At 67.5% G+C, this 53266-nt stretch carries 69 protein-coding genes, 3 tRNA genes and 3 pseudogenes (1 of these 75 only partly in view); 23 read left to right on the top strand and 52 right to left on the bottom strand.

All coding sequences use genetic code 11. From position 1 onward, the window contains the following. The 42 genes and pseudogenes from PGN37_RS20530 to PGN37_RS20325 form a co-directional block, all read right to left on the bottom strand. Window positions 1-366, bottom strand: a pseudogene (locus PGN37_RS20530) (hypothetical protein); the annotation flags it as partial. Next, the gene (locus PGN37_RS20525; protein WP_335332838.1) at window positions 366-752 is read right to left on the bottom strand and encodes a hypothetical protein; all 387 of its coding nucleotides are present in this window, start codon (window positions 750-752) and stop codon (window positions 366-368) included. The pseudogene PGN37_RS20530 and the gene PGN37_RS20525, both read right to left, overlap by 1 nt. Further along, on the bottom strand, window positions 749-943 hold the full coding sequence (locus PGN37_RS20520; protein WP_335332837.1) for a hypothetical protein: 195 nt from the start codon (window positions 941-943) through the stop codon (window positions 749-751). Before PGN37_RS20520 ends, PGN37_RS20525 begins: the two co-directional genes overlap by 4 nt. After that, window positions 940-1083, bottom strand: a complete 144-nt coding sequence (locus tag PGN37_RS20515; RefSeq protein ID WP_335332836.1) for a hypothetical protein — start codon at window positions 1081-1083, stop codon at window positions 940-942. Before PGN37_RS20515 ends, PGN37_RS20520 begins: the two co-directional genes overlap by 4 nt. A 515-nt stretch (window positions 1084-1598) precedes the next feature. Beyond that, window positions 1599-2120 carry a flagellar hook-length control protein gene (locus tag PGN37_RS20510; protein WP_335332835.1) on the bottom strand — a complete coding sequence of 174 codons (522 nt, stop codon included), beginning with the start codon at window positions 2118-2120 and terminating at the stop codon, window positions 1599-1601. Further along, window positions 2117-2632, bottom strand: a complete 516-nt coding sequence (locus tag PGN37_RS20505; protein ID WP_335332834.1) for a hypothetical protein — start codon at window positions 2630-2632, stop codon at window positions 2117-2119. Before PGN37_RS20505 ends, PGN37_RS20510 begins: the two co-directional genes overlap by 4 nt. Window positions 2633-2760: 128 nt before the next feature. After that, complete coding sequence (locus PGN37_RS20500; protein ID WP_335332833.1) at window positions 2761-3255, bottom strand: hypothetical protein; 495 nt, start codon at window positions 3253-3255, stop codon at window positions 2761-2763. After that, the gene (locus tag PGN37_RS20495) at window positions 3252-4211 is read right to left on the bottom strand and encodes a hypothetical protein (RefSeq protein WP_335332832.1); all 960 of its coding nucleotides are present in this window, start codon (window positions 4209-4211) and stop codon (window positions 3252-3254) included. Before PGN37_RS20495 ends, PGN37_RS20500 begins: the two co-directional genes overlap by 4 nt. Continuing rightward, a complete protein-coding gene (locus tag PGN37_RS20490) occupies window positions 4189-4401 on the bottom strand; it encodes a helix-turn-helix transcriptional regulator (protein ID WP_335332831.1) in 213 nt (70 codons plus the stop codon). The genes PGN37_RS20495 and PGN37_RS20490 overlap by 23 nt, the downstream gene beginning before the upstream one ends. A gap of 27 nt (window positions 4402-4428) precedes the next feature. Beyond that, window positions 4429-5016, bottom strand: a complete 588-nt coding sequence (locus PGN37_RS20485) for a hypothetical protein (RefSeq protein ID WP_335332830.1) — start codon at window positions 5014-5016, stop codon at window positions 4429-4431. Between the two features lie 291 nt (window positions 5017-5307). Beyond that, the gene (locus tag PGN37_RS20480) at window positions 5308-6405 is read right to left on the bottom strand and encodes a DNA cytosine methyltransferase (RefSeq protein ID WP_335332829.1); all 1098 of its coding nucleotides are present in this window, start codon (window positions 6403-6405) and stop codon (window positions 5308-5310) included. After that, window positions 6402-6878, bottom strand: a complete 477-nt coding sequence (locus PGN37_RS20475; protein WP_335332828.1) for a hypothetical protein — start codon at window positions 6876-6878, stop codon at window positions 6402-6404. Before PGN37_RS20475 ends, PGN37_RS20480 begins: the two co-directional genes overlap by 4 nt. A 165-nt stretch (window positions 6879-7043) precedes the next feature. Then, window positions 7044-7190 (bottom strand): hypothetical protein, encoded by a 147-nt coding sequence (locus PGN37_RS20470; protein WP_335332827.1) that lies wholly within the window; start codon window positions 7188-7190, stop codon window positions 7044-7046. Continuing rightward, entirely contained in the window at window positions 7190-7630 is a 441-nt protein-coding gene (locus PGN37_RS20465) for a hypothetical protein (RefSeq protein ID WP_335332826.1), read from the bottom strand. Before PGN37_RS20465 ends, PGN37_RS20470 begins: the two co-directional genes overlap by 1 nt. Continuing rightward, window positions 7627-8046: a hypothetical protein gene (locus PGN37_RS20460; protein ID WP_335332825.1), complete on the bottom strand. Its 420-nt coding sequence runs from the start codon at window positions 8044-8046 to the stop codon at window positions 7627-7629. The genes PGN37_RS20465 and PGN37_RS20460 overlap by 4 nt, the downstream gene beginning before the upstream one ends. After that, window positions 8046-8297: a hypothetical protein gene (locus PGN37_RS20455; protein ID WP_335332824.1), complete on the bottom strand. Its 252-nt coding sequence runs from the start codon at window positions 8295-8297 to the stop codon at window positions 8046-8048. The genes PGN37_RS20460 and PGN37_RS20455 overlap by 1 nt, the downstream gene beginning before the upstream one ends. After that, a complete protein-coding gene (locus PGN37_RS20450; RefSeq protein WP_335332823.1) occupies window positions 8294-8488 on the bottom strand; it encodes a hypothetical protein in 195 nt (64 codons plus the stop codon). Before PGN37_RS20450 ends, PGN37_RS20455 begins: the two co-directional genes overlap by 4 nt. Further along, window positions 8488-8721: a hypothetical protein gene (locus PGN37_RS20445; protein ID WP_335332822.1), complete on the bottom strand. Its 234-nt coding sequence runs from the start codon at window positions 8719-8721 to the stop codon at window positions 8488-8490. Before PGN37_RS20445 ends, PGN37_RS20450 begins: the two co-directional genes overlap by 1 nt. Further along, the gene (locus PGN37_RS20440; RefSeq protein ID WP_335332821.1) at window positions 8721-8957 is read right to left on the bottom strand and encodes a hypothetical protein; all 237 of its coding nucleotides are present in this window, start codon (window positions 8955-8957) and stop codon (window positions 8721-8723) included. The genes PGN37_RS20445 and PGN37_RS20440 overlap by 1 nt, the downstream gene beginning before the upstream one ends. Continuing rightward, window positions 8957-9187 (bottom strand): hypothetical protein, encoded by a 231-nt coding sequence (locus PGN37_RS20435; RefSeq protein WP_335332820.1) that lies wholly within the window; start codon window positions 9185-9187, stop codon window positions 8957-8959. The genes PGN37_RS20440 and PGN37_RS20435 overlap by 1 nt, the downstream gene beginning before the upstream one ends. A 221-nt stretch (window positions 9188-9408) precedes the next feature. Continuing rightward, a complete protein-coding gene (locus tag PGN37_RS20430; RefSeq protein ID WP_335332819.1) occupies window positions 9409-9675 on the bottom strand; it encodes a hypothetical protein in 267 nt (88 codons plus the stop codon). Then, window positions 9668-9883, bottom strand: a complete 216-nt coding sequence (locus tag PGN37_RS20425) for a helix-turn-helix transcriptional regulator (RefSeq protein WP_335332818.1) — start codon at window positions 9881-9883, stop codon at window positions 9668-9670. Before PGN37_RS20425 ends, PGN37_RS20430 begins: the two co-directional genes overlap by 8 nt. After that, window positions 9880-10320 (bottom strand): hypothetical protein, encoded by a 441-nt coding sequence (locus PGN37_RS20420; protein ID WP_335332817.1) that lies wholly within the window; start codon window positions 10318-10320, stop codon window positions 9880-9882. The genes PGN37_RS20425 and PGN37_RS20420 overlap by 4 nt, the downstream gene beginning before the upstream one ends. A 151-nt stretch (window positions 10321-10471) precedes the next feature. Beyond that, window positions 10472-11410, bottom strand: coding sequence for a hypothetical protein (locus tag PGN37_RS20415; RefSeq protein WP_335332816.1), 939 nt, complete (start codon window positions 11408-11410; stop codon window positions 10472-10474). After that, window positions 11410-11607 (bottom strand): hypothetical protein, encoded by a 198-nt coding sequence (locus PGN37_RS20410; protein WP_335332815.1) that lies wholly within the window; start codon window positions 11605-11607, stop codon window positions 11410-11412. The genes PGN37_RS20415 and PGN37_RS20410 overlap by 1 nt, the downstream gene beginning before the upstream one ends. Further along, complete coding sequence (locus PGN37_RS20405) at window positions 11607-11747, bottom strand: hypothetical protein (RefSeq protein WP_335332814.1); 141 nt, start codon at window positions 11745-11747, stop codon at window positions 11607-11609. Before PGN37_RS20405 ends, PGN37_RS20410 begins: the two co-directional genes overlap by 1 nt. Window positions 11748-11815: 68 nt before the next feature. After that, a complete protein-coding gene (locus tag PGN37_RS20400; protein ID WP_335332813.1) occupies window positions 11816-12193 on the bottom strand; it encodes a hypothetical protein in 378 nt (125 codons plus the stop codon). After that, entirely contained in the window at window positions 12186-13256 is a 1071-nt protein-coding gene (locus tag PGN37_RS20395) for a hypothetical protein (RefSeq protein ID WP_335332812.1), read from the bottom strand. The genes PGN37_RS20400 and PGN37_RS20395 overlap by 8 nt, the downstream gene beginning before the upstream one ends. After that, on the bottom strand, window positions 13253-14188 hold the full coding sequence (locus PGN37_RS20390; RefSeq protein ID WP_335332811.1) for a YqaJ viral recombinase family protein: 936 nt from the start codon (window positions 14186-14188) through the stop codon (window positions 13253-13255). Before PGN37_RS20390 ends, PGN37_RS20395 begins: the two co-directional genes overlap by 4 nt. After that, entirely contained in the window at window positions 14185-14361 is a 177-nt protein-coding gene (locus PGN37_RS20385) for a hypothetical protein (RefSeq protein WP_335332810.1), read from the bottom strand. The genes PGN37_RS20390 and PGN37_RS20385 overlap by 4 nt, the downstream gene beginning before the upstream one ends. Continuing rightward, window positions 14358-14594, bottom strand: coding sequence for a DUF3310 domain-containing protein (locus PGN37_RS20380; RefSeq protein WP_335332809.1), 237 nt, complete (start codon window positions 14592-14594; stop codon window positions 14358-14360). Before PGN37_RS20380 ends, PGN37_RS20385 begins: the two co-directional genes overlap by 4 nt. A gap of 169 nt (window positions 14595-14763) precedes the next feature. Beyond that, entirely contained in the window at window positions 14764-15063 is a 300-nt protein-coding gene (locus PGN37_RS20375) for a hypothetical protein (RefSeq protein WP_335332808.1), read from the bottom strand. Then, a complete protein-coding gene (locus PGN37_RS20370) occupies window positions 15063-15548 on the bottom strand; it encodes a hypothetical protein (protein ID WP_335332807.1) in 486 nt (161 codons plus the stop codon). Before PGN37_RS20370 ends, PGN37_RS20375 begins: the two co-directional genes overlap by 1 nt. A 178-nt stretch (window positions 15549-15726) precedes the next feature. After that, a complete protein-coding gene (locus tag PGN37_RS20365) occupies window positions 15727-16050 on the bottom strand; it encodes a DUF732 domain-containing protein (RefSeq protein ID WP_335332806.1) in 324 nt (107 codons plus the stop codon). After that, complete coding sequence (locus PGN37_RS20360; protein WP_335332805.1) at window positions 16047-16478, bottom strand: hypothetical protein; 432 nt, start codon at window positions 16476-16478, stop codon at window positions 16047-16049. Before PGN37_RS20360 ends, PGN37_RS20365 begins: the two co-directional genes overlap by 4 nt. 216 nt (window positions 16479-16694) lie before the next feature. Beyond that, the gene (locus PGN37_RS20355) at window positions 16695-16958 is read right to left on the bottom strand and encodes a hypothetical protein (protein WP_335332804.1); all 264 of its coding nucleotides are present in this window, start codon (window positions 16956-16958) and stop codon (window positions 16695-16697) included. A 263-nt stretch (window positions 16959-17221) separates the two neighbouring features. Continuing rightward, on the bottom strand, window positions 17222-17356 hold the full coding sequence (locus tag PGN37_RS20350; RefSeq protein ID WP_335332803.1) for a hypothetical protein: 135 nt from the start codon (window positions 17354-17356) through the stop codon (window positions 17222-17224). Next, complete coding sequence (locus tag PGN37_RS20345) at window positions 17353-17538, bottom strand: hypothetical protein (RefSeq protein ID WP_335332802.1); 186 nt, start codon at window positions 17536-17538, stop codon at window positions 17353-17355. The genes PGN37_RS20350 and PGN37_RS20345 overlap by 4 nt, the downstream gene beginning before the upstream one ends. Further along, window positions 17535-17705 carry a hypothetical protein gene (locus PGN37_RS20340; protein ID WP_335332801.1) on the bottom strand — a complete coding sequence of 57 codons (171 nt, stop codon included), beginning with the start codon at window positions 17703-17705 and terminating at the stop codon, window positions 17535-17537. The genes PGN37_RS20345 and PGN37_RS20340 overlap by 4 nt, the downstream gene beginning before the upstream one ends. Continuing rightward, window positions 17702-17944 (bottom strand): hypothetical protein, encoded by a 243-nt coding sequence (locus PGN37_RS20335; RefSeq protein ID WP_335332800.1) that lies wholly within the window; start codon window positions 17942-17944, stop codon window positions 17702-17704. Before PGN37_RS20335 ends, PGN37_RS20340 begins: the two co-directional genes overlap by 4 nt. Beyond that, window positions 17941-18726 (bottom strand): BRO family protein, encoded by a 786-nt coding sequence (locus tag PGN37_RS20330; protein WP_335332799.1) that lies wholly within the window; start codon window positions 18724-18726, stop codon window positions 17941-17943. The genes PGN37_RS20335 and PGN37_RS20330 overlap by 4 nt, the downstream gene beginning before the upstream one ends. After that, window positions 18723-18944 carry a helix-turn-helix domain-containing protein gene (locus tag PGN37_RS20325; protein WP_335332798.1) on the bottom strand — a complete coding sequence of 74 codons (222 nt, stop codon included), beginning with the start codon at window positions 18942-18944 and terminating at the stop codon, window positions 18723-18725. Before PGN37_RS20325 ends, PGN37_RS20330 begins: the two co-directional genes overlap by 4 nt. Before the next feature lie 129 nt (window positions 18945-19073). On the opposite strand from PGN37_RS20325, the gene PGN37_RS20320 reads away from it, so the two are divergent. Beyond that, window positions 19074-19376: a helix-turn-helix transcriptional regulator gene (locus PGN37_RS20320; protein WP_335332797.1), complete on the top strand. Its 303-nt coding sequence runs from the start codon at window positions 19074-19076 to the stop codon at window positions 19374-19376. Here PGN37_RS20320 and PGN37_RS20315 read toward each other — a convergent pair. Together PGN37_RS20315 and PGN37_RS20310 are read right to left on the bottom strand one after the other, a co-directional pair. Continuing rightward, window positions 19342-19414: transfer RNA gene (locus PGN37_RS20315), tRNA-Arg, on the bottom strand. The genes PGN37_RS20320 and PGN37_RS20315 overlap by 35 nt on opposite strands. Window positions 19415-19437: 23 nt before the next feature. Further along, window positions 19438-19529: transfer RNA gene (locus PGN37_RS20310), tRNA-Ser, on the bottom strand. Between the two features lie 83 nt (window positions 19530-19612). Here PGN37_RS20310 and hisC point away from each other — a divergent pair. From hisC to PGN37_RS20290, 4 genes are read left to right on the top strand one after another with little or no spacing between them, the layout of a single operon-like run. Beyond that, on the top strand, window positions 19613-20668 hold the full coding sequence (gene hisC / locus PGN37_RS20305) for a histidinol-phosphate transaminase (RefSeq protein ID WP_335332796.1): 1056 nt from the start codon (window positions 19613-19615) through the stop codon (window positions 20666-20668). Next, window positions 20665-21138 carry a DUF4334 domain-containing protein gene (locus PGN37_RS20300; RefSeq protein WP_335332795.1) on the top strand — a complete coding sequence of 158 codons (474 nt, stop codon included), beginning with the start codon at window positions 20665-20667 and terminating at the stop codon, window positions 21136-21138. The genes hisC and PGN37_RS20300 overlap by 4 nt, the downstream gene beginning before the upstream one ends. 17 nt (window positions 21139-21155) lie before the next feature. Next, the gene (locus tag PGN37_RS20295) at window positions 21156-21602 is read left to right on the top strand and encodes a hypothetical protein (RefSeq protein WP_335332794.1); all 447 of its coding nucleotides are present in this window, start codon (window positions 21156-21158) and stop codon (window positions 21600-21602) included. A 55-nt stretch (window positions 21603-21657) separates the two neighbouring features. Further along, entirely contained in the window at window positions 21658-22482 is an 825-nt protein-coding gene (locus PGN37_RS20290; protein ID WP_335332793.1) for a crotonase/enoyl-CoA hydratase family protein, read from the top strand. A gap of 4 nt (window positions 22483-22486) precedes the next feature. On the opposite strand, the gene PGN37_RS20285 is transcribed toward PGN37_RS20290, so the two are convergent. Continuing rightward, window positions 22487-23770: an MFS transporter gene (locus PGN37_RS20285; protein ID WP_442932971.1), complete on the bottom strand. Its 1284-nt coding sequence runs from the start codon at window positions 23768-23770 to the stop codon at window positions 22487-22489. A 127-nt stretch (window positions 23771-23897) separates the two neighbouring features. Here PGN37_RS20285 and PGN37_RS20280 point away from each other — a divergent pair, with 127 nt between their 5' ends. Further along, entirely contained in the window at window positions 23898-24203 is a 306-nt protein-coding gene (locus tag PGN37_RS20280; RefSeq protein WP_335332792.1) for a hypothetical protein, read from the top strand. Window positions 24204-24207: 4 nt separating this feature from the next. Here the strand turns inward: PGN37_RS20280 and PGN37_RS20275 are convergent. Both PGN37_RS20275 and PGN37_RS20270 read right to left on the bottom strand, forming a co-directional pair. Beyond that, window positions 24208-24294, bottom strand: a tRNA-Ser gene (locus tag PGN37_RS20275). 10 nt (window positions 24295-24304) lie between these two features. Next, window positions 24305-24818, bottom strand: a pseudogene (locus PGN37_RS20270) (MarR family winged helix-turn-helix transcriptional regulator). A 78-nt stretch (window positions 24819-24896) separates the two neighbouring features. Between PGN37_RS20270 and PGN37_RS20265 the strand changes: the two are divergent. Next, window positions 24897-25874 carry an NAD(P)H-quinone oxidoreductase gene (locus tag PGN37_RS20265; RefSeq protein WP_335332791.1) on the top strand — a complete coding sequence of 326 codons (978 nt, stop codon included), beginning with the start codon at window positions 24897-24899 and terminating at the stop codon, window positions 25872-25874. 6 nt (window positions 25875-25880) lie between these two features. On the opposite strand, the gene PGN37_RS20260 is transcribed toward PGN37_RS20265, so the two are convergent. Beyond that, window positions 25881-27077, bottom strand: coding sequence for a cysteine desulfurase-like protein (locus PGN37_RS20260; RefSeq protein WP_335332790.1), 1197 nt, complete (start codon window positions 27075-27077; stop codon window positions 25881-25883). Window positions 27078-27209: 132 nt separating this feature from the next. Here PGN37_RS20260 and PGN37_RS20255 point away from each other — a divergent pair, with 132 nt between their 5' ends. Genes PGN37_RS20255 through wzm form a run of 5 tightly spaced genes read left to right on the top strand, consistent with a single transcriptional unit; the run spans window position 27210 to window position 32239 of the window. Then, window positions 27210-29156 (top strand): DUF6541 family protein, encoded by a 1947-nt coding sequence (locus PGN37_RS20255; RefSeq protein WP_335332789.1) that lies wholly within the window; start codon window positions 27210-27212, stop codon window positions 29154-29156. Between the two features lie 28 nt (window positions 29157-29184). Next, window positions 29185-29706, top strand: a complete 522-nt coding sequence (locus PGN37_RS20250) for a bacterial proteasome activator family protein (protein ID WP_335332788.1) — start codon at window positions 29185-29187, stop codon at window positions 29704-29706. 7 nt (window positions 29707-29713) lie between these two features. Further along, window positions 29714-30523, top strand: a complete 810-nt coding sequence (gene wzt / locus PGN37_RS20245; RefSeq protein ID WP_335332787.1) for a galactan export ABC transporter ATP-binding subunit Wzt/RfbE — start codon at window positions 29714-29716, stop codon at window positions 30521-30523. After that, the gene (gene glfT1 / locus PGN37_RS20240) at window positions 30516-31412 is read left to right on the top strand and encodes a galactofuranosyltransferase GlfT1 (RefSeq protein WP_335332786.1); all 897 of its coding nucleotides are present in this window, start codon (window positions 30516-30518) and stop codon (window positions 31410-31412) included. The genes wzt and glfT1 overlap by 8 nt, the downstream gene beginning before the upstream one ends. Continuing rightward, entirely contained in the window at window positions 31409-32239 is an 831-nt protein-coding gene (gene wzm, locus PGN37_RS20235) for a galactan export ABC transporter permease subunit Wzm/RfbD (protein ID WP_335332785.1), read from the top strand. Before glfT1 ends, wzm begins: the two co-directional genes overlap by 4 nt. A gap of 3 nt (window positions 32240-32242) precedes the next feature. Here the strand turns inward: wzm and PGN37_RS20230 are convergent, their stop codons facing one another. Both PGN37_RS20230 and PGN37_RS20225 read right to left on the bottom strand, forming a co-directional pair. Next, on the bottom strand, window positions 32243-32677 hold the full coding sequence (locus PGN37_RS20230; protein ID WP_335332784.1) for a pyridoxamine 5'-phosphate oxidase family protein: 435 nt from the start codon (window positions 32675-32677) through the stop codon (window positions 32243-32245). Window positions 32678-32731: 54 nt separating this feature from the next. Next, window positions 32732-33190, bottom strand: a complete 459-nt coding sequence (locus PGN37_RS20225) for a carboxymuconolactone decarboxylase family protein (protein WP_335332783.1) — start codon at window positions 33188-33190, stop codon at window positions 32732-32734. Between the two features lie 49 nt (window positions 33191-33239). Between PGN37_RS20225 and pdxR the strand changes: the two genes are divergently transcribed. After that, a complete protein-coding gene (gene pdxR, locus PGN37_RS20220; RefSeq protein ID WP_335332782.1) occupies window positions 33240-34640 on the top strand; it encodes a MocR-like pyridoxine biosynthesis transcription factor PdxR in 1401 nt (466 codons plus the stop codon). A 59-nt stretch (window positions 34641-34699) separates the two neighbouring features. Here pdxR and PGN37_RS20215 read toward each other — a convergent pair whose 3' ends face one another. Both PGN37_RS20215 and PGN37_RS20210 read right to left on the bottom strand, forming a co-directional pair. Then, window positions 34700-34999, bottom strand: coding sequence for a hypothetical protein (locus tag PGN37_RS20215; protein WP_335332781.1), 300 nt, complete (start codon window positions 34997-34999; stop codon window positions 34700-34702). Between the two features lie 139 nt (window positions 35000-35138). Next, complete coding sequence (locus PGN37_RS20210) at window positions 35139-36392, bottom strand: DDE-type integrase/transposase/recombinase (RefSeq protein ID WP_335332780.1); 1254 nt, start codon at window positions 36390-36392, stop codon at window positions 35139-35141. An 82-nt stretch (window positions 36393-36474) separates the two neighbouring features. Here PGN37_RS20210 and PGN37_RS20205 point away from each other — a divergent pair, with 82 nt between their 5' ends. The 10 genes and pseudogenes from PGN37_RS20205 to PGN37_RS20160 form a co-directional block, all read left to right on the top strand. After that, window positions 36475-37929 (top strand): HNH endonuclease signature motif containing protein, encoded by a 1455-nt coding sequence (locus tag PGN37_RS20205; RefSeq protein ID WP_335332779.1) that lies wholly within the window; start codon window positions 36475-36477, stop codon window positions 37927-37929. Window positions 37930-37970: 41 nt separating this feature from the next. Next, complete coding sequence (locus tag PGN37_RS20200; RefSeq protein WP_335332844.1) at window positions 37971-38366, top strand: GtrA family protein; 396 nt, start codon at window positions 37971-37973, stop codon at window positions 38364-38366. Further along, window positions 38363-39292: a hypothetical protein gene (locus PGN37_RS20195; protein ID WP_335332778.1), complete on the top strand. Its 930-nt coding sequence runs from the start codon at window positions 38363-38365 to the stop codon at window positions 39290-39292. The genes PGN37_RS20200 and PGN37_RS20195 overlap by 4 nt, the downstream gene beginning before the upstream one ends. A gap of 95 nt (window positions 39293-39387) precedes the next feature. Continuing rightward, window positions 39388-40771 (top strand): annotated as a pseudogene (locus PGN37_RS20190) (FAD-binding protein). Further along, window positions 40772-41536: a decaprenylphospho-beta-D-erythro-pentofuranosid-2-ulose 2-reductase gene (locus PGN37_RS20185; RefSeq protein WP_335332777.1), complete on the top strand. Its 765-nt coding sequence runs from the start codon at window positions 40772-40774 to the stop codon at window positions 41534-41536. It begins immediately after the preceding pseudogene. Then, on the top strand, window positions 41536-43410 hold the full coding sequence (locus tag PGN37_RS20180; RefSeq protein WP_335332776.1) for a galactan 5-O-arabinofuranosyltransferase: 1875 nt from the start codon (window positions 41536-41538) through the stop codon (window positions 43408-43410). The genes PGN37_RS20185 and PGN37_RS20180 overlap by 1 nt, the downstream gene beginning before the upstream one ends. After that, window positions 43343-46627: an arabinosyltransferase domain-containing protein gene (locus tag PGN37_RS20175; protein WP_442932972.1), complete on the top strand. Its 3285-nt coding sequence runs from the start codon at window positions 43343-43345 to the stop codon at window positions 46625-46627. The genes PGN37_RS20180 and PGN37_RS20175 overlap by 68 nt, the downstream gene beginning before the upstream one ends. A gap of 21 nt (window positions 46628-46648) precedes the next feature. Next, on the top strand, window positions 46649-49900 hold the full coding sequence (locus tag PGN37_RS20170; RefSeq protein ID WP_335332774.1) for an arabinosyltransferase domain-containing protein: 3252 nt from the start codon (window positions 46649-46651) through the stop codon (window positions 49898-49900). Then, a complete protein-coding gene (locus PGN37_RS20165) occupies window positions 49864-53070 on the top strand; it encodes an arabinosyltransferase domain-containing protein (protein WP_442932970.1) in 3207 nt (1068 codons plus the stop codon). Before PGN37_RS20170 ends, PGN37_RS20165 begins: the two co-directional genes overlap by 37 nt. After that, window positions 53070-53266, top strand: the 5' end (the start) of a protein-coding gene (locus PGN37_RS20160; RefSeq protein ID WP_335332843.1) for an MBL fold metallo-hydrolase. 679 nt of this gene lie beyond the right edge of the window; only the first 197 of its 876 coding nucleotides appear in the window; the start codon lies at window positions 53070-53072; its stop codon lies beyond the right edge, outside the window. Before PGN37_RS20165 ends, PGN37_RS20160 begins: the two co-directional genes overlap by 1 nt.

Below are 53266 nucleotides of genomic sequence, written 5' to 3'. Positions count from 1 at the left end.
GCTACGACAGACCCGATCAGCTTCCGCTGGAGCACACCCCCCGTCGTCGCCGGAGAACATATCGTCGGCGATCACCACCAACTCGTCAGCCATCCAGTCATACCGATCGCCCCGCAGCCGCTCCACCTCCGCCACCAACTCAGGCACCAACTCAGGCACCAGACTGCGCGCAGCAGCGATGAACCCCGCCAACGCCCGGTCCTGGCCGCAGTGGACGTTGTTGCGGTATCCGCGGAACTGCTCGATCTCACGCAGCAGGTACTCCGTCGTCCCCGACATCAGATCCCGCTGCTCCTCGACCTCCCACGGCCCCTCGGTCACACCCTCCAGCGCGGCCTGTGCACGCGCCACCACATCGCCGGCCATCACGCCTCCCAGTCCGGGGACCACACCAGTAGCGCCGGCAACATGACCGTGTCCTGCCGCAGCCCGGCGGGCGACCACCACTGCACGGTGCCGTCGTTCTGTACGACGCGCTCAAATGTGACGCCCCACGCGATGTTGCGGACGACCGACTGCTCCGGCAGCGCGGCGAGCTGCTCCACCGTGCGGATCATGCACGCCTCACGCCACACCTGAGCGACGTGCGCAGCGTGCTCCTCGCGGTCGATCGTGTCGGCGTTCTCGTCGTCACGCGTGCACCCGCAGTGCAGGATCGCGTGCCAGTAGCGGTGCTCGTAGATCACGTCCTGTAGACGCGGCGAGGCCGCCCCCACCTCGGGGACGGCTTGGCCCTGCTCGTCGGCGGTCATCCGGCCACCAGCTCCAGATACTCGGCAGGCGTCGCCTTGCTGCCCGTATCGGCGCCGAACCGCACGAACACGTACACCGAGCTGACAGCGGTGATGACACCCTCCTCGCCAGGCTCGTCACCGTCGATGTGCGGCGCCCGGTAGACGACCTTTTGGCCGACGTGCTCTTTGGCCTGCTCCAGTGTGATCACTGCGCCAGCCCCGTGTACACGTTGCTCTCACCCGTGCCGGGGTCGACCACCACATGGCACGGCCACACGGCCACCAGCGCGCCGGCCTCGTTGTAGCAGCCCGGCGCGTGGCCCCAGTTGTCGCCCAGCGGGCCGCACACCACGGTCCCCAGACGCGGCGCACGACCAACCGGGGTCGTCCTCCTGGAGGGCGGGCTGGGCCTGCGCCTGGGCGATCAGCGCGGGTCCGGCGGTGATACCGGCAGCGGCGCCGAACAGGACCCCGACAGCGAAGGCGGAGCGGGGCGATGGTGGTGATCATGGTGATGTTCATACCCCTGACGCTAATCGCAAAAGTTCCGCAATACAAGGTTCTGCGGTAACTATTTTGCGGCGACTTTCGCGACAGCATCCGCGCTGGTCGGCTCCGCGTCTCGAGCACCGCCGATGCTTGCCTCACAACTAAAGTTCTGCGACAGGCCGACCGTAGGCCGCAGCATCTGCGTAGCTTGTGCTGAATTCGGCGCCGCGGTCTGTGCGCCATAGCACCCGCTGGTCTCCGTCCATCCCGATCGTTGTTCCGATAGCGACCGATCGAGCCAGGAGATCACTCATCCCTTGGCGTCGCCCCTCCTCGGCCACCCCGCGGAGCATTGCGACCAGGACACGCCACGCCTCACGCATCGCCACCCTCGCGATGGGTGCGGCGTCCGCGGCCCTCAACGACCTCGACTACGGGGTCGCACCAGCAGTCGTCGTCGAGCACATGCTCGGGCTGGTCGCTGTCGATGGGCGGCACGGAGTCGACGACGCCGTCGACTGGCACGCCTGTGGGGATCACTTCGACGCTCACGGGTGGAGTGTGACCCTTGCCCCCGACATGGCTGCCGATAGCCGCGACGCCCGCGGCAGCCAGCTGGGCCGCCGGGTCCAACGCCTCCAGCCCCTCGGCTTGCCGTTGCACCGCCAGCCATTCGGCGAGTTCGTTGGCGGGCACCCCGCCGGCGGCGAGGACGCCGCGCGCCACGTCGAGTTGCAGCGGCCAGAGTGGGTCGTCGGGTCCGATGACTTGCCCGAACAGGCCGCGGCACTCGGCGGCGGCGACCTGCTCGAGCTGCGCGGCGCTCAGTCGGCCTTCAGCGACGTCGCCCGCAACAGCCATCGCGGCCTTGATGGCGGCCTGAACCGGTTGAGTCATGCGGGTTCCTGTTCGGTGATGACTTCGCCGTCGATGACGGGGAGTCGGCCGGCATCTGCGTGGCCGGCCGCGATGGCGAGGAAGTCCTGAGTTGCCTGGCTGATGACCGCTTGGGCGCTGGAGTGCTGCACCTGCACTTGGCCTTTCACTTCGACCTCACGCGCCTGGACGACGTGCTGGCCGGTGAGCTTCGCGTGTTTGTCGGCGACGTCGGCGATGGCTCGGTTGAGGGTGGCGACGGCGGCGTGGTCGTTGTCGTCTTCGGCTTTGGCGAGTTGGCGGAAGAGGCTGGCGAGTGATTGTTGGTAGGTGCCGGCGGTGTAGGTGCGTTTGGTTTCGAGGTCTTCGGGTGGCATGCGGAGGATGTGGCGGCGGATGGCTGTGAGTGCTGAGCTGCGGCTTCGGAAGTCGAGTTTGTCGGCGATTTCTTGGAGGGTCCAGCCTCGGCATTGCAAGCGGTAGGCCTCTTCGGCGCGGGTGCGGCTGTCGGTGCGTGCGCGGTCGGGCGGCATGTTGGGATTGTGTTGGTATTCGGTGCAGGCGGTGGGTGGGGGTTGTGGTTGACGTGGTTGCGTTTTCGGGGGTGTGGAGCGGCGTCTAGTGGCCCGTTCCTGGGGCTGTGTGGCCCGTGGAGCGACTTTCAGGCGGTTGTGGGGTGGTTTCCTTGCCTGCGCCTTGCTTCGGCTAGGGCGGCGCTGTATTCGGCGATGGCGGGTCCACATTGGGTGCGGCCGCAGCAGGTGTGGAGGGTTTGGCGTGCTGCGGTGAGTCGGGGGGTGTCGCCGGGTGCGGGTCCGGGTGGGGTGAGGGCAGAGAGTGCGTCGGCGCTGTAGGGGTCGGGGGGTGGTTCGGGGTCGGTGTTTTGTCGTGCGAGTCGGTCGCGTTTGGTGGTGCGGGCGTGGTGGATGAGGGCGGCGATGCCGATGGGGCGTTCGCGGGCTTTGGGGTCGGTGTCGTAGTAGGTCTGGAGTGCGTCGAGTAGGTCGTCGCGGGTGAGGTTGTGGTGGTGGGCGCGTTCGGCCCAGGCGGCGATGCGGGCGTCGTCTGCTCGTCCGAAGTTGTCGTCGAGGATGGCGGCGAGTTTGCAGACTTCGGCGATGTTGCGGACGTCGTCGGGGGTGGCGTTGAGGTTCATGGTGTGGCTCCCATGGCTTGGAGTACGCGGGCTGCTGCGGCGTCGTAGTCGAGGGCTTTGGTGGTGGGGGTGCCGTGTCCGTTGGCGCGGGTGCGGTTGTTGGCTTTGTGGACGAAGCGGGGGATTTGGGTGGGGGCCCAGGAGTCGCTGGCTGTCCAGGCTTGGATGCCGGCGGCGATGGCTTCGGGGGGGTTGTTGGCGCGGAGGCAGCCGTCGATTTCGGTGGCCACTTCGCGGAGCAGTTTGGGGGTGAGTGCTACGTCGAGGGTGTCGTTGTAGGCGTGGGCGATGGCCATGGCTGCTTGCGATGCGCGGGTGGGGAGGTTGGTGATTCGGGTGCGGGCGATGTCCGCCCCCGTTTTTGTGCGGGGCGGTTGTGGTTCGCAGAGGGTGTCTTCGATGGGGTGGGGGGTAGGGGGGTTCTTATCCTCATCCCTATCCCTATCCTCATCCCTATCTAACGGCGATGTTCGGCAGCTAAGCGCGGAATTTCCGCTACTGTCCGGCGGAACTTCCGCTGATTGGGGTGGTTCGCCTAGTTGCCTGAGCCCGTATTCGCTGGCTATGTCCCATTTTTGGCCGTCGTCGGGGCCGGGGAGGTTGGAGTCGGGCCGGAAGTTCTTCGACTGGTGAACGCGGAATGAGCTAATTTCGTAGTACTTCCGCCCGTGGTGTACATAGACGGCCACGTTGTAAACCTCGACGGTCTCTGAAAACAGCTCCGCGAAGTTCCGCCACACAGGCGCGGAAATTCCGCTACTACCCCGGCGGGGGAGGTCTGCGATGTCGTCGTGGGGAAACGCGAAGGCCTCGAGTTCCTTGAGGTTCGCGGTTCCGCGGCCGGCGTCGTCGGCCCAGTTCCACATCGCCATGAACAGCAGCCGGCACGCCAGATCGGCCTTCGCGGTGGATGGGGAATCCCAGAACTGGGGCTTAAGCGTCCTGATGCGCGGCACTGCGCTCTCCTGTCACATCGTCGTTTCGCGTTGCCATCGCATCGATTTCGTTCAGGTCATACCGCAGGCAGCGAGAACCGAACCGGTAGCCTGCGATGAGTCCTTGATCGCGCCAGCGGCGAATCGTGTACACACTGACCCCGACGTGCTCGGCGGCCTGGTCCTCAGTGGCCCAGCGCGGGTTAGGCATTCGCTGTTCTCCTGCCCTAGTTTTGAACTACTTGTGGTGCGGTCGTGCACGGTAAAGAGGTCGGGTGCAGCAGTTCAGTCGCCGGGTTGGGTGCCGCGCGGTGTGCCGGGCGTAGTCGGCGGGGTTGATGTCGATGGCTGCGGAGAGGTCGTCGGACGACCAGGGCGGGCCCACGATTGCCGCTGCGGCGTCGAAGTCGCCGAGTGCGGCGCGGCCCGCCAGGTATCCGGCGACGACGTTCTCCACGTCGATCAGGTGGTAGTGCCACAGGTCGCCGATACCGAGCGGGGCGAGGAGTTGGTGGCGGATGCGGGTGGTGTCGAAATCGGGGACGGCGCCGATGATGTGGGGGCGTCCGCTCAGGAACGCCTCAAGCATGCGGGCGGCCTCGAGGGGGCGGGCAGCGTCATCGGGGTGGTAGCGGTTGCGGTAGTCGGCGACGAACTCTGCGGGGAAGCGTGGGTCGCTGATCCACGGCTCGGGCTGGTGCTGGATGAACATGTGCAGGGCTGCTTCGTTGCCGTCGGGTGTGCGGCGTATCGCGGCCAGCTCCCAGATCGGCGAGTCGATGTGGAGGCCGAGGGTTTCGGTGTCGAGGAAAACGATGTCGGTCACGGTGTGGACTCCTTCAGGGTGGGGCAGTCTGGGTGGTGATCTTGAGTCGGTGGGTGGAATCCGCAGTCCGGGCATCGGCCGAAGGATCGGATCTGTTCGGGGGTGAACAGGATTCGGATGCGCGGATCAGCCATCGCGGTCACGCCTCGCTCGGATGTGGGCAGTGCCGGCACGTCCACGCGTAGCCGCCTTCGCCCCCACACTTCGTGACATCAGCGTTGGTCCCGCACTTCCAGCAGCGATCGGGAGCCCCGATGTCGAACGGACGGTAGTCGTCAAGACGATGGACGGTCATCGCTGGGCCTTGCTGACGGCGAGTAGCGAGCGCACCGCGGCCGCGGCCTGTTGTGGAACGACACCCGCGCCGATGATGCGCAGCTGATCATTGCGAGAAATCCCGGGCACGGCGGTGACCCACCCAGCAGGCCAGCCCATCATCCACTCAGGGAAAGCTGGGTTGAGGCGCGGTTTACCCTTTGAGTTCGGCTCAGACGGCGGCGGCGCTGGACGGGTCAGGGCCTCCCAACGGCGAATTGCAGGCTCGTACTTTCCGAAAAGGTCCGGGCGCGTGCCCACGTCAATCATTTGAACGTGGTGCCCCTGGGCTATACGCGCCCCTGGATCTGCTGCACCACCAGGCGCGCCATCCGACGCACACGGCGTGGGGAGAAGCGACACGATAGCGCCGAGGTACGTTGCTACGGCATCCCCTCGGGAGAAGCTGCTATCGCTTTCTGACACCGAAGGCACTCGCATGGCCTCGGCGCCCCCGGCTGCCTCTGGCAGTGCGCTGGCCTGTCGCAGTGAATGCAGCTGCAGTGCGGTGTCGACAAGTTCCCATCCATCGCGCGTGGTGTCGGCAGCAAGGATGAATAGTCGGTCGCGCGGATGAGGGGCGCCGACATCCGAAGCGCGCAGGCATGTCCATCGGAGGTCATACCCGAGCGGGGCCAAACTGTTGGCGACTCGTGTGAACTCTCCCCGAGTAAGGACATCTGTGACGTTCTCCAGCACGATAATTCGCGGTCGAACCACGCGAATTGCCCGTGCAATATCTGGCCAGATAGCGCGTTCATCGTCGGCGCCCTTTCGTCTTCCGGCGGGGCTGAAGGGTTGGCATGGCCACCCCGCGCACATGATGTCGATCGGCTCGACAGCTAACCAGTCGGTGGCGATGAGGTCGCCGTGGTTTGGTACACCTGGCCAGCGGTGGGCGAGCACGTCCACCGCTGAGTTGTGCCGTTCCCGGGTTTTGTTGCCTTTCTTCTCGATCAGTGTTGGCAGCTCACAGTGCCAAGCGGTGCGGGCTCCGAACACCTGCTCGACGGCCATGTCGAGGCCGCCAGCGCCGGAGCAAAGGGAACCGATGCGAAGGGTCTGATCGCTCATTGGTCGTCCCGAATCCAGGTGCCTAGCCTGGTCAACTGCCACTCAAGCTCGACAACTGCCGAGTGAATCGGCGTGATGACGGACAGTGCGACCGCTCGCAACAGCCTGTGATTTGTCAGGTCGTCACCGAAGTCGCGCGGGCACACTTCCCGCGCGGACATCGGCTCGCCACATGCACAAAGAACGCCGAACTCGGTGTAGTTCCATGGGAAGTGTTCGTCCGCGCCGACCATATCCAGGGCTGATGTGCGTATCCTCGACCAATGGCGAGCAACCGCGTCGGCAATACCCCTGCCGCGCACCACCGCGCCAAGGGGCACGATCTGCGGGCAGTGGGCCTGGGCCAGTTTGAGTGCAGCTGCGGCCACAGGTGGACGATCAGCGGATTGGGCCCCGATCAGCGATACAGCGAACTGCTGCGAACCATCAAATAGCCGCCTGAGGCGGCTATGGTCATTGATTTTAATCTCCATCGTCGTCTCCCCATCGGTGGCCGCAGGCGCATTCGTGGGCGCCGTCGTGGCCGTCGTCCAACGTGCAGCAGTGCGGTGTGAAGCCAACAAGCTCACGGGCCATGACGTCGCAGTGGGCGCCGTCTTCAGCGGGGCAGCAGAGCATTTCGTTCTCGATCGCGGCGCTCACAACAGGTCCTTCCGGATGGTGGCGTAGACCCGCTCGACGTCGCCGTCGACCTGGATGCGTTGCAGCGGGGCCAGTTGGGACAGCCACACCATGTGGGCGACGTGCTGGCGGAGCTCGGGTGAGCCGAGCGGGTAGATCGCCATCAGTCGAGCTCCACGGGGTCGGCGAAGTACGTCGGGGGTGTGGGTTTCGCGTGATCCGATTCATTCACCGGCGGCGGGGTGAACCCGTCCGGCAGTTCGATGTCGGTCGACACGACGAGCTTGGTACCGACGGGGAAGTCTTTCGCCCACGCCATGAACCCGGGGCCGTGTTCCCACCCGGTGGTGCTGCGTTCACCGTTGTGCCAGAAGCGGCTGCCGTACTCGCTTTCGACGCACTCCAGCACCCCCACGGTGGCGCGGTTGGTGGTCGACAGCACCTCGCGGGGGCGGCTGTGCCGCAGGCATTTCCACGGCGGTTGGCTCTTTTCGCGGCGGGCCGCGTCCGCGTAGTCGCGTTTGAACTCGTAGTTCGTGATCGTCACCTCGCGGCAGCCGTCCTCGGCGCAGACCCGCCGGCGGTCGTACCCCCGGCGGCTCATCGGGGCACCAGCTGTCCGGTGTGGTCGCGGGTCATGCGTTCCACGCGACCTATGTAGCGTCCGTCGTCAACGGTTTGGCCGACGCAGGGTGCGATGATGCGGGCCCACCCGATCGGTGATTTCCACACCTGGCCGCGGGGGCGTCCGGTGAGGGTCCAGTACCAGTCGGTGTGGGAGCGGTGCCGGCCGGCGTAGTCGCCGGGGTCAGCGACGAGCGGCACGTAGGGGGCGGCCCAGTGGCAGTGGCGGCCGCCGCGGTGCCGGGTCACGTGTTGTTCCGCCCAGTCGGTGGCGGCGGGCTGCGGCGCGACGCGGTAAGCACCGCAGGCCTCGCATTGCGCGTACACCCAGCCGGGCGCGACACCAGGGGCACTGGGGTCGAAGCTGATCAGCTCGTCGACGAGCATGTCGGACATCAGGGCTTCACCTCCGGATACGCGAGCCGGAGAATCGCGACCGCCAGAATGTCGGCGACGTGTTGGTGCGCGTTAGGGCTGGATTCGGAGAACTTCGTCAGCTCGACCGCGAGGGCAGCACAGATCGCGGACTGATCATTCCCGGCGTCAGTAAGCTCACGAGCCGCCCCGACGAAAGCGTCCAGGCGCGTGTTGTGCCCGGCCCTGGTCTGATCGATCTGCGCCGTGAGATGAGCCGGCAGAGAGGTCATGACCGATCACCGTCCGGGCGGGCCGGGGTGAAGGGGCGGCCGCCGTAGGTGACGTTCGTGCCCTCGCGGAGCTCGAGGTAATCGTCGTTGACGACGACATACACGTTGCCGTCATCGCCGAGGCTGCGCTGAACCTCACGGATCGCGTCGGCAACGTCAACGAAATCCTTCGCAGGGACCAGGATCGCCATCAGAACGGCACCTCCGCGGGTGAGGGCCCGGCGTCCGGGACGGACGCCGCAAGCAGCTCGACGAGCGGCGGATACGCTGCCGGGCAATGCTGCTGGACCTCATTGGCTGCGCGATCCGCTTGGTACTCGGCTTCTTTCGCGAGCGCGATCGCATGATCGAACGCGGGCTGCAAAGCCGCCCACGCGGTGTCACGGCCGGCGCGCAGCGACCGAACGGTGGACGATTCGTACATCACTCCCCCTTGGCCGCGTTCGCTTGCCGGGTCTGCCAGCCGTCGGCCATGAGCGATAGATCCGTTGCGAGGCTGATGAACTGGTCCGCGCAGGATTCGGCATAGGCGCGCAGCGCGGCAATCGCGTGCGGGTCGTGCTCCTCGAGCACAAAGCACTGCCCTACTGGTTTGCCGTTGATCTTCTCGACGCGGTACTTCGGGTACATTCCGCGCTGGGTGTCGGGGTCGGTGCTCATCAGCGCATCGCCTCCACGGATGGGAGACTGTTGCGGTTGAGCCGCTGCTGCTCTTTCAGATCAGTGCCCGGCAGGGCGTGGGCGAATACCTCGACCACATCCCACAGTTCGCGTGCGGGCAGCAACTCGATCTGCGCGCCGACCTTCGCGCCGCGCGCCTCGATCCAGCCGACTGTTTCGGTGGTACCGCGCCGGAGCCGGCACTGAAAGTACTGCGGGGTGTTCGACATTCGGTTCTCCTAGTCTCCTGGCTTGCTGGTGTGGTGGAACTGTTTACAACCCGGGCACAGGTAGACGCGGACAGCGCGTTTCGGTGCGTCCCGGTACGTGAAGTAGGTGAGGGCGTCCTCGGCGGATTCCCGTGTCGACCACGCCAACTTGCGGGGTGTCGGACACCGCGACCCCTGCACGGGTTGGCGGTGCTGCTTCGACCTGCGCGGACGCGACCGACTCACGATCCCGTCCCGTCAGCAGTGTCGGGGATCTGCAACGCGTACAACCTGATTTGATCCCGTAGAGACTCGAGAAACTCCACGAAGTCTGTCGGCATGTCGAGTTGCCGGGCGCCCTGAACGGCGACGTCGACGTGCAGCGCGCCGGCTTCCATGCCGTTACGCATCCCGTCAGCGTGGGCCTGCAGCCACAGCGCGCCGACCTGCTGACTGACCGCGTGGGCGGCGGCCAGCGCCTTGTCTTCGACAGCGTCCTGGTCAGGCATCGCGCGCCTCCGCCACCATCACCAGATCAGCGCCGACCGCGTGCGCGTACCGCAGCAGTGTGTGCAAGCGTGGGTCAGCCTGCTGGTTCTCAAACTTCACCACCGTCGACCGGCACACCCCGATCACGTCCGCCACCTGCGCCTGCGTCAACCCCGCCCGCACACGACACCGCACCAACTGATCCACCAACGCCACACCCCGCTTCATCCGAGCACCCGCAGCAGCGCCGGCAGATCAGTGAGCGCCAGGTCGTGCAGCGCGTTCAGATGGGGTGACGTGCCGCACGGGCAGTCCGTCGACCCGATGAGCGCGACCCGATCACATATGTCCTGCAGCGAATCCGGCCCGAAGATGCTGCCGTCAGGGCTGAACTTGAACGCAGACAGTCGCGCATCCACCTGCTCCGACGTCAGCCCGATCGTCGACGCCACCGCCAGGCGGGTCGCCACCTCGTGCAGCGCGCGCTGAGCCAGCTCGATCGCCCCGTTGCCGTACCGGTGGGTGATCTCACCCGACGCTCCACGAAAGTGCCACCGGTAGGTGTTGACCGCCTCCGGATCAGTTCCGTTGTCGTCGTGGTCGCGCGTCACCTCGACCCGCTCCACCAACTCGTCGTTGATGTGCACCGACACATACAGACTCATCGCTGCGCCGCCTTCGACCCGGAGCGTTGCCCGTCGATCTGACGCAGCTTCGCGCTGACTTTGTCCACGATGTTCGAACTGGCGACACCGACCCACCCACATGTCGCTGTCGTTCTTCTCCGCGGCAAACTCGCAGTCGCGGTCGGCGCCATCAGTCGGCGTCCAGCGGAAGGGGCTCACGGAATCCCGAATCCGCGCGGTCCTTCAGGATGCGCGCCTCAATAGCGGCTTTCGCGTCAACGGGCCAGTCGCGGCGATGCGCCCGCAGATTCACGCTGAACCCCCAGACGCGATCGCCTTTCCACCCGCCGGAGTGGTCGTAATGGTCCGGGATGCCCTTGCACTCGGACGCGTCGACGCTCACGGTCCACGACTTGAGGTGCCGGCCAGGCAGCTTCGGCCGCCCGTGCCGCTGCTGCTGCAGCTTCACCGTCACCGGGTACGTCGCCTCCGGCATCTGGATCTCCAGCTCGGCCGTGTCGACATCGTCGTACCAGTAGCGGCGCGCACCGAACAACACATCAAGCGGGTTGAGGTGGAAGCTCCGCGAGCGCCACTCGGCGAATTCGCCACGTTTCCAACCGTTCTTGCGGGTCCACAACTCGACCCACAGCCGGCCATCGTGGGTGTCGAATTTCAGCCGGCGTCCCTCATGGACAAACTCGCACCACTCGCCGTTGCGGCCGAGGTGCCGCTTGAAGCTGGCGCCGGGATTCCACGGGGGACAGTCGCAGGTCTCAGGCTTCCCCGGGCCGATAAGGCAGTCGCGGCTCCGAAGCCGGTTAGGCAGCCGGTTCAGCCAGAACTGTGTGATAGACGTAGCGAGATTCCCGCCCTGCTCGATGCCCCAATACAAGGCGGTGCCAGCGACTTTCACGTGTCCGTCGAACGGCGTCTCCGACCCGTGGGTGCCGACCTCGAAGCTGATCCCGAACTCCGTGGTGGGCTTCCGCAGCACAAACTCCAGGTGGCCATCCAGGATGCGGCGCTCGCCGTACTCGGGGCCTCGGTGGAGGTGGAAAAACCATCGGGGGTACCAGATGATGCCGCCGCGCGGCTCCTCCATGATGACGTGGTTATGCAGCTTCATCAGTCCTCCAGGTCCCGCAGCTCGGTATTCACGACCTCAAGCCGGTCATAGACACCCCGGTAGTCCTCGTCCGCGACCTTCCCGTCCTGCCCGACCGCCATCGCCCGAGCCACCTCCGCACGGATCAGCTCAGCGCCCTGCAACCGGGCCGACGCACCGAACACCTTGCCGTACCCAGCGATTACGTAGATGTCCATCAGGCGTTGCTCCTGATTCCCATCAGCACGGCGACCGTGTCAGTGGATGGCGCCTGGATGTTGCCGCCAGCGGCAGGCTCGTCGACAGCGCCCGGGAACGTCTCCGACACCGATGTCACCGCCCCATTGCGGCCCTTCACCACGTACTAGAAGATCGGGACACCATCCTCGGTGACCTCCTCACGCTGCACCACAGCAAGACGACGCTTCATTCGCTCTCTCCGTTCGGATAGTCGAGTTCCAGCCACAACGCCGGCCCGGACGGGTCGGGTGGGTGGATGACAGGTTCAGGGGTGGACACATGCTCGGTGTCGTCGTCGGGGCACACCTTGGCGTCGATCAGCCCGTCGACGCACGGCTTCACCAGCGCGTACAGGTTGTGGGCGTCGATGCGCCGCTTCACCGCCTGCCGATAGTGCAGCGTCACCGCCAGGCGCTCCGTCGGCGGCGCCTTCACTGAGCGCGCCAGCAACGCCACCGCCTGGCGCACATCCCGCGTGACACGCGACTTCTCAGCCCAATGCATGCGCTGATTCGCCGTCAACGGCGGCCGTTTCCACGGCAAGTCGATGCGCACGTCAGCCATCAGCTGGTGCGCTCTCGGCGGCGTCACGGGCGTCGTCCATCGCGGCGTCCTGCTCCGCGGACTGGTACTGGACGTAGGCGGTGAACACCTGCGTGATCTCGTCCGCCAGGCGGCCGTCCTTCTTCCAATCCGACAGCGTGTTCACCACCTTGCGGAGCTCGTCGTCGTCGACGCCGTTGCGGTGCTCCGGCATGTCGCTGAACGGGCGGCCGGCCAGCGCGGTGATCACCATCCGCTGGTCGTCTTTCTCGGTGCAGTCCCCCTCAGCCAGCAGGGCGAACATGGCGTTCTCCCACTTCTGGCGGGCCGACTTCGACAACCCCTGCGGCTTCGACTCCTGCGGCGCACTAGCCGGCTCCGGGGGCGACTGCGCCGCATCCACCGACGCGGCGGGCGGAGCCTCCACAGCCTTCGCCTGCTGCTTCGCCGCCCGCTCCCGCAACGACGACACACCCACACCACCACGCTCCGAACGCACCCGCGTCGGCTGCTGCTCCAGCTCCAACTCCTCACGCGCATAAGGGATACCGAGCAGCACATCCGGGGCGATCTTCCGGCACACCTCCATCGCCGCCTTCGCGTACAACATCGCCTGCGGGTCCGTCTTGTACTTCTTATTGCTCGTGTAACCCGCCAGGTCAGCCCGCGCGATGTCCCACGTCGACTCCTCCACCTGGCCGGTCCGCGGATCTGAACCCCGCACCGTCACCGCATCATTCGTCGACGACACTGTCTCGATCACGATGCCGTGCCGCTTCAACAGCGCCACTGCGGTCCGCGCGTAGATCGCGGGAGCGCCGTGCACCACGAAGATCTGCTGCAGCGACTGAATCGGGTTCAGACCCAGCTCGGCGCCGTAGAGGATCGCGGCGGCGCCGTTGCCCGGCTTACCGCGGTAGGTGGCGGGCACCAGCTCGGAGTCGCAGAGCGCGTCGGCGAGCTGCTTCGCTGCGGTCATCGACTCCGCGTGCGCCATTAGCTGCCCGATCGCCTCGGACGCTGCGGGCCGCGCGGGCGGCAGCACCTCGATGTCGGTGACGATCTCAGCTCGATCAATGGTCATGCCGGTGTTCCCTTCGGTAGGTAGTGCATGTATTCGTCGTGGTGTTCTTCAATCAGCTGATCGGTGTTCTTCCGGGCCAGCGTCAACGCGACACCGCCCCGTCCGTGGGGGCGCCGGTCAGCGACGAGCAGGTCGCCCACCTTGGCGTACTGGGCGTTGCCCATCGCGTCGAGCACCTGTGACTTGAAGCCCCGGACCCGCTTCTCCGCATGTTGGTAGTCGCGGTCCCAATCCAGCAGCGAACACGCCAGTTTCGCGTCGAGCTGCACCTCGACGCCGCGATCGATGTCGGGGTGCATGGCGCGCACGCACTCGTAGGTCGCGACCGTGTCGTCCAGCTCCGGCGGCTCATCCCCGGACAGCGACTCCCAGAACTCGCGGCACCGCTGCACAATCCAGTCGGCCACCGCGCCGTCGTAACGGATTTCATAGATGTGGTCGTCAAACCACGGCGTCAACACCAACAGATGACCGGGATACCGCGTCCACCCCGTGAACAGCATCTGCGACATCACCTGCGCCGCATAGTCCTCCGGGCACTCGTCGGTGAGTTCGTCGCCCCACTCCTCAAGCTTGCGGGCCGTCTTGAACTCGACGACGCGGCGGGCGCGGCCGCGGGTCGCCCGCCGATCCAGCGTCGCCGCAACCGGGAACCCGAACCGCTGCGGGTCGGCGACGATCTGCACCTCACCGCGCGACAGCCGCCACCCCGGGTTCTTCCGCACCCACCGGTTCGCAGCGGCGGGCTCGAAATCGTGGCCGATGTCGAAAATGTCTTTCGGCGGCTCCGGATCAACCAGACCCTTCATGCGATGCCACAGCCGGTAGGCCGATTCCCAGCGTGAAACCCCGAGGATGGCAGCCACTTTCGACGGTGTGATGATGGCCCGCCACTCGTCGGACCCCGGCAGGATCGTCACATTCGAGTTCACAACTCCCCCTTGATGCTGTGCCCGCAACTCGGGCAGTCCCCGCGGCTCATCCGGCCATGGCGGCAACCCACCGCCCGATCCATCTCCGACATCTGCGCCGACGCGGCGCGACGCTCCTCACGCTCATGCCCGTACGCGTCGATCGACTCAAGGTTGTCCGCCCAGAAGCTCACGGCTTCTCCGCCGTTTCTTTGCCGTCGGCAATGATCCGGTCGATCTCGCGCTGCACATACCACGCGGCCTTCCGTAGATCGGTGAGCGTCTCGGCGTCCTGCTTCTTACCTGCGCGAGCGAGGTACTTGATTGCGTTGCCGCGGTTGAAGTTCAGGCGCTCGACGATGTCAATGACTTCCGCGCCATTGCTGAACCCGCGGTAGTGGCTGGGGTTGATCTGATCAGCGGCCACGCTGCGCCTCTCTTGTCAGTGCCACGCTCATTCCGATGCGGGCGTTGTGTTCAGGGGTGCGAACATGACGTCTGCACGTGCAGTCCGGGGAGCAGGGACGGCCACCGAGGTTCCGGACCGGGCTGTGCTTCCGACAGGTGCAGTCGAGATCGCATGCTGGGGCGGGCATCTACTCCACCGCCCCAGCGTCATTCGGCCAAGTACCGGCGAGCTGCCGCTCCCAGGCGCGGAAGTGGGGCGCGTCCTCAATCGCCTGCTGCCCGTGTGGAGTGTCGTCGTAACCGCAGCCATCTATCACCTGGGCGAGAGTCTCGGGGCTCGTGTTGTGCAGAGCGTCGCGCAGCCCGTCGACGATCACGATCACGGCACCCGCGACGATCACCACCCAGAACCACGGCGTCAGAAACGAGGCGAGCACACCGGCCGCGACGACAGTCCAGCCGGATCGGCACCGCGAGGACACGCTCATCACTCGACCCCCTGTGCGGCCGGCAGGTCGAGCACCCAGCCGAGCGCGGACCGCAGCGTCGCCTCCGACGGCACCATCGCCAACGCCACCATCACGAACTCGAGCAGCTGCTGCCGCGACAACCGGGTCAACCCCTCAAAGACGACGGCCGGGTCCTCGTCGCGCAGCGCGCCCGCCCACTCAAACACCCGCTGCGCCAACGCCTCCACCTCAGCGGCACGCTCATCGGTGATCGATTTCGGATACGGCAGCCGACGAGCCACCGCCGCGGGCACAGTCTTCGACCGCAGCCGCACCACATGCCGATCCGACAACCCCACCCGAGTCGCGATCTCACTGGCTGAGCAGCCCAGCCTGGTCAGGTAGTGGACCCGGTCGAGGCGGTCGAACCGGTCACGGTGCACGTCCTGCTCCGCCACCGCCGACCGCGCATCCTCCAACACCGCATCCAGGTCGACCGCCGCGTACTCCACCGCCGCCGTCACGCGAAGTCCTTCGCCCGCTTCGTGCAGCGGCACCGCTTCAACTGCGGTGCCCGCGGAGTACCGCCCACCAGCCGCAACGTCAAGCACTTCTGCGCCGTGTGCAGCCACTGCGGGCACTCGCAGTCCGGGCACGCAGCGTTCAACGGGTGAGCGACCTTCGACGCCGGCAGATACGCCATCACGCCACCGCCGCCCGGCCACGCGACCACTTCGCGATCCACGCGTTCATCTCCGCGGAATGCTCAGGGCACCAACCGATCACCGACCGCGCCAACACCTCACCCGCAGACGCCGGAGCCAAACCGTCATCCATCAAACCCAGCACGACACCCTCGACCCCGCCCACCGACGGATAGGAGTCGAGCACGCTGCAGACGATCGCGGCGTTCTCCACCACGTAGTCGTCCAACCAGTCAGCGCGCGCCACACCCGTCGACCCGACCAACACCCCGCCCGTCGCGACACACGCCAGCAGCAGCCGCGACACATCACGCCGCCTCACGACTGCACCGCCTCAGCCGAGCGGTTCCGCCACGCCTCGTAGAACTCGTCGAAGATCAGCGCCTTGCCGGTATCGACGTTCGCGATCCCCTTCACCCGCTGACCCCAGTGACCCGGCTCAGCGAACGGCACATACACCGGGCATCCGGTGACGTGTTCCCAGTCCCGGCAGCCCAGCAGGGCCACGACCTGCATAACCCAGTCCATGCCGGCCGCCGTGCCGACCCGCCGCCGCTGGCCCATGATCTCGACCGGCTTGTCATCGAGGCTGTAACCGCCAACCCCGACACCGGTCCCAGATCCCTCGCACTGCAGGAACGCGGTCCAGATGCCGTGGTCCTCCATGCCGAGAGTTGTTGAGCGGACACGCATCAACTCAGCGAAGTACTCCACCCCGTTGTGCTCGATCGTCACTTTCACGTTGCTCATCGGGCGCGCTCCACGATCAGGTCCAGCAGCACCGACGACCCCACCTCGGAGGGGAACTCGTCGGCCAGCTCGCGGACAGCCGCGGCATCCTCCGGCTGCCACACCCTCACCGCCGTAGCAGGGAGTTCAGATACGCTTCTTCGAGACACGGGATTCCTTCCGGTTGGTGTTCCGTTGTCAGGCAGGCCCCCGCGCACACGGGGGCCTGTCGTCGTTTCAGGGGGTGGGGGCGACGTTCGCCGCAGCGGTCAACCGCGCAGCCAACTCGTGCAGCTCGTCGGTCGTGCACAGCACCGCCCGGCTTTGCCGCGGCAACGTGGCTGCGTAGTTCGCCACCACAGCGGCCGCGAACGTCAGCTCATCGAACGTCAGGCCAGCGAGTTGGTGTGGCTCGGTAGCCTCAGGGGGGGAGGAGGGGCTACCGAGCCGATCGCCATCCCCCGGGGGGACCAGGGACGGCGAAACCGCGCTGTCACTCAACGCGGAGACTGTGACTGCCGGAGATGCTGAGTGGTCCCGTTGCGGCTTCTCGGGTGGTACCAAGCCCTCAATGACAGGTCGCGAACCAACCCGTTGGCCTGCATCCGCGCTGGCTGCAACAGACGCGGAATCTATGGGGGCTTCGAAGTCGAACGGCTCCAACGCGCTCAACGCATCGGCCATCCGCTTTGCATCACGCCAATCCACGAGCAAGTTGGTGACAGTGCCCACGACAGCGAACGGAAAGCGAATCAGGTTGCAGATCATGGGATGTCCAACTCCTCGGGCGACACGTGAATCTGCGGGCAACGGTGATCAGCAAGCGCGCGACGACGACCGAACGCCGCACCGACACCCACCAGCGCCAGCACCGCGACCGGCAACAGCAGCCCGATCACCGGTCAGCCCACCACTCGTCAACAACCCAGTCGTCGCGATCAGCGGCGTCATCCGCTGCGGCACAAATCTTTTCGTCGCGGGCGTTCAGCACATCGAGCGCGCGGAAAAACGCCGACGGCCCCTCAGCCCGCTCACCCGTCAACGCACACACAGACCGGAAACCCGGCGCCACCGCAGTCACGACGCACCCGCCGCATACGCGGCCAACGCCTGAGCGCCAGTCGGGAAATCATGGATCTGCAGCGGCGCGCAATCCCCACCCGCCGGAGACGAGACATCCCAGCGGCGAGTGATGGTGTTGCGGTAGATCCACCACCGCGACGAGTCACTGAACGCCTCACGCTTCATGCGACACCACCGATCCGGCAGTCCAACTCGCCCAACGTCTCCATCAGCGAATCGATGACCGCGGCCAACTCATCACGGTTGAGGCAGATCGCCGCCTTATGCCGGTACTCCTCGAAAATCCCGACGCACACCTTCTCGTCGTCGCCGTCATAGCCAGCACCGACATACAGCTGGCGCGACTCACTGTCTTGGTCGCCGACGACCGTGGCCGGCTCGGCGTGGAATGCGAACCCGCTCACGCTTCACCACCGTGATCGACCAGGATGCGCTGCAACCCCTTCGGTGTGACGCGCGGCTGCGGCGGATCCAGAACCAGCACCCCGGTCTTCGGGTGATAGTGCGACTGCGGGATCACCGACATCCAGCCCGACTCGATCGCGGCCTGCTTCACCCGGTACCGGCCATCCCCCGGCGCGCGACTGATCCACCCGTACCGGGTTTCCAACATCGTGAACAGTCGTGTCTGTCCGACCTTCACCCCAGCCCGAGTCAGCGCCTGCGCCGCGTCCCGCACCGACAGGTCGCCCTCGGCGTTGAGGAGCCGATCGGCCACCTCCGCTTTGGGCTCGAGCTCGCGGTTGCGCGCCTCGGCCAGCTCAGCGCGTTCATGCTCGTCGGCGGCAAGCCGCAGCGCCTCGGCGAACGTCTGCGGGACGGCCGGCATAGGAACGGTCGAGTAGGAGCCGGTGCGGCGGATTGCGGGGAGAACGTCGTGGGTGATCCAGCGGCGGACCGCTTTCGCCTCGGGCTTGCGGCTGCGCAGGATCAGCGCGTACATGCCGGCTTCGGTGACGACCGTCATTTCCTGGTCGCCGCCGGGGGTGCGGATAGTCTCCGCACCCTTTTCGTCGGCGTCCAGGCCGCGCACGGCGTCGTGGGTGCGGCCAACGTCGAGCAGGGCGCAGAGATCGGCCGCGACGAACCGCGGTTCACCGTCGGAGGCGTTGATGACGACACGGACCTCGGCGGGAAACGATCCCGTGTGGTCGTCGTAGGTGAACAGCTCGACTGCGGCGGTCATGCGCTGGCTTCGGCTTTGGTGGTGGCCCGCTTGTCGGCAAGTTTTTGGATGTCGCCTCGGCGGAACAGGAATGCTCCGGTGCGGCCGGGGAGTTTCCGGGTGTGCGCTACTTGACCGTCAGCGACCCAGCGGAGCAGGGTGGCTCGGTCGACTTGGAGGATCTTGCAGGCTTCGGAAGAGACGATTTCATCGTCTGCACTCGTATTGTGCATCTGCATAAGCAAGAGCATAGGCAGAGTGCCTATGCACATGCAAGGGTGAATCGAAACGTGTCGTGCACCTGTAGTCCAGGTAACAATTTGTTGCGGAAGCTTGCGCGTGCACGATCTTGGTGCAAGAGTTAGCGCATGAGCATCAGCACAGACGGTCTGGCGGTCCCACAGTGGGATCTCGCCGACAGGCTTATGAAGTCGCTGCGCGTCGCCAACATGTCACAACAGCAGATGGCCGACCATCTCGAAGTTCACCGGAACACAGTGAACGGATGGCTGAATGGCAAGGGCAAACCGCCGACTCGGCCAATGTTGATCGCATGGGCGCTGCGGACAGGTGTCCCATTCGAATGGGTGGCAAACGGAGATTCCGGTCGGCCAGACGGCCCCGATGACCCAGAAGTGCGCCCGAAGGGATTCGAACCCCTAACCTTCTGATCCGTAGTCAGATGCTCTATCCGTTGAGCTACGGGCGCTTGGGTGGTGCATGTTCAGTTGTTGGCGGAGGCGAGAGGATTTGAACCTCCGGCCCGCTTTAAGGCGGGCAACTCATTAGCAGTGAGTCCCATTCGGCCGCTCTGGCACGCCTCCTGACGTTGACCGCCGAAAGGAGAGAGTACACAGGCCCTGCCGCGGGAAGCAAAGCAGATCGACCCCACCCCTAAACTGGTTCGGTGCCCGCTCGTCTCCGCCCCGAACTCGCCGATCTGCCCGCCTACACCCCGGGCAAGACCGTGCCGGGCGCCATCAAGATCGCCAGCAACGAAACCGTGCACGGTCCCCTGCCCAGCGTGCGCGCCGCCGTCACCGCCGCGATGGACGGCATCAACCGCTACCCCGACAACGGCTACGTCGAGCTCAAAGAGCGCCTGGCCAAGCACGTGAACTTCGCTCCCGAGCACATCTCGGTGGGCTGCGGCTCGGTGAGCCTGTGTCAGCAGTTGATCCAGATCACCTCGACCGTCGGCGACGAGGTGCTGTTCGGATGGCGCAGCTTCGAGATCTACCCACTGCAGGTCCGCACCGCCGGAGCCACCCCGATCCAGGTGCCGCTGACCGATCACACCTTCGACCTCGACGCGATGCTGGCCGCGATCACCGACCGCACGCGACTGATCTTCGTCTGCAACCCGAACAACCCGACCAGCACCGTCGTCGACCCCGGCAAGCTGGCCGCGTTCGTCCAGGCGGTCCCGCCGCACATCATGGTGGTTCTCGACGAGGCCTACATCGAATACATCCGCGGCGACCTGGTGCCCGACAGCTTCGGCCTGGTCCGCGCCCATCCCAATGTCGTCGTGCTGCGGACCTTCTCGAAGGCCTACGGCCTGGCGGGCCTGCGCGTCGGTTATGCCATCGCCGATCCCGACATCGTCAGCGCGCTGTCCAAGGTCTACGTCCCGTTCACCGCCACGACCGTGTCGCAGGCCGCCGCCATCGCCTCGCTCGACGCCGCCGACGAACTGCTCGAGCGCACGGACGCCGTCGTCGCCGAACGCACCCGCGTCTCGGACGCCCTGCGCGACGCCGGGTACGAGCTGCCGCCCTCGCAGGCCAACTTCGTCTGGCTCCCGCTGTCCGGCCGCGCCCAGCAGTTCGCCGCCGACGCCGCCAACAGCCGCATCATCGTGCGGCCCTATGGTGACGACGGCGTGCGGGTCACCGTGGCTGCCCCGCACGAGAACGACGCCTTCCTCGACTTCGCCCGCACCTGGACAGGACGCTCATGACCGATCCCCGCAAGACCTTCACCGACCTGACCTCGCGCACCGGCCGCATCGACGACGAAGAGCTCGACGCGTTCTGGGCGACGCTGGCGCCCGCCACCATCGAGTTCATGATCGGTGAATGGAAGGGCGGTGAGTTCGACACCGGCCACAAGGCCAACGGCTTCATGAAGCGGCTCAACTGGTTCGGCAAGACGTTCCACTCGGAGGCCGACGCCAAGCCGCTGGTCTGCCTCGACGCCGACGGCAACCGGTTCTCCAACACCGAGGCGATGAACGGCGAAGCCAGCCTCTGGATGGAGGAGTTCCGCGGCGAGGCCGTCGCGTCGATGGTCTACGACGGCAAGCCGGTGCACGACCACTTCAAGATCGTCGACGACAACGCCGTCATCGGCATCATGAACGGCAAGGGCGCCATGGACACCAGCTCCGGCACGCCACGTCACCTGTATTTCTATCTCGAGCGGGTCTAGCCCCTATCGTGGCGATCATGAGGACGCGCGCGCGGGTGACGACGACGGCCATGGTCGGGCTGGCGATCGTGCTCGGCGCGACGACGGCCTGCTCGCGCAGCACCGAGGGCGCCGTCGCACAGACCACCGAGCCGGGACCTCCGCTGACCACCGAACCCAGCTCGCCGAGCATTCCCGGGCTGCCGAGCATCCCCGGGCTGCCCGAGATCACGATCCCGAACCTGCCGCTGCCGACCCGCGGATCGAACGTCCCCGAGGTGCCGCCACCGCCGAATGCCACCAGCATGTCGTGCGAGGAGTACTCGAAGCTCGACGAGGCGACCCGGCTCGCGGTGGTCAAGGCGATACTCGCGCAGGGCAACAACCCGATCGGAGCCAACGGTGAGACGGTGGGCCAGCTTCTCGCCGACGCCGCGTGCCAGTTCCTCCCGAGCGCAAAGGTCGCCGACGTTCTGATGGGCTGACGTCGGCGATGGGCTGATGGCTCCTGCCGCGTCGCGGCAGCTAGCCTCATGAGCCATGGGCAGCAGCTACGAGTCACTGACGGTCGAGATCGCCGACCACATCGCCGAGGTCACGTTGATCGGCCCCGGCAAGGGCAACGCGATGGGGCCGGCATTCTGGGCCGAACTCCCCCAGGCGTTCGCGGAATTGGACGCCGACCCTGACGTGCGTGCGATCGTGCTGACCGGCTCCGGCAAGAACTTCAGCTACGGCCTCGACCTGCCTGCGATGGGCGGCACGCTCTCGCCGATGATGGCCGAGGGCGCTCTGGCCAAGCCGCGGGCCGAGTTCCACGCCCGCCTCAAGGTGATGCAGCAGTCGATCACCGCGGTGGCCGACTGCCGCACGCCGGTGATCGCGTCGGTGCACGGCTGGTGCATCGGCGGTGGCGTCGACCTGATCTCGGCCGTCGACATTCGCTACGCCAGCGCCGACGCGAAGTTCTCGGTGCGTGAGGTCAAGCTCGCGATCGTCGCCGACGTCGGCTCGCTCGCCCGGCTGCCGCTGATCCTGAACGACGGTCATCTGCGTGAGCTGGCGTTGACGGGCAAGGACATCGACGCCGCGCGCGCCGAGAAGATCGGCCTGGTCAACGACGTCTTCCCGGACGCAGAGGCGTCCCTGGCCGCGGCGCGGGCCACCGCGGCCGAGATCGCCGCGAACCCCCCGCTCGTCGTCGCCGGCGTCAAGGACGTCCTCGACGAGCAGCGCACCGCCGCGGTGTCCGCGAGCCTGCGGTACGTCGCGGCGTGGAACTCGGCGTTCCTGGCCTCGAAAGACCTCACCGAGGGCATCACCGCGATGTTCCAGAAGCGCCCGCCGAACTTCACCGGCGAGTGACGCGCTAGATCCTGCGGCCCGCCGTCTCCGGCAGAGCCAGCACGCACGCCAGGCTCACGAGCCCCAGCGCGCCCATCATGACCGAGACGGCCCATCCGCCGTAGGACGCCAGCAGCATCGGCGACACGACGGGCGGCAGCGCGCCGCCGACGATCGCGCCCAGTGTGTGCGACAGCGCGGCCCCGGTGTAGCGGTACTCGGGGGCGAAGATCTCGGGCAGTAGCGCGGCGAGCGGTCCCATGCACCAGCCGATCAGGCAGTACGTCACCACGATCGTGACGCCGAACATCGTCTTGTCGCCCGTCTCGATCAGCGGGAACACCACGAACGCCCACGGTGCCGTCAGTGCAAAACCCCACGAGACGACACGGCGCCGGCCGTAGGTGTCGCTCAGGATCGCCGACACCGCGGCGAAGCCGACCGCGCACAGACCGCCGATCACCCCGGTCATCAACACCAGGTCGTAGGAGAAGTCGAGGCGGTCCGCGGCGTAGTGGACGAAGAACGTGCCCGCCTGGAACACCAGCATGGGGGCGCACACCGCGACACCGGCGGCCAGCAGCACCTGCCGACCCTGCCGGCGGAACAGCGCCACCAGCGGCGCGCCCTGATGCCCGGTGTCCTCCTCGAGTGCCGGGGAATCCTTGACGTGCACGCGGATGTACAGCGCCACCAGGATCAGAATTCCGCTGAGCAGGAACGGGATTCGCCATGCCCAGTCGAAGAACGCCGAACCCGGGTCCTCTCCGAAGACCGCCTGCACCACCCAGAACACGAGGTTGGCCAACACCAGCGCGGTGCCGAGGCCGAGTTGGGTGAACATGCCGAAGAAGCCGCGCCGGTCCTGTGGGGAGTTCTCTGCGCTGAGCAGGACCGCGCCCGCCCACTCGCCGCCCACAGCGAAGCCCTGGACCAGCCGTAGGCCCAGCAGCAACAGCGGCGCTGCGATACCGATGGTTGCTGTGCTCGGGATGAGGCCCACCCCGACGGTCGCGACGCCCATCAGCAGCAGCGTGACGACCAGGGTCTGCTTGCGGCTGATGCGATCGCCGAAGTGTCCGAACACCGCCGCACCCACCGGCCGGGCCAGAAACGCGGCCGCGAACGCGCCCAGCGACGCCGTCGTCGCCATGATCGGGCTCAACTCCGGGAAGAACACCGTCGGGAACACCAGCGCCGCGGCGGTGCCGTAGATGAAGAAGTCGTAGAACTCGATCGCCGAACCAACATAGCTGGACAGCGCGATCCGCCAGAGCGGTTGAGTGGCGGCCGGGGCTTCCATCGTCATGAGTAGATATTGACGGGTTTGCCGGATACTCACATCCGCTATTGGGTGGAATGCCCCGGAGGAATGTCGTGTCCACCGATCGGCGGACATCTCAGCTCATCGAGCCGGGTCTGGATAGGATTCGCCGGTGAAGAAATCCGCGATCGCCGTGCTGTCGGCGTCCCTGTGCGCCGGCGTTGCTGCGGCAATCGCCCCCGTCGCGCTCGCTCCCACCGCGGCCGCCGACATCTGCGCCGGCGTCCACGGCCGCTTCGTCGGCGTCGAGGGTTGCGGCGCGCCCATCGCGCACATCGCCACCGGTGCGGCTATCGCCACCGGCGTGGCCGCCGGCGTCGCCATCGAATCGGCGTCGGTGCCGTACGTGCCCGGGGAAATCCCGTGCTACACCGTCGAAGGCGTTCCGTACTACACCCCGCCCGGACAACCCTGCTGAACTGCGGTGGCGGAGGGATTTGAACCCCCGGACGGTGTTAGCCGTCTCTCGCTTTCAAGGCGAGTGCATTAGGCCGCTCTGCCACGCCACCGCGGGTCAGTCTAGACGCGGCCCACCCTCGCCGACGGCGCCCCCGACTGCAGCGCAGTGCTGATCCGGCGGCAGTTCTCCCCCATCGCCGCCACCTGCGGACGTGACAGCCGGTCCACGAAATGCTCGCGCACCGCCGCCCCGTACGTCAGCTGCGCCGACGACAGCAGGTCGCGGCCTTGTGAGGTGATCGAAGCCACCACCCCCGCGGCCGTCGTCCGGGCTGGCGCCGCGGGTCACCAGATTCTGCTTCTCCAGCCGGATGATCTGCCGTGTCACGCGACTCGGTAGCGACATCAACGACTCCGCCAGATCCCCCATCCGGGCAGCCCCCGACGGTGATGCGGCCAGCAGGTCGAGCAGTCGCACGTCGTTCAACGTGAGCTTGTGGGTATCCACAAGCGCCCGATTCATCGTGGCGTACAAGCGCAGCGCGGCCTCCAAGAAGTTCTGCCACGCACGCTGTTCTGACATGTCCAAACCTGGCGTATCGCTTGCGCTACGCCCCCCGATCGTCCCCTCCATGGGCACATATTAGAGGCAGCACCCTAGTGCCATCGGGCAAAAGGACAGCAGTTTTCCCTGCGTAGTAGCGTTGCCCGAATGCTGGCTATCGTGGCCGACTCCGGCCGACTGACCTGGCAAGCCGTCGACGATGTGACACCCGGACCCGGCGAGGTCCTGCTGCGCGTCATCGCAGCGGGAGTCAACCGGGCCGATCTGCTCCAGGCGGCCGGCCACTATCCGCCCCCTCCGGGCGCCAGCGACATCATCGGTCTCGAGGTGTCCGGCGTGATCGAGAGTCTGGGCGACGGGCTCGACGCCACGGAGTGGGCGCCAGGGCAACAGGTCTGTGCTTTGCTGGCAGGCGGCGGCTACGCCGAGTACGTGGCAGTTCCAGCTGGTCAGCTGCTTCCCGCTCCTGAGGGCGTGCCACTCGAATACGCCGCCGGGCTACCCGAGGTCGCGTGCACCGTCTGGTCGAACATCGTGACGACCGCCGGCATCGCACCCGGCCAGCTCCTCCTGGTCCACGGGGGCGCCAGCGGCATCGGCACCCACGCCATCCAGGTCGCCGGCGCGCTGGGCTGCCGGGTCGCCGTGACCGCGGGTTCGGCGAACAAACTCGAGCTGTGCGCGGAACTCGGCGCCGAGATCACCATCGACTACCACAACGAGGACTTCGTCGAGGTGATCAGAGAGGCCGGCGGCGCCGACGTCATCCTCGACATCATGGGCGCGGCCTACCTGGACCGCAACATCGACGCCCTCGCCAAGGACGGCCGTCTGGTGATCATCGGCATGCAGGGCGGCGTCACGGGCGACCTCAACATCGGCAAGCTGCTGGCCAAGCGCGCCGGCGTGTTCGCCACCGCGCTGCGCGCCCGGCCCGTCGACGGGCCCGCCGGAAAGTCGGCGATCGTGGCGCAGGTGCGCGAGCACGTGTGGCCGATGATCGCCGACGGCGAGGTCCGCCCGGTGATCGGCGCCGAGTTCGGGATCGCACAGGCCCAGGCCGCGCACGAGCTGCTCGAATCCGGAGATGTGTCCGGCAAAGTCATTCTGCGCGTAGGTGATTAACGCTGCTCAGCCCAGCGAGGCCAGCGCCCGCACGAGCTGATCGACCTCGGCGGCCGTGCTGTAGTGCGCCAGGCCGACCGTCACCGCGCCACCGACGTCGTTGACGCCGATGACGTCGAGCACGCGAGACTGCGCGTTCGCGATCGCCAGGATGCCGTTGTCGGCGAGGCGCTGCACGACGCGCTCGGCGGGCACGTTCTCGACGGCGAAGCTCAGCACCGGGATGCGCTCCTCGGGGCTGCCGATCACGATCACCGTGGGCAGTACCCGCAGCGAGGACAGCAGGTACTCGAACAGGCCGTCGAGATAACCCGAGGCGGACCTCATCGACACGGCCAGCCGCTCGCGACGGCTGCCCTGGGCCGAATCCTCAAGACCGGCAAGATATTCGATGCTGGCCACGAGGCCTGCGAGGTAGCCGAACTGATGCGATCCCAACTCGAGACGCGCCGGCCCGGTGGCCTCCGGATCCAGGGACACCGACCCGAACGCGTCGATCAGCGACGGGTCCCGGAACACGAGCGCGCCGACGGGAGGCCCGCCCCAGGCGAGCGCGTTGAGCGCCACCACGTCGGCCTCCACCTCGTCGATGTCGACGAGGCGGTAGGGCGCCGCGGCGGAGTGGTCGACCACGACGAGGCCGCCGACCTCGTGCACCAGTTTGGTCACCTCACGCAGCTCGGTGACCGTACCCAAAGTGGTTGACGCCGAAGTCAATGCGACGAGCCGGGTGGCCCGATTCACCAGACCTTCCCACTGCCAGGTGGGCAGTTCCCCGGTCTCGATGTCCACCTCTGCCCACTTGACCTGAGCGCCATAGCGGTTCGCCGCGCGCAGCCACGGGGCGATGTTCGCCTCGTCGTCGAGCCGGGACACGACCACCTCGTACCCGAGCCCGACGCGGCCCGATGCGGCGTCGGCGAGTGAGGTCAGCAGCACCGCCCGATCGGAGCCCAGGACCACCCCGGCCGGGTCTGCATTGACCAGATCGGCCACCGCCTGGCGGGCCGCCGCGAGCACGGCCGCGCTCCTCAGCGACGACGGATGAGCACTGGCCACCGAGGGCATCGAGCCGCGGAATGCCGTGGACACCGCACGGCTGACCGTGTCGGGCAGCAGCATGCCGTGCTGCGCATCAAGGTGCACCCAGCCATCGCCCAACGACGGGTGCAGACCCCGCACCCGGGCGACGTCGTATGCCATGTCAGCCCACCTTAGTGCGTCTAGGGAATCTCGCTGTACCGCCGCAGTGCAGACGGTGAGCGATTGCCCGACCTCGCTCGTGCTGCCCGTGCCGTGGCCGGTACGGGTCATCTGGGCAGCCATACTAGTCCAGTGAGCTTCGGGTACGGAGTGCTACTTGGCCTGGCGTTGCTGGTGGCCCCCGGGGCAATCATCGCTCGGTGTGGCGGCCTGCACTGGGCTGCCGCGGCGGCGGTCGGGCCCGCGCTGACCTTCGGCGCCGTGGCCATGGCGATCGTGCCGTTCGGGGCGCTCGGAGTGCCGTGGAACGCCGGTACGGCGCTGCTCACCCTCGTCGTCGTCACCGGCGTGGTCGCCGGTTTGCGGGTGCTGGCCCGGCGGCGCAGAGCGGAGCCCGACACCCCCGAGCGGCCACGGCCGCCGCGGGGCGCAGCACTGCTGGCCGGTGGCGGCGTCGTCCTGGGCGCGGTCCTGATCTGGCTCGCCGCGGCGCGCGGACTGGACAACTGGCAGTCGATCCCCAGCACCTGGGATGCGGTGTGGCACGCCAACACCATCCGGTTCATCCTCGACACCGGCCAGGCTTCGCCCACCCACATGGGCGAACTGCGCAACATCGAAACCCACGAGGCGCTGTACTACCCGTCCACCTTCCACGCGCTCGCCGCGGTGTTCGCCCAGGTGGCAGGTGCTGCGCCGGCGACGGCCTACACCGTCGTCTCCGTCGCCGTCTCCTGCTGGCTGTTCCCCGCCAGCGCCGCGATCTTGACGTGGCAGCTCATGCACCGCTGGGCGGCGCCGTGGCCGACGTTCGGAGCCGCCGCCACCTCCGCGGTGTTGGCGGCGTCGTTCACCGCCGTCCCGTACGTCGAATTCGACACGGCCTCGATTCCGAACCTCGCCGCCTACGGCATCGCCATCCCCGTCTTCGTGCTCGTGACCACGACGCTGAGACATCGCGATCGCATCCCGATGGCCGTGCTCGCCGTGGTGGGGGTGTTCTCGGTGCACATCACCGGCGGTGTGGTGACGGTCATCTTCGTGGCCGCCTGGTGGCTGGTCGAGGTGCTGCCCCACCCCGTCCGTGGGCGGCTGGCCGACCTCGGCACCCTCGTCGCCGTCGGCGCACCGTCCGTGGCGCTACTGCTGCCCCAGTTCCTCGGCGTGCTGCAGCTGGCCGAGATCATCGAGGGACACTCCTTCGTCACCCATCAGGGCAGGAAGCGGGCGCTGTTCGACGCCGTCGTGCAGCACACCCGGCACCTCAACGACTTCCCGATCCAGTGGTGGCTGATCGCGCTGGCAGCGGCCGGCGGCATCCTGCTCGTCGTCCGGCGGGTGTGGTGGCCCGTCCCGGTGTGGCTGCTGCTCGTGGTGTCGATCGTGCACTCGTCCGCGCCGTTCGGCGGTCCGCTCGGTGCGGCGACCGGCCAGTTCAGCGACCTGTTCTACAGCGACCCCCGTCGCCTGTCGGCGGTGATCACGTTGCTGCTGAGCGCGCTGGTCGGGATCGCGGCCACGACCGGCGCCTGCTGGCTCTCCGGTCGTGTCGCGGCAGTGCCGGCCCGCGTGCGGCACGCCGCGGTGTCCACCGTCCTCGCGGTGGCGTCCGTCGCGTCCGCCGTGCACTACCTCCCCCGTCACGAGTTCCTGTTCGGCGACAAGTACGACTCGGTGATCATCGACGGCAAGGACCTCGAGGCGTTCGCGCATCTCGCGACGCTGCCCGGGGCACGCGACAGCCTGATCGCGAACGCGAACACCGACGGCACCGCGTGGATGTACGCCATCGCCGACCTGCACCCGCTGTGGACCCACTACGACTACCCGGTGCAGCAGGGGCCCGGATACAACCGGTTCATCATCTGGGCCTATGCCGACGACGCCGACACCGATCCCCGGGTGGCCAAGGCCGTCGCAGCGCTGAACATCCGCTACCTTCTCGTGAGCACGCCGGTGGTCCGGGGGTTCGTGATCCCCGACGGCCTGGCGTCGCTGGACAAATCCCGCTCCTGGGAGAAGATCTACGACAACGGCGAGGCGCGCATCTACCAATGGCGCGGAGCCCGACCGGAATGACGACGCAACGCTGGGGCACTCTAGGAATATGACTTCAGGCATGACCTCCGAGAACGACGACAACATCGAGATCATCGGCGACGGATCCATCGACGCAGAGCAGGGCTCTGACGGCAAGTCGTTGACCGACCTCGTCGAACAGCCCGCCAAGGTCATGCGGATCGGCACGATGATCAAGCAGCTGCTCGAGGAGGTGCGTGCCGCACCGCTCGACGAGGCCAGCCGCGGCCGCCTCCGCGACATCCACCGCACCAGCATCGCCGAGCTCGAAGACGGTCTCGCGCCGGAGCTGCGCGCCGAACTCGAGCGGCTGACGCTGCCGTTCACCGAGGACGCGGTGCCGTCGGATTCCGAGCTGCGGATCGCCCAGGCGCAGCTGGTGGGCTGGCTGGAAGGCCTGTTCCACGGCATCCAGACCGCGCTGTTCGCCCAGCAGATGGCCGCCCGTCAGCAGCTCGAGCAGATGCGCCAAGGCGCGTTGCCCCCCGGTGTGAGCATTCCGGGACAACGCGGCGGGCCCAGTCATCCCGGAACAGGCCAGTACCTGTGAGACATCGGTGAGCAGTCCCCACTCGTCGGAACCGTTCATCGAGACACGCAACGCGTGGGTCGAGTTTCCGATCTTCGACGCCAAGACGCGCTCGCTGAAGAAAGCCTTCCTCGGCAAGGCCGGCGGCGCGATCGGGCGCAACGACTCCAACGTCGTCGTCATCGAGGCGCTGCGCGACATCACGATGTCGTTGAAGATGGGCGACCGGGTCGGTCTGGTCGGCCACAACGGCGCAGGCAAGTCGACGCTGCTGCGCCTGCTCTCGGGCATCTACGAACCCACCCGCGGGGTCGCGACGGTGCAGGGCCGGGTGGCCCCCGTGTTCGATCTAGGTGTCGGCATGGACCCCGAGATCTCCGGCTTCGAGAACATCATCATCCGGGGACTTTTCCTCGGACAGACCCGAAAGCAGATGCTGTCCAAGGTCGACGAGATCGCCGAGTTCACCGAACTGGGCGACTACCTGTCCATGCCGCTGCGGACGTACTCGACCGGTATGCGCGTGCGGTTGGCCATGGGCGTGGTGACGAGCATCGATCCCGAGATCCTGCTGCTCGACGAGGGCATCGGTGCGGTCGACGCCGAATTCCTGAAGAAGGCGCAGACGCGACTGGCGGATCTGGTGGCCCGGTCGGGAATCCTGGTGTTCGCCAGCCATTCCAACGAGTTCCTGGCCCGGCTGTGCAACACGGCGATGTGGATCGACCACGGCACCGTGAAGATGGAGGGCGGCATCGAGGACGTGGTGCGGGCCTACGAGGGCGAGGACGCCGCACGGCACGTGCGGGAGGTCCTCGAGGAGACCGCGCGTGGGTGAGTCCATATGCGCGGTGGTGGTGACCCACCGCCGTCCCGACGAACTCACGAAGTCCCTCGACATCGTGGCGTCGCAGAGTCGACGCCCCGACCACCTCATCGTCGTCGACAACGATGCCGACGATCGTGTACGCGACATCGTTGCCGGACAACCGATTCCGACCACCTACCTGGGTTCTCAGCGCAACCTCGGCGGCGCAGGCGGTTTCGCGCTCGGCATGCTGCACGCGCTGGCGCTCGGCGCGGACTGGGTGTGGCTGGCCGACGACGACGGCCGCCCGGCAGACAGCGAGGTGCTGGGCACCCTGCTGCAGTGCGCCGAACGGCACGATCTTGCCGAGGTGTCGCCCATGGTGTGCAACCTCGAGCAGCCCGAACGCCTGGCCTTCCCGCTGCGCCGCGGACTGCAGTGGCGGCGACTGGTCAGCGAATTGCGCACCGACGGAAGCGGAGACCTGCTGCCGGGCATCGCGTCGCTGTTCAACGGCGCCCTGTTCCGCGCGTCGACGATCGAGGCAGTGGGCGTCCCGGATCTGCGGCTATTCATCCGCGGCGACGAGACCGAGGTGCACCGGCGACTGATCCGCACGGGACTGCCGTTCGGAACCTGCCTGGACGCGGTGTACCTCCACCCCTGCGGCACCGAGGAATTCAAGCCGATCCTGGGCGGACGCATGCACACCCAGTACCCCGACAACGACACCAAACGGTTCTACACCTACCGCAACCGCGGCTACCTGCAGGCACAACCGGGCATGCGCCGACTCGTCGCCCAGGAGTGGCTGCGCTTCGGCTGGTACTTCCTGGTGTCGGCGCGCGATCCGCGGGGATTCGCCGAGTGGATCCGGTTGCGACGGTTGGGACGACGAGAGAGGTTCACACGCCGATGACGTTCACCGATGCCGCGGCGCAGTCTCGGACCTTCGGCCGGGCGTGGGCCGACCTGGTCGGCGGCTTCGGCAAGCGCGAACTGTGGTTTCACCTGGGCTGGCAGGACATCAAGCAGCGCTACCGGCGATCTGTGCTCGGCCCGTTCTGGATCACCATCGCGACGGGAACCACCGCCGTCGCGATGGGGGCGCTGTACTCCAAGTTGTTCAAACTCGAACTGTCCGAACACCTTCCCTATGTCACGCTCGGGTTGATCATCTGGAACCTGATCAACGCCTCGATCCTCGAGGGCGCCGAGGTGTTCATCGCCAACGAGGGTCTGATCAAACAGCTTCCGACGCCACTGTCGGTGCACGTCTATCGGTTGGTGTGGCGGCAGATGATCCTGTTCGCGCACAACATCATCATCTTCGTGATCATCGCGATCATCTATCCCAAGCCGTGGACGTGGACCGATCTCGCCGTCATCCCTGCGCTGGGTCTGATCGCGCTGAATTGTGTCTGGGTGTCATTGTGTTTCGGCATTCTCGCCACTCGGTACCGCGACATCAGCCCGCTGCTGAACAGCCTGGTACAGCTGCTGTTCTTCATGACGCCGATCATCTGGAACGAATCCACTCTGCAGGCCCAGGGGGCCGGGCACTGGGCCAAGATCGTCGAACTCAACCCCCTGCTGCACTACCTCGACATCGTGCGCGCGCCCTTGCTGGGTGCTGATCAGGAACTGCGGCACTGGGTCGTCGTGCTGGTGCTGACCGTGATCGGCTGGGCGTGCGCCGCATTGGCGATGCGTCAGTACCGCGCCCGGGTGCCGTACTGGGTGTGACCCTCAGCTGACCAACGCGGTGCTGTCAGGCTCCGGTCCGAACACGAACCGCCTGCCCGTCATCGTGCGCGGGGTGATCCGCACGTAGCGCAATTTGCGGGTCGCGATCCACGGATACAGGCCTGCGCGTTCGGCTTCGACGAGTTCGGCGGAGGTGTGCAGCAGCTTGGCCGTCCCGCGGACCACGACGCTCCACCCCTCGGCGACATTGTGGTCATCGGCCTCGAACACGACGTGGTCGTTGAGCACGGCGGTCAACAGTTTGGTGCCCTCGGCGGTGCGGAACAGCAGGGTGTTGCGCTGGACCACGTAGTTGACCGGAAAGATCTCGGTCCAGCCGCCGACGGTCGTCACCAATCTGCCCAGGGTCAGACCGGACAGCAGTTCCCAACTCTGCGCCTCGGTCAGTTCGGTCACCGGGGTGGTCGTCGCATCCATGTCCACCATGCTCGTCGGCGGCGCCCTCCGCCCGTAGGGTCCAAGGGCACTTCTTCAGCGTCGGGGCGGGGGCGTCTGCACCGCGGCGTTGATCCGATTCCAGGCGTTGATGGTGACGGCCATCGCGATGACCTGGCCGAGCTCACGCTGGGTGAAGTTCTCAGCGGCGACGGCGTAGACGTCCTCGGGGACGCCGTGATCGCCCAGCACGGTGAGGGATTCGGTGAGTGCCAGAGCGGCCTGTTCGCGCGCGGTGAAGAGGTCGCCGGCCTCGGTCCACGCCGCGAGCACGTCGATCTTCTGGCCGCTCACTCCCAGCTTGCGTGCGTCACGGGTGTGCATGTCGAGGCAGAACGCGCACCGATTCATCTGCGAGGCGCGGATTTTGATCAGTTCTCCCAGCTCGGGTTCGACGTCCTTGGCTGCGGCGGTGGACAGCGCCATCATCGCGTCGTAGAGCTCCGGCGAGCTCTTGTAGATCGGAAATCTCGGGCCTCTCAGCGTCTGTGTCATGTCATCGACGCTATGCCGCAAACACCCGTGTCGGTGGTTCAATCAAGTGATGGTTTCATGGGCCAATTCGGGTGCGCGGGATCTCCACCTCGAGCTGCGGGAGGTACTGACTCCAGGTGCACGCGGAGCGAAGGAGGCGGTGATCGCCGCCTTGCGCGAAGCCGCGCGATCCGGTCGACTGCCGCCGGGCACGATGCTGCCCGCGTCGCGCACGTTGGCCGCCGATCTCGGATTGGCCCGCAACACGGTCGCCGACGCGTACGCCGAACTCGTCGCCGAGGGGTGGTTCGCGTCCCGCCAGGGCGCAGGCACCTGGGTGCTGAACACCGCCCGGCCCGACACTCGCACCCGCCCGCGCGGACCGGCGGTGACACCGGTGCACAACCTCATGCCCGGCTCACCGGATGTGTCCGAGTTCCCGCGCAGCCAGTGGATCACCTGCACTCGACGTGCTATCACCGCCGCGCCGAACGAGGCGCTGCGCATGAGCGATCCGCGCGGTCGGCTCGAGTTACGTTCTGCCCTGGCGGATTATCTGGCCAGGGCACGCGGCGTTCGAACGTCCGCCGACTCGATAGTGATCTGCGCCGGGGTTCGTCAGGGGGTGGAGCTGTTGAGCCGGGTGCTGGGCGGGCCGATGGCGGTCGAGGCCTACGGGCTGCACCTCTTTCGCGACGCGATCACGGCGGCGGGCGGAAGCACGGTGCCGATCGGGGTCGACGCTGCGGGTGCGGTCGTCGACGAGTTGGAGGATCTCGACGTGACCGGAGTCCTTCTGACTCCGGCACACCACAATCCGCTCGGCATGCCGTTGCACCCGTCGAGGCGCAGCTCGGTGGTCGACTGGGCCCGTCGCACAGGTCGTTTCGTCCTCGACGACGACTACGACGGGGAGTTCCGCTTCGACCGCCAACCCGTGGGCGCACTGCAGGCACTCGACCCCGGACGGGTCTGCTATCTCGGTTCGGTCAGCAAGAGCCTCTCGCCCGCCTTGCGGCTGGGGTGGCTGGCCCTCCCGCAGGAACTCGTCGATCCTGTCGTCGAAGCCGCTGGCGGTCAACAGTTCTCCGTGGACGTGATCAATCAGCTGACCTTCGCCGATTTCGTGGCGCACGGCTACTACGACCGCCACATCCGGCGGATGCGCGGACGATATCGCCGACGTAGGGACGCTCTGGTGGAGGCACTGGCGCCGTTCGACGTGGATACGGTCGGGTTGGCGGCCGGACTCAATCTGCTGGTGACGCTGCCCGACGGAACGGAGGCCGAGGTGATGCGCCGGGCCGGTGAGGCCGGAATTGCCCTGATCGGGTTGTCGATCCTGCGCCACCCCGGCGCCGAGATCGACGAGCGCGACGGCATCGTCGTCGGATACGCCGCACCGCCCGAGCACGCCTTCGATGCCGCGGTCTCGGCGTTGTGCAAGGTACTCGAGGCGGCCGGGCTGTAGAAATCCGCAGACGACGAAGGGCGCCCCTTGTGGGGGCGCCCTTCGTGGTTCGCGGGTGATTACTTGACCGTGACGTAGATCGTCTGGTCGATCGTCGAGCGGTTCGAGTCGCCGTTCGAGGTGCCGAACGGCTCGGCGCCGCGCTGGATGGGTCCGCGGGTCACGGAGACGACCGACGCCTCATCGAGCGGTGCGCTGGACTGGCGGGTCACGACGACCCGGTTGCCCTGCGCTTCGAGCGCGCTGATGGTCTGCTCGGCGTTGCCTCCGGTCGGTGCGGCGAACGCGGGGGCGGCCAAGCCCAGGAGTCCGGCAGTCAGGGCGGCGGCGGTAGCGGTGGTGATCGTGAACTTCTTCATTGTCTTGCCCTCTTCTGGTTTTCGATCGTGGTGATCTGATATCTGGAACCCGCCGGTGCCCCAAAACATTTCGGGTGGCAGAAATTCGATCATCGGTGGCAGAAACACATGAATGGGACTTGTCGCCTGTTGCCTCACGTCAAGATGCGCGCGTAGGCCGATTCGTTGCCTCACGTGAGCGTGCGCGCTTGGTGATCGGGGGTGTGGCGCCTGGTGTGATTTTGCTGGTGGCCAGTGTGAACAGCTCGGCGGTGAGGGCATGGAGCTGGCGTTGGGTAGCGGCGGGGTTGATCAAGGAGTAGGTGCGGGTCAGTGCCACGATGCGCTCCACGGTGAGGCCGGGGTGATCGACTGCCCGATGGAATGGGGTCGTGGCTTGGTCGTGCTTTTTGGAGATCTTGGCTCCGTGACGGGTCTTGGAGATCAGTTTCTGTTGGGGGTAGAAGTAGTTGGTTAGTCGGGATTGCAGCGTCCAGATCTCGTTGAGCAGCAACAGTTCTGCAGCAGAGTCGTAGCGGTGGTAGCCAACGGTGGTGCGGACCACTGACCAGTTTTTCTGCTCGACGTGGCAGCCGTCATTCTTGTTGCCCGGGCGTGCCCGTGTGAAGGTGATCTGGCGGCCTTGGCACCATCCCAACAGGTGCTCGTTGATGAACTCGGATCCGTTGTCGCTGTCGACCCCAAGGATGGGAAACGGCATCGTGCGCACGATCTCGTTGAGTGCTGCCAACACGCATTTGGCGGCTCTGTCGGGCACCGAACGGTTCTCGGTCCAGCCGGTCGCGATATCGGTCACCGTCAATGTGAACGCGTGCCCTGCGCCCCGAATGCCGCCGTCATGCCAGACCAGGTCGATCTCGACGAATCCAGGTGTGGCGTCGTCCCACTCAGCCCAGGTTCGCACCGGAATCTGGCTTTTGAGCAGTGATCCTGGTTTGGTCCCGATGCGTCCCCGAGGCTGATACTTGGCCCGTTCTGGTGCCAGGCGCCGATCGATGGTGGCCGCTGACATCGCTACCAGCAGGTCGGCGGTGTCGGCGTCGATGGTGAGTTCCCGGAAGTGCCGCAGCACCGCTACCAGCTCACCCAGCATCGGCGCCAACCGTTTGCCGGCCGGCATCCCCAGCACCTGCCAGCACTGAATCAACGCCTCGATGACCTCGGGCCCGTAGGTCACGGGCCGCGGTCTGGGTGGGCCGACGATCTTCGGTGTCAGTGCCCCCGTCAGCGCCTTGCGGGCATGGTTGCGATGCCAGCCGGTGTTGGCGCACAACTCATCAAGGATCCGCGTCTTCTCACCCTTTCGGGCCAGCAGATAGCGGGCCGCGGCCGCCTCGGTGATTGCTCTGCGCTGCGCCAACGTCAACCCCATCCACTGGACGTACGCGCGCATTCCCAATGAGGCAACGACCCACCCCCTCGCGCGCATTTCTGATGAGTCAACGCGGTCGGCGGGCCGGGGTAAGATCGAACACATGTTCGAAGTATCGGATCTGCACCGGCTGAGCGCCGCTGATCTGATCGACGCTGCCCAGCACTGGGCACGCGAGGAGAACGCGGCCGCGGCGCGGAAGATGGCGGTGATGGCCGAGTTGTTCACCCGGCGCACCGGCGTCGACGCCGAGGACCGCTCTGGATGGTGGCTCGATCCCGACGCCGCGGTCGCCGCAGAGGTCGCGCCGGCCGTGGGTGTCACTCGGGAGTTGGCACTTCATCAGATCCAGCGCGCGGTGGCGCTGCGGGACCGGATGCCCCGGGTGGCGGCTCTGTTCGCCGACGGACTGATCAGCGACCTGATGATCCGCAAGATCGTCTACCGCACAGGGTTGGTCACCGACCCCGACGTGATGGCCGCGGTTGATGCGGCGATCGCGGCACACGTCGGTCGCTGGGGACATCTGTCGGAGAAGAAGCTCGAGCAGGCGATCGACGCAACCGTGCTGGCGCACGATCCGATCGCCGTGCGCCGGGTGGTGGAATCGATGGCGCGGCTGCGGGTCGAGTTCGGATCACCCTCGGATGCGCCAGGTTTCACCAGTGTGTGGGCGCTGCTGCCGGCCGCCGACGCCGCCGCGCTGCGGGACCGCCTCGAGGCGATCGCGCACACAGTCTGCGCTGCGGACCCGCGCACTCTGGAGACCCGCCGGGCGGAGGCGCTCGCCGCTGTCGGCGCCGGACTCGACGCTCTGGCGTGCCAGTGCGATCTCGACGACTGCGACGCCGCCGCGGCACCCAGGCCGGCCCGCAACACGACGATCTATGTCATCGCCGACAGCGAGACCGTGGACCAGCCAGCCTCGCAGGAGCCCACACCCGCCCGCGAGGACAAGCCGGCCCTGATCTTCGGGGCCGGCATCGCGTCGGCGGAGGCGCTGGACCCGATGCTGACACGCGCTCGTCTGCGTCAGACCATCCATCCCGGTGACGCACTGCCCGAACAGAACTACGTGCCGTCGCGCGCACTCTCAGAGTTCGTCCGCTGCCGGGATGTCACCTGCCGCTTCCCCGGCTGCGACGTACCCGCCACCGAGGCCGACATCGACCACACCGTCCCGTATCCCGTGGGACCCACCCACGCGTCGAACCTCAAGGCGCTGTGCCGTTTTCACCATCTTCTGAAAACCTTCTGGGCCGGTCTCGAGGGATGGCAGGACCGGCAGTTGCCCGACGGCACCGTCATCTGGACCAGTCCGACCGGCCACGAGTACACGACGTATCCGGGGAGTCGAGACCTGTTTCCGTCGCTGTGCCGGCCGACCGGCGTCCTGTGGGACGGCGACCCGCCCCGGCCGTCGGCGTGCGAGGCGCGCGGCGCGATGATGCCGCGACGCCGGTACACCCGCGCTCACAACCGTGCGCGTGCGGTCGCCGCGGCTCGCCGCCTGAACGAGCAACACGGAGCGCACGCCCATGCACCACCACCGTTCTGAGCAGGGCGTGGCCGTAAGCTGCCCGGGTGGCCGAGCCCCCGCTGTCACCGCAGCTCCCGTTGACGACGCAGATCTGGCGCTTCGTCCTGACCGGTGGGTTGTCGGCGGTCGTGGACTTCGGTCTGTACGTCGCGCTGCTCGCGGCGGGCCTGCACGTCAACGTCGCCAAGACGCTGAGCTTCATCGCCGGAACGACGACGGCCTACCTGATCAACCGGCGATGGACGTTCCAGGCACCGCCGAGCCGGGCACGCTTCATCGCGGTGGTCGTGCTGTACGCCGTCACCTATGCCGTCCAGGTCGGCATCAACTACGTCTTCTACATGAAGTTCGAGGACCAGCCCTGGCGGGTGCCGGTCGCGTTCGTCATCGCCCAGGGCACCGCGACCGTGATCAACTTCATCGTGCAGCGCGCCGTCATCTTCCGGCTGCGATGACCGCACGCACGGCGCTCGTCACGGACGGTTGGCACGCCGTGGTGCGCCGGTCGGCACCCGCACTGGCCGCCTGGGCCACGCTGATGCTGCTCGAGCTCTACGTGCTGATCGCCTCGGGTGACCAGGACATCGACATCAGCACGTCCCCATCGTTCGCCGACTGGTCGGTGCTCGTAGTGCTGGCGGCGCTGTTGCCTCTGATGGCGCTCGTCGCATTCGCGGTGAGCCGCGTCGCCGATGCACGGGCGCGTGGGGTGATCGCCTGGGGCTCGATAGCCCTCGGCCTGGCGTCGGACACCTACCAGGCCGGTGGGTGGACGGCCTTCGGGACCGAACTCGTCGACGTGGTCGTGATCCTGGCCATCCTCGCCGCGACCGGCTCCGGGTTCGGCGCGATCCTCGGCTGGGCCCTGCGCACGACGTTCACCCACTTGCGCTCGGCGGGCCAACTCTTCGCTCGCGCCCTGCCGGTGGTCCTGCTCACCCTTCTGGTGTTCTTCAACAACACCGTCTGGTACATCTCCGCCAACCTCGAGACGAGCCGGATCTGGCTGTTGGTCACGGGCATGGCGGCGATCGCGCTGGCCTTCACGGTCACCGAGTCGCTCCACGCCTGCCGACCTGTGGTGGCCGAGGCAGAACCGCCGCTGCGGCGCGCGGACCAGGTGAAAGTCGTCGCGGTGGTGTCCCTGGCCCAGAGCATCCAGGCGCTGGTCCTCGCCCTCGTCACCGGCGCCATTTTCTTTGCGATGGGGCTCGTGGTGCTCAACTCCACGGTCCTCGACCACCTCACGGACGGCAATCCCGCGCGCAGCCAGTGGCTGGACATCACGCTGCCGGTCGACCAGGCGCTGGCCCACATCACGATCGTGCTGGCCGCGATGACGTTCATGTACCTCAGCGCCCGCGCGGCCACCGACGCCTAACACCGCACCGACTTCGTCGACCCGCTGCTCGACGACGTCCGCGCCACACTCGCGGTGCACCGACCGGCCGCCGCGAAGCGGTACCCTCTGTGACGATGTTTCGCACCGAGTTTCCGACCACCGCCAAGCGCCTGACCGGCTGGGGCCGCACCGCTCCGACCGTCGCGCAGGTGCTGACGACGCCGGATCCCGAGGTGATCGTCAAGGCCGTCACCCGCGCCGCCGAGGACCCTGACCGGGGAATTCTCGCTCGCGGCCTTGGCCGCTCCTACGGCGACAACGCCCAGAACGGCGGCGGCCTCGTCATCGACATGAATGCGCTCAACCGCATTCACTCGATCAACACCGACGAGGCGATCGTCGACGTCGATGCCGGCGTCAACCTCGACCAGCTCATGCGCGCGGCCCTGCCGCTGGGACTGTGGGTGCCCGTGCTGCCCGGCACCCGGCAGGTCACCATCGGCGGTGCCATCGCCTGCGACATCCACGGCAAGAACCACCACAGTGCCGGCAGCTTCGGCAACCACGTCCGCTCGATGGACCTCCTCACCGCCGACGGCCAGGTCCGCACGATCACCCCCGACGGGCCCGAGCGCGACCTCTTCTGGGCCACCGTCGGCGGCAACGGACTGACCGGCATCATCCTGCGTGCCACCATCGCGATGACGCCCACCGAGACCGCCTATTTCGTCGCCGACGGCGACGTGACCGCGAGCCTCGACGAGACCATCGCGTTCCACAGCGACGGCACCGAGGACAACTACACCTACTCCAGCGCGTGGTTCGACGCGATCAGCGCCCCGCCCAAGCTCGGTCGGGCGGCCATCTCCCGCGGCTCGCTGGCCACCCTCGACCAGCTGCCCACCAAGCTGCAGAAGAACCCGCTGAAATTCGATGCGCCGCAACTACTCACGCTGCCCGACGTGTTCCCGAACGGGCTGGCGAACAAGTACACGTTCATGCCGATCGGCGAACTCTGGTACCGGAAGTCGGGCACCTACCGCGGCAAGGTGCAGAACCTGACGCAGTTCTATCACCCGCTCGACATGTTCGGAGAGTGGAATCGCGCCTACGGCTCACTGGGTTTCGGTCAGTACCAGTTCGTGGTGCCCACCGACGCCGTCGAGGAGTTCAAGGCGATCCTCGTCGACATCCAGCGCTCGGGGTTCTATTCGTTCCTCAACGTGTTCAAACTGTTCGGCCCGGGAAACGAAGCGCCATTGAGCTTCCCGATCCCCGGCTGGAACGTGTGCGTGGACTTCCCGATCAAACCGGGCCTCAACGAGTTCCTCAACGGACTCGACAAGCGGGTCCTGCAATTCGGCGGGCGGCTCTACACCGCCAAGGATTCCCGCACCACCGCCGAGACCTTCCACGCCATGTACCCCCCGCATCGACGAATGGATCGCGGTGCGCCGCAAGGTCGATCCCGCCGGGGTATTCGCCTCCGACATGGCTCGACGACTGGAGCTCCTCTAAATGGTGTTTGATGCCACCGGCAATCCCCAGACCATCCTGCTGTTCGGAGGTACCTCCGAGATCGGCCTGGCGATCTGCGCCCGCTACCTGCGCAACGCCTCAGCCCGGGTGATCCTGGCGTGCATGCCCGGCGATCCGCTGCGCGACGCCGCCGCGGCGCAGATGCGTGACGCCGGCGCCAAGGATGTCGAGGTCATCGACTTCGACGCGCTGGACACCGACAGTCACCCCGGCGTCATCGAGAAAGCTTGGGCCAAAGGCGACGTCGATGTCGCGATCGTCGCGTTCGGCCTCCTGGGCGATGCCGAGGAGCTGTGGCAGAACCAGCGCAAGGCCGTCCAGATCGCCGACATCAACTACACGGCCGCCGTGTCGGTAGGCGTACTCGTCGGTGAGAAGATGCGCGAGCAGGGCTCCGGCCAGATCATCGCGATGAGCTCTGCGGCGGGCGAACGCGTGCGGCGCTCGAACTTCGTCTACGGCTCCACCAAGGCCGGTCTCGACGGCTTCTACCTGGGCCTGGGAGAAGCGTTGCGCGAGCACGGTGTTCGCGTGCTCGTCATCCGCCCCGGCCAGGTGCGCACCCGGATGAGCGCGCACGTCAAGGAAGCGCCGCTGACCGTCGACAAGGAGTACGTCGCCGAGCTCGCCGTCACCGCGTCGGCCAAGGGCAAAGATCTGGTGTGGGCGCCCGGCGCGTTCCGTTACGTGATGATGGTGCTGCGCCACATCCCGCGCCCGATCTTCCGCAAGCTGCCCATCTGATGCCAGGCGTGCTGGCCGCGCCGGTTCGAGTGGCCGGCCAGATGGCCGTCGCGGCCGCGATCGCCGCTCTGGTCGCCGTCGTGAGCCTGACCGCGATCGCCCGGGTCGAATGGCCCGCCTACAACTCCTCCAACCAGCTGCACGCGCTGACGACGGTCGGCCAAGTCGTCTGTCTGGCAGGGCTTCTCGCGGCCGGGCTGCTGTGGCGGCGCGGCCGCGCCATCTTGGCCTGGGCCAGCGCGACCCTGTTCCTCGCCGCCTTCTCCGTCGTCACCCTGGCCATGCCGCTGGGCGCCACGAAGCTGTATCTCTTCGGCATTTCCGTCGACCAGCAGTTCCGCACCGAATACCTGACCCGGCTCACGGATTCGGCGAGCCTGCACGACATGACCTACATCGGTCTGCCGCCGTTCTACCCGCCGGGCTGGTTCTGGCTCGGCGGTCGGCTCGCCGCGCTGACGGGTACGCCGGCCTGGGAGATGTTCAAGCCGTGGTCGGTCGTCTCCATCACGGTCGCGATCGCGATCGCGTTCGTGCTGTGGGCGGTGATGGTGCGCTTCGAGTTCGCGCTCGTGGTCAGCACCGCGACCGCCGCAGCTGCGCTCGCCTACACCCCGGCCGAGCCCTACGCGGCGATCATCACCGTGCTGCTGCCGCCGATCTTCGTGCTGGCGTGGTCGGGGCTGCGGGGCAGAAGGAGAAACGGGGGCTGGGCCGCCGTCGTCGCGGTCGGGATCTTTCTCGGCGTCGCCGCGCTGTTCTACACGCTGCTGCTGGGTTATGCCGCGTTCACGCTGACGATCATGGCCGTCCTGCTCGCCGTGACCCGCAGGCACTGGGACCCGCTGGCCCGTCTCGCCGTCATCGCGGTGATCTCCGGGTTGATCGCACTGATCGGGTGGGGGCCCTATCTGATCGCCGCCGCCAAGGGCACCCCCGCCGACCGCGGCACCGCGCAGCACTACCTACCCGTCGACGGCGCTCAACTGTCCTTCCCGATGTTGCAGTTCACGCTGCTGGGCGCGCTGTGCCTGCTCGGCACGCTGTGGCTGGTCGTGCGGGCCCGCAGTTCGACCAGAGCGGGTGCGCTCGCCGTCGCGGTGCTCGCGGTGTACGCCTGGTCGCTGCTGTCGATGCTGACCACCCTGGTGGGCACCACGCTGCTGTCGTTCCGGCTGCAGCCGACGCTGACCGTGATGCTGACCGCCGCCGGAGCCTTCGGCTTCATCGAGACAGCCCAGGCACTGGCCGCGCGGGTCAGCACCGCGAACGCCCACCGCGTCGTCGCCGTCGCGACCGCGATCGGCGCCCTGGGCGCCGTCACGTTCAGCCAGGACATCCCCGACGTGCTGCGCTCCGACATCGTCGTCGCCTACACCGACACCGACGGCTCCGGCCAGCGCGCCGACCGCAGGCCCCCGGGCGCCGAGCAGTACTACCGGGAGGTCGACGCGAAGATCCAGGAGGTGACCGGCCGGCCCCGCAACGAGACCGTCGTGATGACCGCCGACTACAGCTTCCTGTCCTACTACCCGTACTACGGCTTCCAGGGCCTCACGTCGCACTACGCCAACCCGCTCGCCCAGTTCACCGAGCGCGCCGGCGCCATCGAGGGCTGGTCCATGCTGACCAGCGCCGACCAGTTCATCGCGGCCCTCGACGCCCTCCCGTGGCCGCCGCCGACCGTGTTCCTGATGCGCCGCGGGGCCAACGACACATACACCCTGCGGCTGGCCGCCGACGTCTACCCCAACCAGCCCAACGTGCGGCGCTACCACGTCGCCATCGACGAGGCGCTGTTCGACGATCCGCGCTTCGACGTGTCCACGATCGGGCCGTTCGTGCTGGCCATCCGCAAGCCCTCTACGATCTAGCTCCGTGGCGGAGCAGCGGGTGAGGAGCGGTAACCACCGCACCGCGCGCCTGATCGCGATCGTGGCGGGCCTGCTGGGCACCGTGCTGGCGATCGCCACTCCGCTGTTGCCGGTCACGCAGACCACCGCGCAGCTGAACTGGCCGCAGAACGGGGTGCTCACCAGCGTCGACGCCCCACTCATCGGGTACGTCGCCACCGACCTGGAGATCACGATCCCCTGCCAGGCGGCCGCAGGTCTGGACCGGCCCGGCCGCTCGGTGCTGCTGTCCACCGTCCCCAAACAGGCGCCCAAGGCCATCGACCGCGGGCTGCTCATCGAGCGGGTCAACAACGACCTGCTGATGATCGTGCGCAACACCCCGGTGGTCAGCGCGCCGCTGGACCAGGTGCTCAGCCCCGCCTGCCAAGAGCTGACGTTCACCGCCCACGCCGACAAGGTCACCGGTGAGTTCGTCGGACTCACCCAGCCGCCGGATTCGTCGGACGCCGGCGAACCGCTGCGCGGCGAGCGCAGCGGCTACGACTTCCGCCCGCAGATCGTCGGCGTCTTCACCGACCTGTCCGGCCCCGCCCCGCCCGGCATGCAGCTCTCGGCCACCATCGACTCCCGCTACAGCACATCGCCCACGCTGCTGAAGCTCGTCGCGATGATCCTCGGCGTCGCGATGACGATCGTCTCGCTGGGCGCCCTGCACGTGCTCGACAGCGCCGACGGCCGCCGACACAAGCGGTTCCTGCCGCCGCGCTGGTGGTCGCTGTCCCCGCTCGACGGGCTGGTCACCGTGGTGATGGTGTGGTGGCACTTCGTCGGCGCGAACACCGCCGACGACGGCTACATCCTGACCATGGCGCGGGTGTCGGAGAACGCCGGCTACATGGCCAACTACTACCGCTGGTTCGGCACCCCGGAGGCGCCGTTCGGCTGGTACTACGACCTGCTCGCCCTGTGGGCGCACGTCAGCACCACGAGCGTGTGGATGCGTCTGCCGACGCTGTTGATGGGGCTGGCCTGCTGGTGGGTGATCAGCCGCGAGGTGATCCCCCGCCTCGGCGATGCGGTCAAACACAGCCGGGCCGCAGCGTGGACGGCGGCCGGGTTGTTCCTGGCGTTCTGGCTGCCGCTGAACAACGGCCTACGGCCGGAGCCGATCATCGCGCTGGGCATCCTGCTGACCTGGTGTTCGGTCGAGCGCGGGGTGGCCACCAGCAGGCTCCTGCCCGTCGCGATCGCCGTGATCATCGGCGCGCTCACGCTGTTCTCCGGCCCCACCGGCATCGCCGCGATCGGCGCCCTGCTGGTCGCCATCGGGCCGCTGAAAACGATTGTGGCCGCCCATGTCTCGCGCTTCGGCTACTGGGCGCTGCTGGCCCCGATCGCCGCCGCGGGCACCGTGACGATCTTCCTGATCTTCCGCGACCAGACCCTGGCCGCCGAACTGCAGGCCAGCAGCTTCAAGTCCGCCGTCGGGCCCAGCCTGGCCTGGTTCGACGAGCACATCCGCTACTCGCGCCTGTTCACCACCAGTCCCGACGGCTCGGTGGCACGCCGGTTCGCCGTGCTCACCCTGCTCCTGGCGCTCGCCGTCACGGTCGCCATGGCGCTGCGCAAGGGCCGCATTCCTGGCACCGCACTGGGGCCGAGCCGCCGCATCGTCGGCATCACGATCATCGCTTTCCTCGCGATGATGTTCACCCCGACCAAATGGACGCATCACTTCGGTGTGTTCGCCGGGTTGGCGGGCTCGCTGGGCGCACTGGCGGCCGTGGCCATCTCGACGGTGGCGATGCGGTCCCGCCGCAACCGCACCCTGTTCGCCGCAGCCGTGCTGTTCGTCACCGCACTCTCGTTCGCCACTGTCAACGGCTGGTGGTACGTCTCCAATTTCGGTGTGCCGTGGTCTAATTCGTTCCCCGAATGGCATTTCGGATTCACCACCATGCTGCTCGGACTCTCCGTCCTCGCCCTGCTCGTGGCTGCCTGGCTGCACTTTTCCGGCCGCGACGCCACCCCGGACGGCCCGCCGCGACGCTGGCGGTCCGTGGCGAGAGCCCCGCTGGCGATCGCCACCTGGGCGCTGGTGATCTTCGAGGTCGGCTCCCTGACGCTGGCGATGACCGGCCAGTATCCGGCCTGGACGGTCGGCCGCTCCAACCTCGAGGCACTGACCGGAAAGACCTGCGGCATGGCCGAAGACGTCATGGTCGAGCAGGACCCCAACGCCGGCATCCTCACCCCGATCGACACCCCCGTCAGCATCTCGCTCGGCGCAGGCCGGTCAGAGGGGTTCAGCCCCAACGGAATTCCGGCCGACGTCTCCGCGGACCCGGTGATGGAGCAGCCGGGTTCGGACAACTTCGCCGACTCCGACAGCGGCGTGGTCACCGGCAGCGAAGCGGGCACCGAGGGCGGCACGACCGCGGCGGCGGGCATCAACGGCTCGCGGGCCAGCCTGCCCTACAACCTGAACCCGGCCCGCACCCCGGTGCTGGGCAGCTGGCGCAGCGGCACCCAGGCGCCCGCGTTCCTGCGCTCCGCCTGGTACCGGCTGCCCGCGGGCTGGAACGAGGGCGACCGCTCCGACTCGCTGCTCGTGGTGTCTGCGGCCGGCCGGTTCGATCCCGACGACCTGGTCGTCCAGTGGGCCCGCGACGACGACGAGCCGGGCGGCTCGGTCGCCTTCGGCGACGTCGGCGCCGCACCCGCATGGCGCAACCTGCGCGCACCACTGTCGGCCATCCCGTCGGACGCCACCCGCATCCGGCTGGTCGCCACCGACGACGACCTGAGCCCCACGCACTGGATCGCCGTCACCCCGCCCCGCATCCCGGCGCTGCGCACCCTGCAGGACGTCGTCGGGTCCAGCGATCCCGTGCTGCTGGACTGGCTGGTCGGCCTCGCATTCCCGTGCCAGCGCCCCTTCGGGCACCGCGTGGGCGTCGTCGAGGTGCCGAAGTGGCGCATCCTGCCGGACCGCTTCGGCGCCGAAGCCAACTCACCGGTGATGGATTACCTGGGCGGTGGCCCGCTCGGCATCACCGAACTGCTGCTGCGCGCCACCACCGTGCCGACGTATCTGAAGTACGACTGGTTCCGCGACTGGGGTGCGCTGCAGCAGCTCACGCCCTACTACCCGGGCGCCGATGTGGCCCGCCTGGATCTCGGTTCGGCAACGCGTAGCGGACTGTGGAGCCCGGCGCCGCTGCGTCTGTCCTAGACCCGTCTACCATCGAGCCTCGTGCCTGCCCGCAGTTCCCGTCTCGTCGCGATCCTCGCGGGAGTTCTGGGACTCGTCGGCGTCCTGTGCTGCGGTGTCGCACCGCTCCTTCCGGTCACCCAGCAGACCGCGACGATCCTGTGGCCGCAGGGCGCGGGCGCAGACGGCTCGGTCAGCGACATCACCGCACCGCTCGTCTCCGGCGCCCCCAAGGCGCTCGACGTCACGATCCCCTGCACCGCTGTGGCGAGCCTGCCCGCCGACGGCGGCGTGGTGTTCTCGACGATCCCGGCCAACGGGATCGACGCCGGCCGTAACGGGCTGTTCGTGCGCGCCAACGCCGACGTCGTCTACGTCGCGTTCCGCGACACCGTCGCCGCCGTCGCACCTCGGCAGGACGTGGACCGCGGCGCGTGCAGCGCGCTGCGGCTGTGGGCCAACGTCGGTGCGGTCGGAGCCGATTTCGTCGGCATCCCCGGCGCGACGGGCACCTTGAGCGTCGACAAACGCCCGCAGGTGGCTGGGGTGTTCACCGATCTGCGGGTCCCGGTGCAATCAGGCCTCAACGCGCGCATCGACGTCGACACCCGCTTCATCACCACCCCGTCGGCGCTGAAGACACTCGTCATGGCGCTCGGCGTCCTCTGCGTGGTCGGGTCGATCGTCGCGCTCGCGCTGCTCGACCGGGTGTCCGGACGGCGCCCGCGCCGCGCACGTGGCCGCGTCGGCTGGGCGACCTGGGTGGCCGACCTCGGCGTGATCGGCGGGCTGCTCGCCTGGCACATCGTGGGCGCGACGTCGTCGGACGACGGCTACAACCTGACGATGGCTCGGGTGGCCGGCGAGGCCGGCTACACCACCAACTACTACCGCTACTTCGGGGCGTCCGAGGCGCCGTTCGACTGGTATCAGAGCGTGCTGGCCCACCTGGCCTCGATCAGCGCCGCCGGAGTCTGGATGCGGCTGCCTGCGCTACTCGCCGGCATCGGTACCTGGCTGATCGTCAGCCGCTGCCTGCTGCCGCGGCTGGGCCGCCGCGTCGCCGCCAATCGGGTGGCCATGTGGACCGCCGCGGCGGTGTTCCTTGCTGCCTGGCTGCCGTTCAACAACGGGCTGCGGCCCGAGCCGCTGATCGCTTTCGCGGTGGTCGCGGTCCTGATGCTGGTGGAGTGGACTCTCGGGACGCGCAGGCTGTGGCCGGCCGCCGTCGCGATCGTGATCGCGATGTTCTCGGTGACGCTGGCACCGCAGGGTCTGGTCGCGCTGGCGCCGCTGCTGGTCGGCGCCCGCGGCATCACGCGCATCGTCTCCGCCCGCCGCCGCACCGACGGGTTCGCGGCGACCCTGCTGCCGCTCGTCGCGGCGTTCTCGCTGGTCTCGGTGATCGTGTTCCGCGACCAGACGCTGGCCACCGTCGCCGAATCGGTGCGCATCAAGTACGTCGTCGGGCCGACGATCCCCTGGTACCAGGAGTTCCTGCGCTACTACTACCTCACCGTGGAAGACAGCGTCGACGGCTCGCTGACCCGCCGCTTCGCCGTGCTGGTGCTGCTGCTGTGTGTGTTCGGGCTGTTTGTCGTGCTGCTGCGGCGCGGCCGCGTACCGGGCGCGGTGAGCGGACCGGTGTGGCGGCTGACGGGCAGCGCCGCCGTCGGCCTGTTGCTGCTGCACCTGACCCCGACGAAGTGGGCCGTGCAGTTCGGCGCATTCGCCGGGCTCGCCGGGGCGCTGGGCGGGGTGACCGCATTCGCGTTCGCCCGCGTCGGACTGCACAGCCGCCGCAATCTCGCGCTGTACGTGACGGCCCTGCTGTTCGTCCTGGCCTGGGCGACCTCGGGCATCAACGGCTGGTTCTACGTCGGCAACTACGGCGTGCCGTGGTTCGACAAACAGCCCGTGATCGCGCACTTCCCGGTCACCACGATCTTCCTCGTGCTGGCCATCGCATGCGGTCTTCTCTCGGCGTGGCTGCACTTCCGCATCGACTACGCCGGTCACACCCAGGTCGCCGACACCGGCCGCAACCGCGCGCTGGCATCCACGCCGCTGCTCATCGTCGCGATCATCATGGTCGTCCTCGAGCTCGGCTCCATGCTCAAGGCAACCGCAGGCCGCTACCCCGTCTACACCACCGGCGCGGCCAACATCTCCGCGGTGCGCTCCGGCCTGGGCTCCGACAGCTGTGCGATGGCCGACGACGTCCTCGTCGAAGCCGACACCAATGCCGGCATGCTGGCACCCGTTCCCGGCCAGCGCTGGGGTCGGTACGGGCCGCTCGGCGGTGAGGATCCGGTGGGGTTCACACCCGACGGCATCAGCGACACCCTCGAACCGGCCGAGCCCGTCGCCGCCAATCCCGGCACGGTCAACTCCGACGGCCCCGTCGACAAGCCGAACATCGGCATCGGCTACGCCGCGGGCACCGGGGGCGGCTACGGACCGGAGGGCGTCAACGGCTCCCGGGTGTTCCTGCCGTTCGGGCTCGATCCCAAGCGAACACCGGTGATGGGCAGTTACGGCGAGAATGCCGTCGCGGCGAAGGCGACTTCGGCCTGGTATCAGCTCCCGCCCCGCACCGCGGACCGGCCGCTGGTGAGCGTCGCCGCCGCCGGAGCCATCTGGTACTACAACGAAGACGGCTCGTTCAACTACGGCCAGTCACTGAAGCTGCAGTGGGGAGTGCACCGGCCCGACGGTTCCTACCAGGCGCTGAACGAGGTCCAGCCGATCGACATCTTCCAGCAGAAGGCCTGGCGCAATTTGCGCTTCCCCATGACGACTGCGCCGCCGGAGGCCAACGTCGCGCGCATCGTCGCCGACGACCCGAACCTGTCGGAGGACCAGTGGTTCGGGTTCACCCCGCCGCGGGTGCCGGTGCTGCAGACCGCCGAACAGTTCCTCGGGTCGGACACCCCGGTGATGATGGACATCGCCACCGCGGCGAACTTCCCCTGCCAGCGCCCGTTCGCCGAGCACCTCGGGATCGCCGAGCTGCCGCAGTACCGCATCATCCCGAACTTCAAGCAGATGGTGGTCTCGTCGAACCAGTGGCAATCCGCCGAATCCGGAGGACCGTTCCTGTTCATCCAGGCGCTGCTGCGCACCGCGACGATTCCGACCTACCTCAAGGGTGACTGGTACCGCGACTGGGGCTCGCTGGAGCGCTACATCCGCGTCGTACCGCGCGACGAGGCGCCTGACGCCGTCGTCGAGGAAGGATCGACACGGGTGTTCGGGTGGAGCCGCGGCGGACCGATCAGGGCCCTCCCGTGAGCGACGTGAAGGTGGCGCGCTGGGTCGCGACGATCGCCGGGTTGCTGGGCTTCGTGCTGGCGGTGGCCACTCCGCTGCTGCCCGTCACGCAGACCACGGCGACGCTGAACTGGCCGCAGCAGAGCCGGGTCGACGACGTCACCGCGCCCTTGATCGCTCAGGCCCCGGTCACGCTGACCGCCTCCATCCCGTGCACGGTGCTGGCCGGCATGCCGGCCAGGGGCGGACTGGTGCTGGGCACCGCACCCGCGCAGGGGCGCGACGCCGCGCTGAACGCGATGCTGGTCAACGTCACCGCCTCCCGCGTCGATGTCATCGTCCGCAACGTCGTGGTGGCCAGCGTCAACCGCAACCGGATCGGTGGCTGCGAACGCCTGGACATCACGTCATCGCACGACGGCACGTTCGCCGAATTCGTCGGTCTGACCCAGGTTTCCGGTGCGGACGCGGGTAAGCCCCAGCGCACCGGCTACGCGGACCCGAACCTGAGGCCGGCGATCGTGGGGGTGTTCACCGATCTGGTCGGCCCGGCGCCGCCCGGGCTGCAGTTCTCGGCGACGATCGACACCCGCTACACCACCCACCCCAGCGCGCTGAAGCTCACCGCGATGCTGCTGGCGATGGTGTCGACGGTGATCGCCCTGCTGGCGCTGTGGCGGCTGGACCGCCTCGACGGGCGCCGCATGCATCGGGTCATTCCGACGCGTTGGCGCACGTTCAGTGTGGTCGACGTCGTCGTCGTCGGCGGGTTCCTGCTCTGGTACGTGATCGGGGCCGGGTCCTCGGACGACGGTTACCAGATGCAGATGGCGCGTACCGCCGATCACGCCGGCTACATGGCCAACTACTTCCGCTGGTTCGGCAGCCCGGAGGACCCGTTCGGCTGGTACTACAACGTCCTCGCGCTGATGACCCACGTCAGCGACGCCAGTCTGTGGATCCGGCTGCCCGACCTGATCTGCTCGATGATCTGCTGGCTGCTGCTGAGCCGCGAGGTGCTGCCGCGACTCGGACCCGCGGTGTCGTCGAGCCGGGCCGCGATGTGGGCGGCCGGTCTGGTCCTGCTGGCGGCGTGGATGCCGTTCAACAACGGGCTGCGCCCCGAAGGGCAGATCGCGACCGGCGCACTGGTCACCTACGTGCTGATCGAGCGGGCCATCACCTCGGGCCGGCTCACCCCGGCCGCACTGGCCACGCTCACCGCCGCGTTCACCCTGGGCATCCAGCCGACCGGGCTGATCGCCGTGGCCGCTCTGGTCGCCGGTGGCCGCCCGATCCTGCGCATCGTCATGCGGCGGCGCGCGCTGGTGGGCACGTGGCCACTGATCGCCCCGCTGCTGGCGGCAGGCACTGTGATCCTGACGGTGGTGTTCGCCGACCAGACCATCGCAACGGTGTTGGAAGCCACCAAGATCCGCACCGCGATCGGGCCGAGCCAGGAGTGGTACACCGAGAACCTCAGGTACTACTACCTGATCCTGCCGACCACCGACGGCGCCATCGAACGCCGGGTGGCGTTCCTGTTCACCGCGATGTGCCTGTTCCCCTCGCTGTTCATGATGTTGCGACGCAAGCGGGTTCCCGGTGTCGCGCGCGGGCCGGCCTGGCGCCTGATGGGCGTGATCTTCGCGACGATCTTCTTCCTGATGTTCACCCCCACCAAGTGGATCCATCACTTCGGGTTGTTCGCGGCGGTGGGCGGCGCGATGGCGGCACTGGCCACGGTCATGGTGTCGCCGGTGGTGCTGCGCTCGGCTCGTAACCGGATGGCGTTCCTGTCGCTGGTGTTCTTCGTGCTGGCGCTGTGCTTCGCCTCCACCAACGGCTGGTGGTACGTCTCGAACTTCGGTGTGCCGTTCAACAATTCGGTACCCAAGGTCGGCGGCGTGACCGTCAGCACCATGTTCTTCGCGTTGTTCGCGGTGGCTGCCCTGTGGGCGTTCTGGCTCCATCTGAGACCGCGGCGCGAACCTCGCCTGGTGCGGCTGCTGACCATCGCGCCGATCCCGATCGCCGCCGGGTTGATGGTCGTGGTGTCCGTCGCCTCGATGGCGATCGGCGTGGCCCGCCAATACCCGACGTACTCCAACGGATGGGCCAACGTGCGGGCGCTGGCCGGTGGCTGTGGATTGGCCGACGACGTTCTGGTGGAACCGGATTCGAACGCCGGCTTCCTGGCGCCACTGCCCGGCGACTACGGGCCTCTCGGGCCGCTCGGCGGCGCGACGCCGACGGGGTTCTCCCCCAACGGGGTTCCCGAGAAGATCATCGCCGAGGCCATCCGGCTGAACAACCCACAACCCGGCACCGACTACGACTGGAACCGCCCGATCAAGCTGTCCCGGCCCGGGGTGAACGGGTCGACGGTCCCGCTGCCCTACGGTCTCGATCCCGCACGCGTCCCGGTTGCCGGCTCCTATTCGACTGCTGCGCAACAGGAGAGCCGCCTCACCTCCGCCTGGTACGCACTGCCCGCACCTGATGACGCGCATCCTCTCGTGGCGATCACCGCGGCGGGCACCATCGAGGGGACGAGTGTCGCGAACGGTCTGACGTCCGGGCAAAAAGTCGAACTCGAATACGCCACCCGCGGTCCCGATGGAGCGCCGGTACCCGCCGGCCGCGTGCAGCCCTACGACATCGGCCCCACCCCCTCGTGGCGCAACCTCCGCTACCCACGCTCGGAGATTCCCGCCGACGCCGTGGCCGTGCGGGTGGTCGCCGAAGACCTGTCACTCGGCCAGGGCGACTGGGTCGCCGTCACCCCGCCGCGGGTGCCCGAGGTGCGCTCGGTGCAGGAGTACATCGGTTCCACCCAGCCGGTGTTGATGGACTGGGCGGTCGGGCTGGTGTTCCCGTGCCAGCAGCCGATGCTGCACGCCAACGGCGTGACCGACATCCCCAAGTTCCGCATCTCGCCCGACTACTTCGCGAAGCTGCAGAGCACCGACACCTGGCAGGACGGCAAGAACGGCGGCCTGCTCGGGATCACCGACCTGCTGTTGCGGGCGTCGGTGATGTCGACGTACCTGTCGCACGACTGGGGTCAGGACTGGGGTTCACTGCGCCGGTTCGACACCATCGTCGACGCGCAGCCGGCACAGATCGACCTCGGTGAAGCCAGCCGCTCCGGGCTGTGGTCACCCGGCCCGATGCGCATCGAGCCGTGATCGATCGGACCGAACTCGGCCGGGCCACACTGACCCGGGTGGTCGAGCTTCGCGTCCAGATGCGCACCGACCTGTTCGGCCAGACCCCGGCCGAGGCCTGGACCGACAACGCCGACCTGCTCGAGCCGCTGTTCTGGGACCGCGAGGCCGACCAGTGGAAGATCGCGATGCAGACGTGGGTACTGCGAGTCGACGG

It is taken from the genome of Mycobacterium kyogaense (assembly GCF_036946525.1).
In the GTDB taxonomy this organism is placed as follows: Bacteria; Actinomycetota; Actinomycetes; order Mycobacteriales; family Mycobacteriaceae; genus Mycobacterium; species Mycobacterium kyogaense_A.
Note: the sequence above shows the minus strand (reverse complement) of the source record. Positions and strands in the feature narration are given on the sequence as shown.

What these genes read in the sequence shown, in the direction of transcription:
- PGN37_RS20185 (WP_335332777.1), top strand. Translation starts at nt 40,772, where the DNA reads ATGGTGTTTGATGCCACCGGCAATCCCCAGACCATCCTGCTGTTCGGA.
- PGN37_RS20210 (WP_335332780.1), bottom strand. Translation starts at nt 36,392, where the DNA reads ATGCGCGCGTACGTCCAGTGGATGGGGTTGACGTTGGCGCAGCGCAGA.
- PGN37_RS20290 (WP_335332793.1), top strand. Translation starts at nt 21,658, where the DNA reads ATGGGCAGCAGCTACGAGTCACTGACGGTCGAGATCGCCGACCACATC.
- PGN37_RS20295 (WP_335332794.1), top strand. Translation starts at nt 21,156, where the DNA reads ATGAGGACGCGCGCGCGGGTGACGACGACGGCCATGGTCGGGCTGGCG.
- PGN37_RS20395 (WP_335332812.1), bottom strand. Translation starts at nt 13,256, where the DNA reads ATGACCATTGATCGAGCTGAGATCGTCACCGACATCGAGGTGCTGCCG.
- PGN37_RS20400 (WP_335332813.1), bottom strand. Translation starts at nt 12,193, where the DNA reads ATGGCTGACGTGCGCATCGACTTGCCGTGGAAACGGCCGCCGTTGACG.
- PGN37_RS20375 (WP_335332808.1), bottom strand. Translation starts at nt 15,063, where the DNA reads ATGAGCGTGTCCTCGCGGTGCCGATCCGGCTGGACTGTCGTCGCGGCC.
- PGN37_RS20265 (WP_335332791.1), top strand. Translation starts at nt 24,897, where the DNA reads ATGCTGGCTATCGTGGCCGACTCCGGCCGACTGACCTGGCAAGCCGTC.
- PGN37_RS20330 (WP_335332799.1), bottom strand. Translation starts at nt 18,726, where the DNA reads ATGACCGCCGCAGTCGAGCTGTTCACCTACGACGACCACACGGGATCG.
- wzm (WP_335332785.1), top strand. Translation starts at nt 31,409, where the DNA reads ATGACGTTCACCGATGCCGCGGCGCAGTCTCGGACCTTCGGCCGGGCG.
- PGN37_RS20470 (WP_335332827.1), bottom strand. Translation starts at nt 7,190, where the DNA reads ATGGCGATCTACCCGCTCGGCTCACCCGAGCTCCGCCAGCACGTCGCC.
- PGN37_RS20420 (WP_335332817.1), bottom strand. Translation starts at nt 10,320, where the DNA reads ATGAGTCTGTATGTGTCGGTGCACATCAACGACGAGTTGGTGGAGCGG.
- PGN37_RS20180 (WP_335332776.1), top strand. Translation starts at nt 41,536, where the DNA reads ATGCCAGGCGTGCTGGCCGCGCCGGTTCGAGTGGCCGGCCAGATGGCC.
- PGN37_RS20440 (WP_335332821.1), bottom strand. Translation starts at nt 8,957, where the DNA reads ATGAGCACCGACCCCGACACCCAGCGCGGAATGTACCCGAAGTACCGC.
- PGN37_RS20425 (WP_335332818.1), bottom strand. Translation starts at nt 9,883, where the DNA reads ATGAAGCGGGGTGTGGCGTTGGTGGATCAGTTGGTGCGGTGTCGTGTG.
- PGN37_RS20490 (WP_335332831.1), bottom strand. Translation starts at nt 4,401, where the DNA reads ATGCCTAACCCGCGCTGGGCCACTGAGGACCAGGCCGCCGAGCACGTC.
- PGN37_RS20505 (WP_335332834.1), bottom strand. Translation starts at nt 2,632, where the DNA reads ATGCCGCCCGACCGCGCACGCACCGACAGCCGCACCCGCGCCGAAGAG.
- PGN37_RS20510 (WP_335332835.1), bottom strand. Translation starts at nt 2,120, where the DNA reads ATGACTCAACCGGTTCAGGCCGCCATCAAGGCCGCGATGGCTGTTGCG.
- PGN37_RS20195 (WP_335332778.1), top strand. Translation starts at nt 38,363, where the DNA reads ATGACCGCACGCACGGCGCTCGTCACGGACGGTTGGCACGCCGTGGTG.
- PGN37_RS20435 (WP_335332820.1), bottom strand. Translation starts at nt 9,187, where the DNA reads ATGTCGAACACCCCGCAGTACTTTCAGTGCCGGCTCCGGCGCGGTACC.
- PGN37_RS20230 (WP_335332784.1), bottom strand. Translation starts at nt 32,677, where the DNA reads ATGGATGCGACGACCACCCCGGTGACCGAACTGACCGAGGCGCAGAGT.
- PGN37_RS20475 (WP_335332828.1), bottom strand. Translation starts at nt 6,878, where the DNA reads ATGGAGATTAAAATCAATGACCATAGCCGCCTCAGGCGGCTATTTGAT.
- PGN37_RS20525 (WP_335332838.1), bottom strand. Translation starts at nt 752, where the DNA reads ATGACCGCCGACGAGCAGGGCCAAGCCGTCCCCGAGGTGGGGGCGGCC.
- PGN37_RS20340 (WP_335332801.1), bottom strand. Translation starts at nt 17,705, where the DNA reads ATGAAGCGTGAGGCGTTCAGTGACTCGTCGCGGTGGTGGATCTACCGC.
- pdxR (WP_335332782.1), top strand. Translation starts at nt 33,240, where the DNA reads ATGGTTTCATGGGCCAATTCGGGTGCGCGGGATCTCCACCTCGAGCTG.
- PGN37_RS20205 (WP_335332779.1), top strand. Translation starts at nt 36,475, where the DNA reads ATGTTCGAAGTATCGGATCTGCACCGGCTGAGCGCCGCTGATCTGATC.
- PGN37_RS20250 (WP_335332788.1), top strand. Translation starts at nt 29,185, where the DNA reads ATGACTTCAGGCATGACCTCCGAGAACGACGACAACATCGAGATCATC.
- PGN37_RS20325 (WP_335332798.1), bottom strand. Translation starts at nt 18,944, where the DNA reads ATGCAGATGCACAATACGAGTGCAGACGATGAAATCGTCTCTTCCGAA.
- PGN37_RS20360 (WP_335332805.1), bottom strand. Translation starts at nt 16,478, where the DNA reads ATGAGCAACGTGAAAGTGACGATCGAGCACAACGGGGTGGAGTACTTC.
- PGN37_RS20285 (WP_442932971.1), bottom strand. Translation starts at nt 23,770, where the DNA reads ATGACGATGGAAGCCCCGGCCGCCACTCAACCGCTCTGGCGGATCGCG.
- PGN37_RS20500 (WP_335332833.1), bottom strand. Translation starts at nt 3,255, where the DNA reads ATGAACCTCAACGCCACCCCCGACGACGTCCGCAACATCGCCGAAGTC.
- PGN37_RS20320 (WP_335332797.1), top strand. Translation starts at nt 19,074, where the DNA reads ATGAGCATCAGCACAGACGGTCTGGCGGTCCCACAGTGGGATCTCGCC.
- PGN37_RS20460 (WP_335332825.1), bottom strand. Translation starts at nt 8,046, where the DNA reads ATGTCCGACATGCTCGTCGACGAGCTGATCAGCTTCGACCCCAGTGCC.
- PGN37_RS20300 (WP_335332795.1), top strand. Translation starts at nt 20,665, where the DNA reads ATGACCGATCCCCGCAAGACCTTCACCGACCTGACCTCGCGCACCGGC.
- PGN37_RS20215 (WP_335332781.1), bottom strand. Translation starts at nt 34,999, where the DNA reads ATGAAGAAGTTCACGATCACCACCGCTACCGCCGCCGCCCTGACTGCC.
- PGN37_RS20455 (WP_335332824.1), bottom strand. Translation starts at nt 8,297, where the DNA reads ATGACCTCTCTGCCGGCTCATCTCACGGCGCAGATCGATCAGACCAGG.
- PGN37_RS20445 (WP_335332822.1), bottom strand. Translation starts at nt 8,721, where the DNA reads ATGTACGAATCGTCCACCGTTCGGTCGCTGCGCGCCGGCCGTGACACC.
- PGN37_RS20410 (WP_335332815.1), bottom strand. Translation starts at nt 11,607, where the DNA reads ATGGACATCTACGTAATCGCTGGGTACGGCAAGGTGTTCGGTGCGTCG.
- PGN37_RS20415 (WP_335332816.1), bottom strand. Translation starts at nt 11,410, where the DNA reads ATGAAGCTGCATAACCACGTCATCATGGAGGAGCCGCGCGGCGGCATC.
- PGN37_RS20260 (WP_335332790.1), bottom strand. Translation starts at nt 27,077, where the DNA reads ATGGCATACGACGTCGCCCGGGTGCGGGGTCTGCACCCGTCGTTGGGC.
- PGN37_RS20225 (WP_335332783.1), bottom strand. Translation starts at nt 33,190, where the DNA reads ATGACACAGACGCTGAGAGGCCCGAGATTTCCGATCTACAAGAGCTCG.
- PGN37_RS20430 (WP_335332819.1), bottom strand. Translation starts at nt 9,675, where the DNA reads ATGCCTGACCAGGACGCTGTCGAAGACAAGGCGCTGGCCGCCGCCCAC.
- PGN37_RS20480 (WP_335332829.1), bottom strand. Translation starts at nt 6,405, where the DNA reads ATGAGCGATCAGACCCTTCGCATCGGTTCCCTTTGCTCCGGCGCTGGC.
- PGN37_RS20450 (WP_335332823.1), bottom strand. Translation starts at nt 8,488, where the DNA reads ATGGCGATCCTGGTCCCTGCGAAGGATTTCGTTGACGTTGCCGACGCG.
- PGN37_RS20465 (WP_335332826.1), bottom strand. Translation starts at nt 7,630, where the DNA reads ATGAGCCGCCGGGGGTACGACCGCCGGCGGGTCTGCGCCGAGGACGGC.